Here is a 54,958-nt window from a genome sequence, read left to right as displayed (position 1 = left end):
GAAGCGGTCATGCTGGTCGTCGTGTTTGCGCTGTTCGCGGGCCTGCTGATCATGCAGGGGCCAGGGACGGTGGTCTTCCGCCGCCCGACGCTCAGCCTGTTGCTGGCGTTCCTGGCACTCGTCGCGCTGACGCAGGCCACGATGATGGCCGGCCTGCCGCGTGTTCTGCTGTGGTCGTTTCTGATGACGTTCCAGCCTTATTTGTGGTTTCTTGCCTATGGTTTGGCCGATGCGGGCAGGAAGCGATCTCCGGTGTGGCGGCACCTGAGCGTTTTCCACCCCTTCTGGGGATCGTCGCTGACGCCGTTCGGGAAGGGGCTGTCTTATCTCGACCGCTTCGAGGCCAAGACACCCGAGGAGCTTGCAGTGACGCAGCTCAAGGGCGTCAAGCTTGCGGTCTGGATCCTTGTGCTCGCCATCGTCAGAGTCTGTCTCGTCGAGATCGTCCACGGACGTTTGCAGCTTCCAATGTTCGACGACAACCTGCTGCAATATCTCGCGCGCCATCCCTGGCCGCGTTTCGTCGGATGGGCGAGCCTCGTCAGCTTCTTCGTCGAGGACTTGCTGAGCATGACCGTGTTCGGCGGCGTCATCATCGCCACGGCGCGACTTGCCGGCTTTCGCCTGCTGCGCAACACCTACCGGCCTCTGGAGTCAACGACGCTCGCGGAATTCTGGAATCGCTACTATTTCTATTACAAAGAACTGCTCGTCGACCATTTCTTCTACCCCACCTTTGTTCGCTGCCTCCGCGGCCATCGCCGGCTTCGCATGTTCTTCGCCACCTTTGCCGCGGCCTGTGTCGGCAACCTGCTGTTTCACTTCATCCGCGATATTCATTTCGTCGGCGAAATGGGCCTTTGGCGTGCCGTGGTCGGTCAGCAATCGCACGCGTTCTACACGTTTGTCCTGGCCATCAGCGTCGGGCTCTCGCAGATGCGCCGCGCCCCACAACTGGCGCCGCGAGGATGGCTGCGTGGCCGCTTGCTGCCTTGCCTGTGGGTGTCGAGCTTCTTTTGTCTCATTCACGTCTTCGATGCGCCGCTCGACCGCGAGCATTCGCTCGGGCAACGCGCCGAATTCCTGTTCTATCTCCTGGGAGTCTCGACATGACCACGAATGAAGTCAGATCGCAGATGCGACGCTACATCGTGCAGCGGCTGCTGATGAAGGGCGACAGCGCGCCGCTTGGTGACGATGATCTGCTGTTCACCAGCGGCCGCCTCGATTCGCTCGACGCGGTCGAGCTGATCATGAGCATTGAGACCGACCACGGGATCAACTTCTCCGACATCGGCTTCGATTTGACGCGCCTGGACTCGATTTCGGCGATTGCCGCTTTGGTGGGACAGCCGTCGGCCGAGCTTGCGTAGCAACCGATGTGTCGCCACGCGCTCACCGCGAAAGCGCGGCCCGGCGCTGCATGTTGGGCCGCGTCCGCGGATGCGAAAGCTACTGCACGTCCATCTGCAGCCCTTCCTTCTGGATGATGCCGGCGAACTTCTTCGTCTCGGCGTCCACGAAGGCGGCAAACTGGTCGGGCGTGCCGTAGTCGGCGCGGGCTCCCATGGCCAGGATGTTCTTCTTGATGTCGTCGCGCTCGAGCATCGCCTTCACTTGAAGGTTGAGCGCTTCGAGAACGGCGGGCTGCACACCCTTCGGCAGGAACACCGAGAACCACGACGAGACGTCGAAAGCCGCAAGCTCCGGCGCGCTCTCGCGCATGGTCGGCAGGTTCGGCGCGAGGTCGCTGCGCTCCGTCGTGGTGACGCAGAGGCCGGTGAGGGTGCCGTTCTGTACCTGCGGCAGGCTCGGATAGAGGTTGTCGAACAGGATCTGGATGTCGCCGGCGAGCGCCGCCTGGAGCGCGGGACCGGCGCCGCGGAACGGGATGTGCGTCATCTTCAGCCCGGTGAGCTGCAGGAACCAAGCGCCGGTGAGGTGAGGGCTCTGGCCAACGCCGGAGGAGGCGTAGCTGAGCTTGTCTGGATTTGCCTTGAGATAGGCGACCAGCTCGGCGATCGACTTGATGCCGGTCTTGGGATGCGCCGAGACGATGTTCGGGATCCGGATCATGTTGGAGACCGGCTGGAGCTGGTCCGGCTTGTAGGTGAGGTTCTTGAAAATGCTGTAGGCGATCGCGTTCGGGCCGGGATTGCCGATCAGGATGGTGTGGCCGTCCGGCTTGGCGCGGACCACCTCGGCCGTGCCGATCGTACCGCCGCCGCCGGACCGGTTTTCCACCACGGCCGATTGGCCCCAGGCGGCCTGCAGATGCGCCGCCAGAAGCCGACCCATCACGTCGGTCGAACCGCCGGCGGCAGCCGGCACGACGAGGCGGACGTTTTCGGTGGGCTTCCAGTCCGCCAGGCTCGATCGCGGCAGGATCGCTGCGGCCGAGATAGCGGCAGCGCCAGTGAGCACGCGACGGCGGGACAGCAATTGATTAGGCACGAATCCACTCCCTGCATCTTATTTTGCAGGAGCGTATGGAAGCGTATGCGCAACGGCAAGCCGCACGAAGCCGCAGGCTGAAGGCTCAGTTAAAGCTGAGCAGCTTGAAGATCGGCGTGAGGTAGCTCATCTCCTGGCCCGAGGTCGGCGTCGTCCGGCTGATGAAATCGAAGATCTTGCCGTCCTGGAGACCGTAATTCGCAAGCCGGCGCACACGCCGGTTCTTGTCGAAATAGACCGCGATGACGCGCTGGTCGACCACCCTCTGGTTCATGAAGGCGACAATGCGCTCGGAGCGCTGGGAGATGTAATAGAACACCTCGCCGTCGAGGGTTGCGACGGTGGAGGGGGTGCCCATCACGATCAGCACCTGGTCCTGGCTCGCACCGATCGGGATCTGCTCCAGTGCGCCGGGCGGCAGGATGTAACCCTTCTGGAACTGCTCGCCGGTGCAGCCCGCAAGCGCGGCGCCAACCAGGGCCGCGGCCGCGAACAGGCGCAAGCCGCGCCAACGTGCATGAAGGCCGCGCGGCTTGTCTGCACGCAGGCTGGTCTGGTTCGTTATCGTCATAGCGGAACTGATTCCGTCCCCTTGCGTCGCGCGAGGCGCTGAAGTACCGGGCGGAGGCTCTGAATGCAACACGCGCGCGCCCGCTTGCGGAAACCACAATGCTTTGGCCGTTCAATCACTTCAGGAAACCCCGCCTAGCCTCGCCGGGCACCATTGAAGCCATCTATGGCATGATCGTGACGCAGGCGCGAGAACCCATATTTTACCGCGACTTGGGCGTGCCGGATACCGTTAACGGGCGTTTCGATCTGTTGCTGCTGCACCTCTGGCTGCTGCTGCGCCGCCTGCGCACGGTCCAAAGCGCCACCGAGCTGTCGCAGGCGCTGTTCGACCGCTTCTGCGAGGACATGGACGACAATCTGCGCGAGATGGGGATAGGCGACCAGACCGTGCCGAAGCGGATGCGGGCCTTCGGCGAGGCGTTTTATGGCCGGGTCCAGGCCTACGATCAGGCCATGGAAGGCGGCGGCGAGGCGCTGGCATCCGCGATCTGCAAGAATATCTTGAACGGGGCCGGCATGGACCAGGCGCAGCAGCTCGCGGCCTATGCCAGGGCGGCCGAGGCCAACCTCGCCCAGACCGGCGAGGCCGCACTGCTGGGTGCGTCCTTCAAGTTTCCTCCAGCGCTTCCTGAGGATGTCACGCCATGACCCGACCGATACCAGCATCCGGGCCCGATCCCTGGCGGGTGCCCGTCATCGTTGCACAGATCCCGGATACCGGCCTGCATCGCAAGCTCGAGGCCTCGGCCGCCGAGCGGCAGGCCATGGCTGAGACGGCAGGCTTGCGCGAGGTTGTCTCGGTCCAGGCCGATTTCGATGTCGTGCCGAAAAGCGGCAACTGGGTCCAGGTCACGGGGCGCGTTCGCGCCCGGATCGGCCAGACCTGTGTGGTCACGCTTGATCCGATGGAGAGCGACATCGACGAGGAGGTGGACCTGATATTCGCCCCCGAGGCCGAGGTCCGCCGCCTGGCCGACCTGATGGAGGAGGGGCACGACGATCAGGAGCAGGTCGCCGACCCGCCGGAGGCGATCGTCAATGGCATCATCGACCTTGGGAGACTTGCCACCGATGCCCTGTTCCTGGCGGTCGATCCCTATCCGCGCAAGCCGGGGGTCGTGTTTGAGCCCGAGGTTATCGCCCCCGATCCGGAGGACCACCCCTTTGCGGTCCTGAAGGCACTTCAGGACGGGAAGAAAGACAAATAGGTGCCACCTTCTCCAGAGGACCGCTTCGGGACGGGGCGAGATGTTTGCGGCGGTGGTTTGAAAAGCTCGATTATCCGTTTGATTTTGATGTACTTCTTGTGAATTAGTCCGTCCGCAGCCCGATGCTCCCGAATGCAAAAGGCTGGGGGCAAGAGGTTGTTTCGGGATAACAAAACGCTATTGTCGCGCCCCGGTCCGGGTGCGGCGTGGCGCTTGACCGACCGCCATGTTCGTGGCGAACCCATTTGCGGCCCCGCTCGTTCAAGACCGCACCAGACCCAGGTTTCCAGGACTTTTATGCCAAGCAAGGTTCGCATCGCGCTTGACGCCATGGGGGGCGACGCCGGCGCCGCGGTGGTCATCCCAGGCGCCGCCATCTCGCTCCAAAGGCATCGCGAGATCGAATTCCTGCTGATCGGGGACCGCGCCAAGATCGAACCCGAGCTCGACCGCCACCCCGCGCTGAAGGCGGCCTCGAAGATCATCCACACCGATGTCGCGGTCAGCGGCGAGGAAAAGCCGAGCCAGGCGCTGCGGCGCGGCCGCAGGACCTCGTCCATGTGGCTTGCCATCGATGCGGTGAAAAAGGGCGAGGCGGATGTTGCGGTCTCCGCCGGGAATACCGGGGCGCTGATGGCGATGTCGCGCTTCCACCTGCGCACGCTGCCGGGCATCGACCGTCCGGCCATTGCCGGCATGTGGCCGACCAGGCGCGGCGATTCCGTCGTCCTCGACCTCGGCGCCAGCATCGGCGGCGATACGCATCATCTGGTGTCGCTCGCCATCATGGGCGCGGCGATGGCCAGCGTGTTGTTCAACAAAAAGCGTCCCACGGTCGGCCTGCTCAATATCGGGGTCGAGGAGATCAAGGGGCATGAGGAGATTCGCGAGGCCGGCGAAATCCTGCGCGCCAGGAACCTGCCCGAGCTCGACTATCTCGGGTTCGTGGAGGGCGACGGCATCGGCAAGGGGGTGGCGGATGTCATCGTCACCGAGGGCTACAGCGGCAACATCGCGCTGAAGGCCGCGGAGGGAACCGCGCGGCAGATGGCGGAATTGCTCCGGGACGAGATGAAGCGGGGCTGGCTGTCAAAGCTCGGCTATCTCTTTGCGCGCAACGCCTTCCAGGCCCTGCGCAACAAGATGGATCCGAACAAATCCAACGGCGGCGTGTTGCTGGGGTTGAACGGGATCGTGGTCAAGAGCCATGGCGGAATCGCTGCCGAAGGCTTTGCCTATGCGATCGATGTTGGCTATGAGATGGTCAAATTCGATCTCCTCAACAAGATCAATCAGATGCTCAATCGCGAAGGTGGTGCACTCAGTTCCGTGCAGGCCGCGCAGGAGGCTGTTTCGTGACTCAAATTCGTTCGGTCGTGCTGGGCTGCGGCTCTTATTTGCCGGAGCAGGTGGTGACCAACGCCCAATTGGCGGCGCGCATTGACACGTCCGACGAGTGGATCGTGCAACGCACCGGCATTCGCGAGCGGCATATCGCGGCCGAGGGCGAGTTCACCTCGCATCTGGCGCTGAAGGCGGCGCAGGCTGCGCTCGCGGACGCCGGCGTGGACGCGCAGTCGATCGACCTGATCGTGCTCGCGACCTCGACGCCTGACAACACCTTCCCCGCGAGCGCGGTCGCCGTGCAGCACGGGCTCGGCATCAACCATGGCGCGGCCTTCGACCTCCAGGCGGTGTGCTCGGGCTTCGTGTTCGGGCTCGCCACCGCCGATAATTTCCTGCGCACGGGCGCCTTCAAGCGCGCGCTGGTGATCGGGGCGGAAACCTTCTCGCGCATCCTCGACTGGACCGATCGCGGCACCTGCGTGCTGTTCGGCGACGGCGCCGGCGCCGTGGTGCTGGAGGCGCAGGAGCAGCCGGGCAATGCCGCAACCGACCGCGGGATCGTGACCACGCATCTGCGCTCCGACGGCCGCCACAAGGCGAAGCTGTTCGTCGATGGCGGCCCGTCCTCGACCCAGACCGTCGGCCATCTGCGCATGGAGGGCCGCGAGGTCTTCAAGCACGCGGTCGGCATGATCACCGACGTAATCGTCGATGCCTTCAAGGCGACCGGGCTCAATGCCGACAGCATCGACTGGTTCGTGCCGCACCAGGCCAACAAGCGAATCATCGATGCGTCCGCGCACAAGCTCCATATCGCGCCGGAGAAGGTGGTGCTGACAGTGGACCTTCACGGCAACACCTCGGCGGCCTCGATCCCGCTGGCGCTGTCGGTGGCGCGCAAGGACGGCCGCATCAAGCGCGGCGACCTGGTTCTGCTCGAAGCCATGGGCGGCGGCTTCACCTGGGGCTCCGCGCTGGTGCGCTGGTAAGCCACAGTCCATAAAATTTTGCCCGAATCAGCGCGAATTATCGATGCGCCTGCATTGATGAGCGCTGTTGACCGCCGTAACGTAAGCTCATAATTTCAGACAACAATTGTTCGCCGTGATGTGGGGCAGGGCGATGACCGATCAAAGTAAAACCGTAACGCGTGTCGATCTGTGCGAGGCCGTCTACCAGAAGGTGGGGCTGTCGCGCACGGAATCGTCCGCCTTCGTGGAACTCGTGCTGAAGGAGATCACCGATTGCCTTGAGAAAGGCGAGACGGTGAAGCTGTCCTCGTTCGGCTCCTTTATGGTCCGCAAGAAGGGTCAGCGCATCGGTCGCAACCCGAAGACCGGCACCGAGGTGCCGATCTCGCCGCGCCGGGTCATGGTGTTCAAGCCGTCGGCGATCCTGAAGCAGCGGATCAACGCCCAGCACCGCACCAATGGCGACGCCAGCAAGGCGCAACCCGAGGCGTAATCCGCCCTCTGGATAAGGATTTGGCATTTGGACAAGGCGCCGGATGCGTTCCGAACCATCAGCGAAGTAGCGCAGGAACTCGACATTCCGCAGCATGTGCTGCGGTTCTGGGAGACGCGATTCTCCCAGATCAAGCCGATGAAGCGCAGCGGCGGCCGCCGCTATTACCGCCCCGACGACGTCGACCTGCTCAAGGGCATCCGCCGTCTGCTCTACGGGGAGGGCTACACCATCCGCGGGGTGCAGCGGATCCTGAAAGAACACGGCGTCAAATCGGTGCAGGGCCTCGCCGACAGCGCGGCCGCGGTCTCGTTCGGCGCCATCGAGGACGCCGTCGGCGCCAGCCTGATGGAGCCCGAGGAGGAGACCGGCGTCCGCGGCGCCCGCGACAGCGACGATGACGACTACCAGGGCGAGGAGGAGGAGGGCATCGACTTCCGCTTCTCCGAGACCGACGACGAGGAAATCCTCACCACCTTCCGCAAGGGCGGTACCCCCGCCGCGCCCGCCGGCCCCAGCGCCATCGACCGGGAGCGCCTCGGACGGGTGCTCGCCGAGCTCATCGCCTGCCGCGAGATGCTGGATCAGGCATTGAAGGACGCCTGACGCGGGCTCTCCTCGGCTTTGGGCCAGTTCCGGGGCCTTTCGGCGGAGGCAGCAAAATGGTGTGACCTCGCCTTGCGCAAAGCGGCGATCCTAGCTAATGGAACGACGTTCGGAGCGTGGCGCAGCCCGGTTAGCGCACTAGTCTGGGAGACTAGGGGTCGGAGGTTCAAATCCTCTCGCTCCGACCAATAAAATCAAAGACTTAGCCGGAAGTCTGGAAGCTGGCTACAAATTTTGTAGCCAGAATGTAGCCGGTTAGGCGCACCCCGCCAATTTCCCCGCGCCACCTGTCAATCCCAGCCGGCCGCGATATTTGTTTAGGTCGGCCCTTAGTGTTCGGCCGCTTGCCGCGCAATAGTAGGTACATGCAACGCCAGCCACGGGAGGCGACCCATGGCAAATATCAGGGTTCAAGAGGCGGCTGAGTACCTCGGCCTTTCGAAATCTTTCTTGGATAAGGCCAGATGCTACGGGACGAACGGTCCTGCGTTTATGCGTTTCGGAAAAGCAGTCGTTTACAGCACCGATGAATTGGATCGTTGGGCGCGGACCTGCACGGTCGCTAACGACAATTCAAAGAGCGGCACCCAAGCCGCCTAGCATGACTGGCGCTTCAGCCAGGTGCTCCGCCCAATAGGGCAACCCCAACAGGGGACTCCACTTGCAAATCCTGACAGTCCACCCGGCACCTCCGGGAGGCAGCACAATTGCGCACGCCGATGTCGAGATAATCGACGGCGTCAAGCTTTATGGGCTTCGCATCTCGCGGGCCGAGGACGGCACCTATCGGGCATTCGGCCAGAATTCCCAGCGTGGCCGCACATGTTCCTTCTCGCGCGAAATTGTCGCGAAGATTGCCGAAGCAACCATTTCCCAACTCTCGCTGATGAGCCATCGCACCCATGACCGCACTCGCGACTAATACCACCGACACGATCAACCCTTTCCAGGTTGGCGACCGCGTACAGCATTCGCAATTCGGGTTCGCGACCGTGCGCGAGGTTATAGGCCAAAGGGTTTGTGCAGAATACGATGACGGCGAGTCGCACAGCCCGGTGATACACACGTATCTATCGCTGGCCCCCGCGAACGACAACGTGCCCCATGATGTCCGTCCCAAGACCACGATCCTGCGACTGGTGGGAACGACCGTTCTGCCACAGCTTGAGTTCGTCTATGGCAGAGTGCGCGTCCGAAAATACGTGTCGGCCCTGTTCGCCCCCGGCGGAGGAGGGAAGTCGTCACTGCTCGTTGCTGAGACGCTAGACATGGTCACGGGGCGGGATCTTCTTGGGGTCGGTCACAGGCAGAAGCTCAAGGTCTGGTACGTGAACACGGAAGACCCGCCGGACCTCATTCAGCGCTAATTCGAAACGGCCGCGGCGCTACATCGCATCTCCAATGATGACATCGGTGACCGCTTGATGTGGTCGAGCGGCAGGGAATCCAGCTTCGTTGTCGCGATGGAGGATAAGAGAACGGGCTTCCGGATTAATCATCCAGTCGTTGAGGGAATCGCTCAAGTTGGTGGCGAATTCCAACCCGATGCAATCATCATCGACCCGTTCGTATCGACGCATACGATTAACGAGAACGATAATGGCGCGATTCAGCAGGTTGCGACGCTCTGGGTCACGATAGCTGATAAGCTGAACTGCTCTGTCGACCTCGCGCACCACGTCGTAAAGGCTGACGGCCCCGTCACCGCGAATTCTGGTCGTGGTGGCGGTGCGCTGAAGGACAAGGCGCGCGTCGTTCGCGTCATCAATCCTCTCACCGAGGAGCAGGGCAAGAAGTGGGGCATTCCAAACTCACGCCGCCGGGAGTACTTCAACGCGACGGTCGACAAGGGTAACTTAACCAAGGTCGGGGCTGGCGGCTGGTACCATATCGAAAACGTGCCTCTCGGAAACGGCGACGGCATGAGCAGGCCGCAGGAGCACGCGCCCGCCGTTAAGCGGTGGATGGCTCCTGACGCGCCTCCCGAAGAACGCGCTGAAATGACCCTCTCCGGGATTGAGCAGTGGCAAATCGATGCCATCGTGGTCGGCATCAGGAACCGCGAGTGCCGATACAATTACCAATCGTCGACATGGGCCGGGAATGAGATCGCCAGCGTTCTAGGTATCGAGCTGGACGAAAGCAAGAAACTGACGCCAGAGAAGGAACGCGTTCAGGCAATTCTCGACGCGATGATCACGCTCGGCCGGCTAGTAAATGTCTCCCGCTTAGACCCTGTAAAGCGGAAATCTTTTGATCACGTTGAGGTTGTAAGTTAGGGAGAAGTGTCCCGACTTGCGCAACCCTGCGCAACCTTGCGCAACCCCCATCGTAAGTGGTTGCGCGCGCATACGTTATAACCCTCTACCACCCCCCTTAGGGGGTGGGAGGGAGGTTACGTTGCAAAGGGTGGCGGTGAGAGAAAACAATCTGTTGAAGCCCAGAGAAAGTATCCAGAATGACCTATGCCGATCTGCACCGCAGCAGCGCCGACGACGATGCCTCCACCGTGACGTACCATCGCAATCTCGGCTTGGAGCCACCTCCTGCGACCAACAGGCGCGTATCCTTGGCTGACCAGTTCGGTGACGTAGACGCAGCGCTGAGGCGACTGAAGGTGCGACGTGAAGAACTCAGACAGGAGATCCTCGAAACCGGCCGCGCCGAGCTCGTGGGCCACAGATGGGCAGTAGTGCTGGAAGACCGGACCAGCAGACGGCTTGATCAGCACGTCCTGATAGAGCGCTTCGGTGCCGAGGCTGTCGACGCCTGCCGTGTTGCGAGGAAAGGTGCCTACCTACGCCCCGAAAGGTGTGAGGGAGCGTTCGATCCCCTCATGCTGACCCAACCCCCCTGATTTCCTCGGGGCCTGTTTTCTCAGGTAAGCGCTTGATCGCGTTGGCCATGGGGGCGATTTCCTAAAAGTGTGCAGCCACAAGCCACACCACGACCGCTAAAGCGGCAAAAAAACGAAACCCATCATGGGTGCACTTCACGTGAAAAATGCAGCAAACGACAACCGGCCGCGATCGGCCGACGACTTCACCGACCTTGCCGCCCGCCGCGCCTGGTTGGAATCCGCACCCGCATCACACGCGCCGCATCACGGGCAGCCACCCTGCGTGACGTGGGCCAAGCGGGCGGGGGATGAGGCCACATTTGCAGGCCTCAGGCTATGGCGCGATCTGAACGCGCCTCCGCGTACTGCCGCCAACGACAATGAGGTGCCAGATGAGGAAGGCCGAGAGCGGCGAGCAGCCTGTACTTGCGAACATGGACCGCGAGTTGGTCGACGTCAGTGCGAAGCAACTGATTTGGGCGGTCGAAAACAAACGGGCGCGCTGGATTGGCAACAAGCTCGTTAAGATCTGGGACGGGCACGCCTGGGTTAGTCCCGAAGAACGGTTCGGCGAGGTTCGGCATCGGGCAAGCGACAAGGCCGATACTGAGAGCTGGGATGCTGAGATGCCGGATGCCCAAGCGGAGTTGGCTCGCGCGCTGGATACCGAGACCTTGCGCCGCCAGCTGGGCCACAAGGTGTGCGCCGTGCTCGACATGGCCGGCGCTGACAGCACCTTAGGCGAGATAGGCGAATATCTCGGCTTTGCGGGCCAATATGCGGCAAGGATGGCGGGTAAGGAGGTGCGGGCGGCGGTAGCTGCGCTGAACGTGGCCATAGGCGGCGATGAGCAGGCTGCGGCTTAACATGCGTACTCCATAGCGTCCGCTTTGCCGTTAGGACGCCAAACCCGACAGAATGCGTGTCGGGTTTGGTGCCAAGTGTCAGACGGCCATTTTGGGGCCGCCTAATTTAGCCTCAGAGCGGACGACCTATTGGCAGAGATGCTGGAGACCGTCAGCACCCTTGAAATTGGTGCCGGGCCTGCAGGTGATGCCGTTGCGGGTAGCATACGAACTCCAGTTGCCGTACCAGCCGTTCTGGCCGTACCCCATCCCGCCGCCGTACCCCATCCCGCCGGACATGGCGTAGGAGTTGCCCCAGGCGCCGACGGTAGCGGCCGCCGCCACCGGATGGCGATGCGCCGTTCGCCCATATCGATAGACGGGGGTAGTCCCGGTTCCAAGACCCGTGCAGTTGGCGAATTCAGCCTGGCATTCGTCCGGATTGGAGAGAGCCGCCTGGGCCAGTGCAGCAGAGCTGGACAGGGCGGATGCCGCAATAACGACCGCGCCAAGAACTTTCAGATTTATCATGGCTTGCTCCTTGCGTTGGACCGTGGCGCACAATGCCAGGTCTGGCTTCGTCATGCGGGGGGATCGAGCGCGCCTTCTGATACGGGTGCCTTGACGTAGATCAAGGAAGGGAGAGCGAGCGTGTCCATCGTGTCGATCACTGGGCCGGTCCTTCTCCTCCATCAGCCCAGTCTTCAACAAGGCCCGGCCGGGGACTCGATCTCCGGCCGGGCTTTGTTTTGTCATGAACACCAAGAGACCATTGAGCGCCGGAAGCGCGCGTTTATGGGCAAGGGGCTCGGTTGTGTACGCTCCCAAGGCTCCCAAACCCTTTAGTCTTTAGCGCCAGATTTTGCGCCGACGTGTTGTGCAAGACTTTGACGCCGGTTTCGGCCGGCGTCCTTTTTCCGGCGTAGTGCCGTGAGCCGCCAAGCGGCTTTTTATTTCCCCCTCCAATCGACACTTTCGAAAAAGGAATCTGAAAAGTGGCAACACTTGCCGATGTTCTCGCGGCCGTCGAAGCCCTCGGTTTTGACCCCCGAGAGTTAAACACATCGCTCGACGTCTTTCCGAGGCGAACGTAATTCCAACCGGTGGTCCGTCTCGGCCGCCCGAACTTAGCGACACCGACGCGCTTCGTTTGATCGTAGCGATCGCGGTCACCAGCAAGCTGCGGCTCGCAGAGCACGACCTCGCAACCTATGCCGGCCTCGTCCCAGGCGGCACCGTCGTCCCTAGCGATGCGCCGAACTCCATTCCGCGCACAAGCTTTGACGCACTCGAACTCTTGGTTGAGGTGGCTCGCGGCGGCGATTCCGATGCGAGGCGCTCGACCGTCGAATTCGTCCGCGGCTGGCCGGAAATTGTCATCAATCAGCCGAATGGCGTGAGCCGTTTCCGAGCTGCAGGCGCCAACGCTGCGCACTGGGAGCGGCCGGGGCATCGCAGTGCGACGACGCTACCGGTGAGTGTGATTGCGGATTTTGGACAATTTGTTTGGGAGGGTTGCCTAGTGGCAATTTTGAAGAAGAAAGACACTGAATCGTTTCGCGTGCCGAGCTTGGCGGAAGCAAGCCCGGAATACGCCGGCCTAGTCGAAAAACGACAGGAATTGAGCGACCGGTACCGTGAGCTGAGCGGGGAGCGGTCTAAACTTAGCGGTGACATCGAAGCCGAGAAGGCTGCCGGCGGTCAACGTCTTTCGCCTGGTGTAGCTGCGCTATTGGGCGATAGTCCAGATAAGCTGACGCTGATGTCGCAGCGCATGCGTGAAGTCGCGACTTCGATGGACAATATCGAAGCAGCCCAAGAGGTAATCCGCAGACGCATGGATGAGGCTCGCAATGGTGCAAGCAAAGTCGTTTGCGACACCATGCATCATGAATATCAGCGGCGTCTCGGTGCGGTGTGTGCTGCTGCCAAAATTCTGGAGACTGCGCGCGAACAGCATGACGCGCTGCTTGACGACATTGAACGGGAAGATGTGAACCTGGCCTACTTGCGCCCTGTGCGCGCGCATTTCCTAGGCGATCGACGTGAAGGCAAGGTTTTCTATTTTCTGAAGGAAGCGCGCGAGGCGGGTCACAATGTCTAAGGGCGCAGAACGGACTTCTGACACGGCGGACAGAAAGCCAGTCCGACGAAGCGTCAAGATGCCTGGCGAAAGCCGACACTCCGAATGCTCCGACTCTCCGGCGGTGATTGCACGCAAGCTAATGCAAGCGAAGCGCGAAAGGCGATTGAAGGCGTTGCAGCGAAATGGCTGATACTATTTCCGGCTTTGCAATTTCATGGCGTCAGCCCGCGATAATCGCGGGTGTCTTCGAAGAGAGATTTGCGCGCGGTGCATTTGACAAGCACCTCGCGCAAAATCCAGATGTCGCCGCGCTATGGGCACATGATCCTAGCAGGCCACTGGGGCGTGTCAGCAACGGCAGCCTCAAGCTGCGTTCGGACGCAATTGGACTCTACTACTCGCTAGAGCCCAATCCTGACGCGCCGTTGGGGCAGGAGGCCTTGGCAACGGTGGGTAATGGCACAGTCACGGAGGTCAGCGTCTCATTCACGCCCGTGGTTGAGGAATGGACTGACGATGGGGACATTCCGAAGCGGCTGATTACTGAGGCTAAGCTTTTCGAGATCAGTTTGGTTCTGTGGGGCGCATATGGCAGCGGCACCTCGGCCCAGATTAGCCGGGCATCCAGCAACAACACCGCAGCTCAACGTCGGATAGCCGCAAGGCGTGAAGCCATGCGCGCCCGCGGCATGCTGTAGGCCGAGTAGGGGGAGGGGTGTAGCGGTTTTCGGCCGCCATCGCCCTCGGAGACCGGCGCCATCCTCGAACGCGCGAGATGGGTGCCCCGGTTCAAAATAAAAATCTGGAGGCTTAATTGACCACCCCAAAACCACCCTCGCACCTCAAGCCCGCGACCCGGAAATGGTGGGCAAGTGTTGTCGCGGACTTCGAGCTGGAGCCGCATCACTTGCGTTTGCTGCAATTGGCGGCGGAAGCTTGGGACCAGGCGCAGACCGCGCGTGAAGTTCTTGACCGTGACGGGCAGACCTTTCTCGATCGCTTCGGCCAGCCGAAGGAGCGGCCGGAGGTCGGTATCCTGCAAAACGCCCGGATTTCGTTCGCCCGATTGCTGCGGGAGCTGGCGCTTGATGGGGTCGACGGGCCAGAGGCGCCGCGCGCGCCGAGAACCGCAGATTATGGGGCTCGTCGCTAATGCCGGTCAGAGCGCGCAAGAATAGACGTAAGCAGGCGGCTGGCCTCGAAGAGTGGAGAAGCGTGTTCGAATGTCAATTTGATTTTGATCGCGACCTCGAAGGCGCCGGCATCATCCTTGACGCGTACGACAGACCGGATCTGGAGGTTGCGCGCGCAGCCTGGCAACGCCGGGGTGCCGAGTTCATGCGGACGCTGCCTCCGCGCCATCCAGCGCTAAGGCCGCCATGGGCATTGACCACTTTTGGGCCGCCTTGATGCCCGCGCGGTCGAAACGAGATCGGCGGCGCAGAACGTCGCACATAACCAGCGAGGCCGTTGCCCTGTTTCGGCAGGGCATGCGCGAACGCGATCCGTGTGCGTTGCGCGATATTAAAATCGAATTGGCCGCAGCGCTGGGCCGCTCGAAATTCCGGGCCAGTCCGCTGGATCGAGTGCCGAGATCGTTGCTGGGCTGCGACCGCGAGCCGCTCCAGGTCGTGCTCGATCTGCGGGCGCAGCTGCTGAAAGAAGCCGATGACATCCTCAACTAAGCGCCACACCCTCAAGCGCACCCCCGTCCTGCATCTCGTCATGCCGGGTGTTGAAGTCGCGCGCGTGGAGCCGCTGCCGCGTGAGACCGTGACGGCCTTCCTGCGCCGGACTGGCTGGGCGACGCGTGACAGCAAGTATGGCTGGCAGTTCAAGAAGGGCTTGCCGACCATCCTTGAGATTGACGGCGAGGCTGTTCTACGCCGCGATTGGCGCCGTCGTCGCATTGGCGCCAAGGATAATGTGCGGTTTGTCTCCTATCCGCTTGGGGGCAATGGCGGCGCCAAGCAGGTCATCGGCTTGGTGGCGCTGGTGGCCGTGGCTGCGTTTGCCGGCCCATTGGGCGGCGCAATTGCCACTTCCCTGTCGCTCTCGGCTGGCTTTGGCACGGCTATCGGCGCGGGCCTCGCAATTGGCGGCTCGCTCCATGTGAGTGCCGCACGACAAGTCAACTTTCAATTCGAGGAATTCTACAATGTCCGCAGCTAACATGATTATCGCGTCAGACGGCGCACATCTCGTCTCGGACGGGCTTGTTTGGAACACAGCAGATCAAACAATCGCTGCGATTTGCAACAAGGCGATTCTATTGCCGCAGTTCAAAGCCGCCGCAACAATCCGCGCTGAGCAATTCGTGGTTTTCCAGGCCGTGTCGCTGGCTCTATCGACGATGGCGGCAAGCGGCTTTGACGACTTCAAGCAGGCGATCGGTCCCACGCTTAAGGAGCTGAATGACCGGATGTCCGCAATGGGTGCTGCGAGTTCATTTGAAGTTTCGGTCGCGGGAATCTCAGAACAGCGTGGTCCATCCGGTTTCCGGATGACGACGCTGCAGGCCGGTAGCGAGCACATCGAGCCGTGGCGCCTGATCGATTTTCCGCGCGGCTTTAACCCGTGCCCTTGCAACACCGAGGCGGATGAGCAGGAGATCCGTGCGGCAATAGAGAAGGCGCCGGCAACCCTGGACGGCCATGCGGTTGCCGCGCTAACGGCGCAGCGTGAGATTGCTCGACGTGACTTTGAGGCGGGGCGCCAACCGTGTTGGGTGGGCGGCTTCGCTCAGATCACGACCATTTCGGCAGAGACTATTGCCACGCGCATCATTCATCGTTGGAACGATGATGTCGTCGGGGCGAAGTTGGCCGCGTGATGATGACTCGTGAGCCTCCAATGAAACTAAATCTCGGCAACCTCCCACCGGACATGACCGAACCACCGCCGGACGCGCGCGGGACTGGGCATCCTTGATCCCGTGTTCGTGCAGGCCTCGCAACAAAGTCGAACTTCAAGCGTTACGCTTGCTCGCTCCCAATTAAAGGCCCTAGCTCATGGACGAATCCCTAGCTCCTGTCAGTGCACAGCGGTCGATATTTCCCTGGGTGATAGTTGTCATCGTGATATGCGCAGGAGCGGGAGGCGCTTTTTGGATGAACCAAAGGATTGACGCTCTGCAAGCGGCCGCGGCTCCCCGTCAGGAGGTCAATGTCGATGACGCCAGGCAGGCCATAGCCGCGCTTCAGCAAGCGACGAAGGAACTACAGACCGCGCAACAAAAGCAGGCCGAGCAAGTTGCGGATCTACAGCGTAGGATCGCCGCTGAACAGGGAGAACGCAAACTTCTCTCGGATCAGTTGGGTTCCGTAAGCGCCCGGGTAGATGCACTGGCGTCTTCAAATGCCGACGCGAGCCCGACCGCACAGCAATCGCAGAAGAACAGGCGGACCACGCGCTAGCAGAACGGTCAGTGGGGCGCATGGTTGAGGCGCCCAGCGCGGCGAACTACTTTCTTCGCTTTCTTAGCCAAAAGGCGCCGCTGCCGCGGACCCTGTCGTTTTCGACAGGTACGGGCCGTTCTGACATGTGGGCATGATCGCGGCTCAAGGACGAGGGCCGCGGCTATGCGTTATTACTTCCCGATTTTACACAACGGCGAGACACAGGCGGACGATGTGGGAGAGCTGTTTGGCTCTGCTGAATTGGCAGTCGAATACGGTGCCCGAGTTGCTCGCGATATCGCCAGCGATCCCGAGTATGACCCTGATGCGGGCACGGTTGTAATCGTAGTCGACGCCATCGGCACTGAAATCGCGCGGCATAGGGTTGGTGGGCGGCGGAAGCGGCGAGGGTGAGAGCGCTGTATGATGACCGGGGTACTGGGAGAAGGGGGGTTTTACGGCTGAGGGGCATCGGAAACATGTTTTGGTCTGTTAGACGCATCACGAAGTGCGACGTCGAACGCATGGCATCGATTCTGATCGATGAAACGACAGATGATTCTTGCATGTCATCCATCGGATCATTGGAGGATGCTGAGCGCGTCGTCCTTAGAATGCTCGGTGCATTGCCCATCGCACGCGGTCGCGGAAGTCATGCAATGACAGCGAGAGACCATAAAAATCTTGTGCATGCCCTTTAAGGGCTTCTTCGTCCAGACTATGGCGCTCGTTATTTGGCGTCTTCCCTTGCACCCGACTTACTGCATTGTGGGGCGAAGGCTGTAATAGCGGACTCGTCAAATTGCCTACTAGAACTCCATCGTCACCGCGAGACTCTTTTGCGATTTCAATAATGACAGTGTAATGAGCCAGTTTATTGCGCTCATCATTGGCATCCTTTAGCTCTTTCTGCAGATCACCCCACTCGCCTCTAAGCGCTTTATTGCCTGCTCCACACAGCACGACCTGAACCATTCGACCGACCATGACGTGGCGACCATGGAAGCTTTCTTGACCGAAATATGTGAACGCCGCGACCTCCTCATTCGGCGCCCCCAACAACTGAAGGAATAGTTTGTAATCGCATGATGTGGTCAGCGCGGGCCACGGATGATGAGATCATCGCGCTTGGCGCCGCGCCTGAGCTAGCCTGAAATCGAGACACCGACGCCGCCGAGGCCCGCTCCAGCCGCAAAGCTGGGGCGGGCCTTCCGCACGGGCTCCCAACAAGAAGATCTCCGGCACCTGACAGCAAAAGGCCCGCCGGTTCAGGCTGGCGGACCCGTGGAATAGATCACTCTGGCTCTGGTTGTATAAGCCGGAGCCTAGCCGCAACCTTCTCGTTTGTACTGTCGACGGGCTACTGAGCCCCGCAGCGAGGAGAACGCTTCGCTGGACAGGTGCTGTTTGCGGACAGGCCTCGCTACGCCGAGAGCTGAAGATCTGATCGCCACAACAAGCTAAGCGGTCTACCAGTCGATTGAAGACCTCGCCGGCCCCCAGCTCCATTTACCGGGCAAGTAATCAGAAGGACCGTCCGCAGAGTTTGTCGCCTCGGCCACATTTGAAGTGGGCGGATGAGGATAGACCGTACGGGCTTGATCTGGTGCCACCTTAGCGCGGTCTTCGTTCCATTTGCGGCTCTGAGCGAAATCGGCTGACATGCTGGGACCTCCGCTGACCGCGCACAGCTAGCAACTCCAATCGGCAAATGCTGTAACCGAGGTGCTACATCCGTGAGGAATTGCGCCGTTTTGCCTATTTGTTTCAGGCTTGTACCACAACGTGAATTGCTGCCCCGAGACCCGCAGGAATACTGCTCCGACTATGATGGCAGGCTTTTTGGTTACTGGCGGAATTGCCGTTTTGGCTTTAGCCGTCACATTCGCGTCGGTGTTGTATATCGACGCTCGGGCTGAGCGGCGGAGAGATTAGGGGCGACCACTGTCGTCGCTGCGAAACGCGTGCGAGCTACTACGCGTCGCGCGTGTGGAGATGCCGGCTCACGCGAGCGGCTATGAGGCGAGTTTCGTCCCGTGTAACCTGCACGCGAGGCGGAGCCTGATTCGTCATGCTGGAAGCCATTCTCCTATTACTGGGAATTGGGGCCGCAGGCCTTCTGCTGATCGCCTTCTGGGGACTGCAGCATCACGTATAACTGCGCCTCGCGGGCCTAGCACCCCAAGACCCGCCCGTTGACGCTGGTCGACCTTGGTTTCGCGACCGCCGGTAGTGATCCGGAGATGTAAGCTCCAGCCGCTGGGACTACGGTCCTTACTTTGGGCCGGACCGGCAATGGCGCGCGGCGATGACACCGAGAATGCACCAACGCTCATCTGCGAAAAATGCCGGCGGCCCATGGAATTTCTCGCATTGCTGCCGGCGATTGCGAACCTACCCGCCGCCTACGCCTACAGATGTATGCACTGCCTGAGAGTTGAAACTATCGTTCTGAAGTAGGGCACCTCTCGGCAACCGCTTCGTATGCGCCGGTTCACACTGGCGGGCCCTACTCGTCAGGCTAGCCGTCTTGGCAAGGAATACCGAAGTTGTCACAAGTGAGAGCGAATGACTCTTTCGCCTTTGCATCCTCGAAGCAGAAGCAAGTGCCGACTTCCGCGCGATCGATCCACCAATCGACGTTATTGCTTTTCGCGATGCGGGAGGCCTCGCCGCGTAAAAGATCTAGTTGTCTTCCGGCAGCACGAACGATCAGGCAATTTTGTTTGGGCACAATACCTTCTCCAATGGCACAGGACGCCGAACTCATTGGTACAAAAGTACGGCGGCTAGGCTGATCGCGCTAAGCGCTGTGGACACGAAGGCCGCAGCGGGAGGTTAAGTTCGCTGCGGCCCACGCGTGGTCAAAAAAGCCGGGTTAAAAGGACCAAGTGAAATATGCAGCCAGCCCCGGTGATGTGATCGTACTGCGGCGTTTCAGGCGTGCAATATGATCTATCTCACAATCGGCAGCAGGCTTAACATGCATCAGTGAGCCCGCAGTCCATCAAGGTCGGGAACAACCGGCAATCTGGGCGCATTCGTCTCCAGCTCCGGGCGATATCTCGGAGAGACGCGTAGAACTTCCGGCCTCAGGAATCATCCTCTGGGCCAGCTTTTTGCAGGAATGCCTTTGGCGCCGCTTTGATTTAGCCGTCACCTATCCAAATTAGGCATATGATAGGTGGCGGTCGAAGGCGGTTTACGACCATGGAAAGCGACCGGGATATTTTGGCAATTCAGCGGAAGCTGGCACACTGTCGCCAGCTCTCGAAAGACTTTCCGGACGGCCCAACAGCGAAGCATATCCGCGAGCTGGAGGACGAACTCAGAGCCGAGCTAGTGGCCGTGTTGCGCACCACAACACCGCCACCGGTTGACCAACCGCCGGTACGAACTCGACCAGCGCTCCAACGTTGGCGCCTCATGCCCAAAGAGACCGCAATAGCCCTCTGGTCATTGGCTGCCGCCTGCGTGCTGGCGTTCAGCTTGGCAGCTATCGTGTCCCCTCACTAATGAAAGAAAAGCTCAACAAACTAAGGCCGCCTCAGCGGGCGGCCTCTCGCTGGCGGGCCCGCAGTTCTCCGGGCGAGAACAGATTGTGATTTTAATAAATCTTCGTTTGTTCCAAAAGCGTGTATTTATAAGCGGAACACCCAGAAGTAAGTCCGCCTCAGTGGGCGGCTTAGAGACGACCCCGGCTGCAGGGGGCTGGAGCTTAAAGGCCGGGGCCGCTCCGCCAGCTCGAAGAGAGAGCTAGCAAGACAGCAAGCCGGGCAGTGATGCTAGGTTCCTAGGGCTGTCAGCAGCAGCCGCATTGAATTTTTCCCCAGTCTCCAAGGCGCGCGCATCTAGTCGCGGGAGGCATGTGGTATCTTTCGCGGACGACCAAGTTTCGGACGAGGAGCCCTGGCCTTGGGCTGCATGCCCTCGATCACGAATCTCACCTGTAAAGCGGTGAAGAGGCTAAGAACCCGGCTTAGCTGCGGGTCAACTTTCCCGCCAAATGTCTTGTAGACATTCGTTCGCAACATCTCGAGTTTGTGCGCAAGCGCGGTCACGTTCTGCGCTTTCACGACGCTGCTGAGTCCTCGAATGGCATCCGCCGGATTCTCGCAAGCGAAAGCCTCACTCAGGCGAGCCGCGACCCCGTCTGGGCTGTCAGTGCCAGACACGGGCACGACGCAGGCCCTTACGTTTATTGCGCTAAACAGCCTGAGTATTCGGCTTAGCTGCGGGTCGATTCGCCCTCCAAACGTCCTGTAGAGAGCGTCTCGCCGCAAACCAGCGTCCCGCGCCAATATCTGGACGTTCTGGGCTTTCATGACCCGGCTAAGCGCGTTCTTTGCCTTTAGTAGGTCATTTTCTGCAAATTGTTCAGTCAGATAGGCCGATATTGCCGCCGGATTATCGCGGACCAAATCGGCTATATTTGCCTCATCGCCTGCCAGCATCACTAGGAGTTTGTCCGTCACTGTGGCCGCCGAGCTACAGCATTTCTAGCGGATGCGTCTAGGTTACCGCCATCAGATATTGACCGCTTCCACTTGGGGATATGAAGATGAAAAAGACTTTGCTCGCGCTGGCCGCCATTGCGGCGATGACCGGTTCGGCCTCAGCCGCTGACCTTGGCGCCCGTCCCTACGTCAAGGCGCCGATGCCGGCTCCGGTCGCTAACTGGACCGGCTTTTACATCTTCGGCGGCGGCGGCGGCGGCCTCTCGAATGCTGACCAGAGCGTTGTGGATACGGCCACCGGCACGCCGTTGACGATCACGCAGCGCCAGGGTGGTTCGGGCTGGTTCGGCACCGTCGGCCTTGGTTACGACTGGCAGTTCAGCGGCACCTGGGTTGCCGGCGTGTTCGCCGACGGTCAGTTCGGCAGCATCCGCTCCACGATCCAGGATCCGATCTTCGGCATCACCGGCAACCAGAAGCTGGAAGACTCTTGGGCCGCTGGTGTTCGCCTCGGCTGGCTGGTCGCTCCGAACGTTCTCTCCTACGTCAACGGCGGTTACTCGGGCGCCCACTTCGGCCAGACCAATTTCACTGACCTCGCTGGCGTCCCGGTCGGTGCCCACCTCAACAGCTACAACCGCAACGGCTGGTTCGTCGGCGGTGGCGTCGAGAATAGCTTGAACATCTTCGGCATCCAGTCGCCCGGCTGGTTCATGAAGACCGAGTATCGTTCGGCCTTCTACAACGCCAAGACGCAGGACGAATTGATCGACGGCAGCAACCTCCCGACCGGCAACAGCATCCGCGCCAACAGCTGGAACCAGACGGTCTCCACCTCGCTGGTCTACCGCTTCAACTGGACTGGTGCGGGCGTCAGGTACTGATCCGGTCTGACGATCAAACATCAAAGCCCCGGCATCGCCCGGGGCTTTTTTTATTATGGCTGCGGGTTTTGCGGCTTCTCCGCTGCCAAGGCGGAGCGAGCTACTTCCCGCCGGTCATCGCCGCGGCGATCTTGCCTCCAATAGCCTCAACCGCGCGCCGTGCCGCCTCATCTGCCAGATGGGCATACCGCTGCGTAGTACTCGGGTCGGCGTGGCCGAGCAGGGTGCCGATTACAGGCAAGCCCATCTGGTCGCCGACTCCCGTGGAGGCAAAGGTGTGCCGCAGATCGTGGATTCGAACGCCGCTCACGCCGGCGCGCTTACAAATCGCGGCCCACGGCCGCTTCAGATCTGAGCGGGGCTTTTCGTGCTTCGTGCCGGCCGACTCGCCAGCAATCATGTAGCTCCCAAGCTTCGTTAGCCCCTTGATTATGTCGACGGCAGCTGTCGGCAAGAACACCGTCTTTTTTCCGGTCTTTGAATCCGGCAGCCGCAAAACACCTCGCTCAAGGTCGACCTCCGACCACCGCAGGTTAAGTATCTCACGCAGGCGAGCGCCGGTGAGCATAAGAAGCCGGATTGCCGCAGTAGCGTAGGGGCTCATGACGACAAGTTGCCCCTTTGGCGCGTGCTTAGTTGTGCCCGCATCCACCGGCAGGCCGATGGTCTCCGCCTCAATCATTGCGTTGCCGATCGCCAGCATCTCGGCGGTAGTCAGGAAGCGCTCGCGACCTTCTTCCTCATTCAGCTTGATGCCGGAGGCCGGGTTCATGCCTTCCTGCACGTGACCATGACGCGAGCCCCAGCCATAGGCGGCGGACAGCAGCTTGATAGCGCGGTTCGCCGAAATGCGGGCCTCGCGGGTCATCAGGGCGTGGGCGCGCTGTACATCAACCCGCGTCAGCGAGGTGGCCTTGGTCGAGCCCAGGCGCGGCTTGACATGTTTCTTGAGCAGCATGCGGTAAAGGCCTGCGGTGGACGCTTTTTTGTGCTCAGCGACGTATTCCTCGATGTATTTCGAGACCAGCTCCTCAACCGTCAGACTCGCCCGCTCATCGCTTCGATTTTGAGCTAGGTCTTTCCCGAGCGCCGCGTTTGCAATCGCCCTACGGGCCGCCTCGCGGGCCTCATTGGCCTTGAGGGTGCCAACCCGGCCGAGCTTCAGCCGCTTCTTTGAACCGCCGGCCACAGGGCGGAATTCGGCGAAGTAGGTACCGGTGCCGGTAGTCGTGCGGTACAGCCCGAAGCCCGCCAGTTCATTGTCGAAGTAAAAGGTCGTTTTGTTCGGGACCGCCGACTTCGTAAGCGCCGCCACGCTCTCGGTTGTAATCTTGATTGTTGCCATGCCCCACCGAATTTATAGCCAATATGTAGCCAGCAATATGCCTGCCGGCCGCGAAAAGGCAAGTGGACATGGGTTGGACAACGTTTGATTTGCAGCGGTTTTTTGCCCTTCGTCCAACTGCAGGAATGGCTATAAAACAGGTCGTTTATAACTGGGAGACTAGGGGTCGGAGGTTCAAATCCTCTCGCTCCGACCAATTTTACCAAAACATCTGTCAGGTGGATTAACGGGCGGCGAGGTGCTGCCGCCGGTGACGTATGCCGCGCGATCAGCAGCGGGTGGCTGCTTCGGTGGCCGGCAAACCGAAATGCCGAAAACAACCCCATGCACAGTAGCGAAGTCATTGGCGGGATGATGTTTTTCCGAAGGGATTTGACGCGTCAATCCGCTCAACGGCCGTTCCGCTCGCTTGCGCCGATTACTACGTTCTTGGGGACGCGCGATCTGCTGCACAACAGCGTCTAATTTATTTTGCGACGATACCATTCGAAAAAGTGTTTCACGTCGGAGCGACGGGAGGTGACAAATCGATCACCGACCATCGTTGCGCCGAGGTTCTAGCGGCCTCTCCGCTGCCGCTCTCTACTGCCTTGCAATGGATAGACTGTCGAACGGTTGCCGAGCGTGAAACCCTCTGTGACATGCTGGGGGACTGTGCAAAGTCTTGGTCCAACAAGATTATCGTGTCCAATGATTTGTTGGTATTTGAAAGGAAGTATGTCTTCGTTGAGTATGTCGGAATTGTCGAAAATGGGCTTGTATTCGAGCTAAATCCGCGAACGGACCAAAAGCCAATTTCCGTCAAAGTAGTTGCAGCCGACTCGACGGGTAAGGAGGTAATACACTTCGTCAATAGGGAGATGGTAGCCCACCCTGAAGCGTCGATACGGCGCTGGCGAATTGCAGCTTCTCTGCCTCATGGCACGTACCGTGTTCGTATCGAGCTCGAAGGCCATCTGGCGTTCTGCGCAAACGTCAAGCATGGCGACGAGTTGGTCTGACGGTTTTCAGCATGCCCGCGCGGAAAGACCATGCGGCCCCCGGGGCGTTTCCTCGTTAGTAGTGTTGGTATGCGTCGTCTTGGTATCAGTAGTTTTGCGGGACCTTAGGCGTGGCCCTTGATCTCGTAGTGACCCGGCACGCATTTGTAGCGATCGAGCCGCCAGTTGGCGTGGTAGATCGGATGCTCGCCCATCCATTTCGCCAATGGAGCCTGTGCGCCGATCGCACACTGCATCATCGACATCTCGGGCGTCATGTTGCTGTCGGTCACGATTTCCTCGATGCAACTGCCTGAGCTGGCTGCACTCAGCCGGCAGAGCACGGCAACGACGGTCACGAACATTCCAGTCACCTCATCGGTAGTTTCTGACCACGAAGAGGATGCAAGCGGAGTGCCAGAGCCTGTGACGCAAACAACACGCTGACCTGGCCGACTCGACCCAGCGTCCGGACTCCATTTAAGGATTCGGATTGTAAAAAAATTGCCCCTAAACCGAAGCCGGGCAAATACGGGGAACCGGGTCAATAATAACCGCGGGGATGTCGAATGCTGGGAGCAGCGCCGCGCCGGTGGCGCTTCACAGGCCGCGCGCAGCCGCTAGGCTTTCAGACCGCGGCCACCCGCCAAAGAGCGGGACCGCCACAAGGGATATGGAAACGCGAGGGCACACCATGAAGACACGACCGACCGGCGTAATCCCGCCGATGACGACGCCGTTCCGGAAGGATGGCGAAATCGACTACACCCTCGTAGCAGCCCAGGTCGACTGGATGATCGGCGCCGGTGCACACGGCGTCGCGGCCGGCGGCTCGACCGGCGAGGGGCATACGCTCGATCACGAGGAATATCGCGACCTGATGGAGGCGACGGTCGCCGCGGTGAAGGGGCGCATTCCCGTCATCGCCGGCATCATCGTCGACTCCACCCGCGATGCGATCCGCCGCGGCAAGCTGGTGCGCGACATGAATGTCGCGGCGCTCCAGGTCACGCCGGTGCATTATCTGTTCAAGCCGGACGACAAGGCGATGGTGGCGCATTTCCGCGCCATGGCGGACGAGACCGGCATGCCCATCATCATCTACAACGTGGTGCCGTGGTCCTATCTTTCGCCGGCGCTGCTGACTCGGATCATGACCGAGGTGCCGCTGGTGGTCGGCGTCAAGCAGAGCGCGGGCGACCTGAAGCTGTTCGCGGACCTCATGATGATGGCGCCGGACAAGCTGATCTACAGCGCGGTCGATGCCCTGATGTATCCGTCCTACACATTGGGGGCCCATGGCTCGATCGCCGCGATCCTGACCGCCGCGCCGCATGCCTCCGTCGCGCTGTGGGATGCGGTGAAGGCGGGTGACCATCCGCGCGCGATCGATCTGCACAAGAAGCTGTTGACGCTGTGGAACGCTGTCATCGCCGACAATCTCCCGGCCTGCACGCGCTATGCGCAGACGCTGCAGGGCTTGCCCAGGACTTACCCGCGCGCGCCGATGCCGGAGCCCTCAAGCGCGCAGCAGGCGGCGATCCGCAAGGCGCTGGACGGCCTCGGCGCGTTGAACGGGCGGCGCGTCGACGCGGCCGAATAGTCCGCGCCCCGAAATAACTGATGAGCACGGCAGCGCCGATCCGCTTTTACCTGCGGATGCGGCGCTGCTACATTTTGCGCGCGCTCCGATGCGTGGCGTAGCCATGAAGAAACATACCGACAAGGGAGGGGCCGAAAGTCCCATGAATGATTTTGCAGGAAAGATCGCCGTCATCACCGGCGGCGGTACGGGAATGGGACGCGAGCTCGCGCGGCAGCTCGTCGCCGAGGGCTGCAATGTCGCGATGTGCGACGTCTCGGAAGCCGCGATGGCCGAGACCAAGCGGCTGTGCGAGCTCGAGAAGCTGCCGCAGGGCCTGCGCGTCACCACCCATGTCGCCGACGTCTCGATCGAGGATCATCTCAAGCGATTCCGCGACGAGCTCGCCGAGCAGCAGAAGACCGACCGGATCCACCTCCTGTTCAACAACGCCGGCATCGGCGGCGGCGGCAGCCTGTTCACCAACACGCGCGAGCAGTGGGAGCGCACCTTCAACATCTGCTGGGGCGGCGTCTATCTCGGCGTCCGCACCTTCCTGCCGATGCTGGTCGCGGCCGACGAGGCCCACATCGTCAACACCGCGAGCGTCAACGGCTTCTGGGCCTCGATCGGCATGAACCAGTCGCACACCGCCTACAGCTCGGCGAAGTTCGCCGTGAAGGGATTTACCGAAGCGCTCATCAACGACCTTCGCCTGCACGCGCCGCACGTCAAATGCTCGGTGGTGATGCCCGGCCATATCGGCACCTCGATCGTCTCCAATTCGCGCAAGGTGCAGAGCGCCGACGGCTCGGAGCGGCTCAACGCCGACGAGGTCGCGCTGACCCGCAAGCGCATGGTCGCGGCCGGCGTGCCGGATGCCGACAAGATGTCGGACGAGGACATCCAGGCGGCGTTCGCCGAGCGCGCCCGCAGCTTCCTCGAGGATGCGCCGACGACGGCGGCTCAGGCCGCCAGGATCATCCTCGACGGGGTCAAGGCGGAGCAATGGCGCATTCTCGTGGGCGAGGATGCAAAGCGCCTTGACGAGCGCGTTCGTGCTACGCCGGAGCAGGCCTACGACCGCGCCTTCTACGAAAGTTTTACGCAGGAGGTCGGCTGGCGGCTCGGCTGACGCAGGCGACGAGCGCGCGCCGATATAGGTATGATGCGCATCATGGCAAGAGGCGCGCAGGCAATTTCACGTGCCACCTCTTGCCAGTTCGCTGCCGGCGTTTCTTGGCCGTGTCGGCCACTCCTGACGCATTGGAATGTCACGCATGCGACACATCCCTGCGTTCAAGCGATGGTGATCTCGAACGGCTCTCATTGGGCGCGCCGCAGCTTGGTCAGGGAACCAAAATAGTTTATTCAGTCACGTGTAAGGCGATGACCAGAGCGTAGCTCCCGATGATACCCGCATGCCTCTCCGACGACTGGATCCTTTGCCCGGAGCGAGAGGACATCTCCGCTGAGTTCACGCGGCTCCTCACCGCGGCCCAGGACGGCGGCGCCACGATCGCCGAATGCCTGATGATCGCGCGGCAGCTGAAGCGGGGCGACGACCAGTCCTGGCATCGCGAGTGGAAGAAGCTGGCGCAGGCCAATCGCCATCGTGCCGAGGCCGCGTTCGCGGAAGGTCACAGGGCGACCGCGCAGCGCAATTGGCTCCGCGCCATGAATTACTACAGCGCGGCCGCAATGCCGCTCGATCAGGCGGACGAGCGCCGCTGGGTCGCGGTCCTCGCGATGCAGGATTGCGCCCGCCGCTTCCTCGCCGCGCGCGACCCTGCCGGGGAAGTCGTGACGATACCCTGGCTCGACGGACATTCGTTGCAGGGCTATTTCCTGCCCTCGCACGCGCCGTTGGGACGCGTGCGAGCCCCGACCGTGATCTGCATCGGCGAGCCCGGCCATCGCAAGGAAGAGTTTCTGTTCAAGCTCGCGCCGCACGCGCGCGAGCGCGGCTTTTCGCTGCTGGCGCTGGACCTGTTCGGCGACCAGCGCGACGATTATCTCGACGCGCTGTTGCGGCGCCGGGATCTCGAGAGTGCGATTCCGTGCGTCATGGACTATCTGGAGACGTGCAGCGAGGTCGACTTCGAGCGCGTCGCGATCGTCGCCGATGGCTGGGGCTCTTCCTTCGTGGCGCGCGCGGTGCTGCAGGAGCCGCGGCTTGCCGCCGCCGTCTGCGATGGCGGCCTGTGGGACCTGCACGAGCGGGCCTTCTTTGCCAGCCGATTCGCGATGAGCGACGTCAGCATCGTCCCGGTGCCGCACGCTCCGCTGATGGCCTCCAGCGCCGACTGTCCGGTGCTGATCACGCTCGGCGAGGACGGCTGGCTCAAGGCCGATCGGGCGCGTCAGATCGTCCAGACCTCCCGGCTCGGCAGTTCGGATGTCATGTTGAAGGTGTTCACCGCGGCCGAAACCGGCGCGGCGCAGGCCCATGCGGACAATCCGAGCCTTGCCAATGAATACATCTTCGATTGGCTGGAATCGCGGCTCGGCGCCGCGCGGCGCATCTGAGAACGTCGCCTCAGAAGTCGAGGGTCAGGCGGACGCAGGCCTTTTCGAGACGGGTCTTCAACATCGCGAGCTTGGTGGTGAATTCCGTCAGCTCTTTCTCGTCGAACTCCTGGAAGACGAATTCCTTGATCGTCTTGTACTGCTCGTTGAGGCTCGCCAGGTGCTTTTGCGTCTTCTCGGTCAGGGACAGTCGGACCACCCTTGCGTCGGTCGGCGAGGGGCGGCGGCGCAACAGGCCCTTCTTCTCGAGCAGCTTGGACTGGGTGGTGACGAACGACGGATCGACGTGGAGCAGTTTCGAGACGACGTTGACCGGAATGCCGTCGTCCTTGTCGAGGTCGGAGATCGCCATCAGGATCAGCCATTGCGGGCCGCTGATGCCGAGCGTTCTCGCCCAGAACTGACGCAGCTCCTCCAGATACATGTTGATCGACGATATCTCCCAGGTGAAGCGCCTGATGATATCCAGATTGCCGATGGTGCGGAGGCGCGCCCCTTCTTTCCTCGTCGCTGACACAGCGTCACTCCCGTGATCTGATTTGTATGCGGCCGGTGTCGTGCAAGCCATAGTCCACGCAAGCCTGCTCTGACGCAAGTGCAGAGCAGGGTAATTTTGTCAGTAAAACTACAAAGATGATCAGCTCACGGAATCGGTTCGCAATGGTGTTGCGAACGGGGCACAGGTTTAGCAAAACCAACAAAGCTGACTAAATAAGGTATTTTGATTACCGAAAGGCGCAGGCATATTGCTTCGTGGCGGTGGGGGGTACTCGATCGTCCCGTTGCAGGTGGTTTGCTCACGTCCCTCGCGTCGAAAGAGGGTGTGTCCGAAGCGCAAAGCGGCCGAGCGGATTTCAAAGACGGGGATCTTGGGGGGCCTCACAGTCCGGTCTTCGTAAAATGAGCAACTTGGAGGTTTTAATATGAAAGTGGTGAAGAGCCTTTTGCTCGGCACTGCGGCGGGTCTGATCGCCGTCGGTGCAGCTCAGGCGGCTGATCTTCCGGTCAAGGCCAAGGCGGTCGAGTATGTGAAGGTCTGCTCGCTCTACGGCGCGGGTTTCTATTACATCCCGGGCAGCGACACCTGCATCAAGCTGGGCGGCTATCTGCGTGCCGAAGTGGCGCTCAATGCCGGCGGCAATTACAGCGCCCAGTACAACAACGTCTTCGCGGCCAACAACCGCCTGACCAACTATTACTCGATGCGCGCTCGTGAAGATCTCAACATCGACACCCGCACCGCAACCGAGTACGGCGTGGTCCGCACCTATTTCGATGCGGTCTTCACCTGGACGACCGGCAACTATGTCGGCGCCGGTTCGGGAACGGGTGCGACCCAGTACAGCGGTACGCTCGGCCTCAACGCCGCAGGCACGAGCCTGATCGGCTCCAGCGGCGGCGCCGTCAACGGCACCGACGGCACGATCTCGGGCGGCGCGCTCGGCGTCTACTACGCCTTCATCCAGTTCGCCGGCTTCACCATGGGTAAGGCCGTGTCGCAGTTCGACGCGCCCTGGATCAACTATCCCGGCAACAACTTCGACCAGCTCGTCGGCGGCAGCGGCACCACCAACGGTGTTGCCCAGTTCACCTACACTGCCGATCTCGGCCAGGGCGTGACGGCGATCGTCTCGGCCCAGGACCAGACGCAGGTGTTCCAGACCGCGCTCTGGAATACGGCCGGCATGTCCACCGCCGGCGTCCTCGGCGGTGCCTACGGCTCCAACGATCTCGGCGGCACCCGCTCCCCCGATCTCGTCGGCACGCTCCGTGTCGACCAGGCCTGGGGCCTGTTCCAGGCCTCGGTCGCTGCGCACGACAACCACGTCGGCTATTACGGCGCGAGCGAAGTAACCGGTCATCCTGAAGACAAGTGGGGCTGGGCCGTCCAGCTGGCGCTGTCGATCAAGAACATCCCGACCGGTGCAGGCGACGTGATCAACATCTCGGGCGTCTACACCGACGGCGCGAGCCGCTACAACTTCCAGGAGCTGGCAGCGACCAGCTACTCGATGTTCGGCGGTTCGGGCGGCGCGTATCAGAGCATCGGCTTCGCCGGCGTGTCTGACGCGGTGTTCGCACCCGGCAGCGGCCTCGAGCTGACCAAGACCTACGGCTTCCGTGGTGCCTACACTCACAACTGGAGCCCGTACTGGAATTCGGCGCTTTATGGTGCGTGGGCTGCCGTCAACTACAGCGGCACCGCCAAGGGCATGATCTGCGGCAGCGCCGCGTTCGCGACCCTGACCGGCACCTGCAACCCGGACTTCAACATCGGCCAGATCGGTGTCATCACCCGCTGGACCCCGATCAAGAACCTGACCTTCTCGGCTGACTTCACCTACAGCCATCTTGACCAGAAGTACTCGGGCGTGATCACCACGCCGGCGCTCACCAGCGTTGCCAAGCCCGCGGCGACCTATGAGCTAAAGGACCAGGACACCTACAGCCTGTTGGTTCGCGCCCAGCGCAACTGGTAAGCTCAAGACCTTCGGATAGAACGCAGCCCCGGCGGGACACCGCCGGGGCTTTTTTATGAGGTGGGCTTCTTTGCGAGCGGGCGTTCGGAAATCCGGCGGCACGTGCGGGCGACGAAGACGAGCCATGCGAATCGATCGGCCCAAATTTATTTACTTACCTGAGCTACTAAGCTATATAGCTCCCAGCCGATGACGAAAGTTGCGGCTCTGACTTGATGCTAAACCTCCAGAAACCTCCGGCAATGCCCTGCCGGAGGTTTTTCGTTTTGGGCATGGCTCCAGGACTCGCCCCCAGGACTTGGCTCTAGCCGCGCATGACGCGCGCGCGGGAATTCGGCCGGTAGGCGAGGCGGCTGTGGCCGGCGCAATAGGACTGGCCGTCGGGTGCGGAGTTGCCGCAGAAGCAGAAATCGTCGGCGCCAGGTGTCGAGATCGGCCAGCGGCAGCGGTTCTCGGCAAGCTCGAGTAGCGAGCAGCGATTGGCGTCGTCGATCGGACCGGTGACCATCGGCGCGCCGGTCTCGCCGTAGATCGTGGCGAGCATCTCATATTGCAGCCGCGGCACGGTCCGCGGCGCGCGCGCCGGCGCCAGGCCCCTGTCGTGAACCTTGCGATCGTCGATGGTTCGGCCGCGCGTGAGATTGAGGCGAGACAGCTTGCCGATCACGGCGTTGCGGCTGACGCCAATGTCGGCGGCGATCTCGCGGCAGGAGAGCCCGGCCTCGAAATGCTGCCTCAGAAGTTCGATGCGTTCGTCGGTCCAGGTGGGTGAGAGAACAGGCATGTGTAACGGTCCCAGGTTGCAGATGTCGGCCATCCGCCTCTCGAGATCCGTCCGCCTCACGTTCGGCGCGCGCTCACGTCCTGCCATTGTCGCGAATCGACAAAAGCCCGTCCTTGATGGCGAGACGGATGCCTTCCTCGATCAAGGTACGTGCGACGCCGGGAACGCTGGTGCCGTGGGTGCCCTGTCTCACCAGCTTCTCCAGATAGGTGATGGTCGAGAGCGCCAAGGTTACGGGAATGCGGTCAGTCTCGGCTTTTTCGGTGGCCATGGCCGAACGCTAGCCTCTTACTCGGGTACATAAAAGTTACGATTAAGACTCTATTTAGCTTTGGAGGCAGAAGTCAAATGCAGGCTGCGGCGCCTGGTCAGCCCGTTGAATCGCGAGGGAAATTTAGGCATGACAAGGCACGCCGCGCGGCAGGCCGGCGGCGGCGTGGCTTCGACCGGTCAGGAGTGGGCCGGTCGGCTCAGCCGTGCACGATCGTCTTTTCGATCATGCAATGGATGCCCTTGGAGCCGTTGACGGTCTGGGTCACCCGCAGATCGGCCGCCAGGCTGCACAGCGTATAGGCGTCCTCGCGCGACAAATTGCGCCTCTCGCCGAGCAGCACGATCATGTCGCGCAGCGCCCGCACCACGCACTGGTCCAGATCGGGGTCCATCGCCATGGTCATGTAATGCGTCGCCGTCTCGCCACGGGGATAATCGAGCCTGAGGTCCTTGCGCAGCGTCAGGCGAAAGCGGCCCTGAAGCGCGGTCTCGATCGCGGTGACGCAAACCTCGCCGTCGCCCTGCACGCCATGGCCGTCACCGCAGGAGAACAGCGCGCCCGGGACGAACACCGGCAGATACAGCGTCGCCCCGGCGCCAAGCTCCTTGTTGTCGAGATTGCCGCCCATGGCGCGAGGAACGAGCGAGGAGATGCGGCCCCAGGCCGGCGGCGGCGAAACGCCCATCACGCCGAAGAACGGCTTGAGCGGCAGGTCCAGCCCCCACGGCATGCGGGCGACCATCCGGGAACGGTCGAGCGGGATGTTCAGAATGCGCGTCTCGTGGAAATCGTCGGGCAGGGTGCCGGACAGCGGCTTGATCATGTTCCAGCCCCAATCCTGCCGGAGCTGGACGTCGAGGATCTCGACCGCGAGCACGTCGCCGGGCTCGGCGCCCTCGAGCGCGATCGGGCCGGTGAGGATGTGGCCGGGCAGCATGCGCTCGTTCTTGGCATGAACCTCGTGCATCTCGGGCGGAATGTGAAATTTGCTGCGGTCGGGCAGCATGTCCGGACCGCCACTGATGGTGTCGACCGTGACCTCGTCACCGCTCGCGATGGTGAGGACGGGCTTGAGCGCAGCCTCGAAGAACCCCCAATGGCAGGTCTCGGGGCTGGAATGCAGGTGGTGATGGGTCATGTGGCGTCCGTCCGTTTCACAGGCCCGGGCTTGACCAGGCAATCGATCCTCTTCCAAGAAGCTTTCTGAAGATCGACGGGCGGGTCAAGCCCGCGCGCACCAGGCACGATCATTCCAGCGAGGCTCCCCTGCTTTTTGTCCTGTCCAAGACCCTCGGCGCCGCGGTGCTGCCGATCAACTTGATGATCGAACTCGGGATCGTCTCGGTGGTCCTGATGGCGACGCGCTTTGCCGCCTTCGGCCGCAAGCTCGCCGCGGCCACGCTGATCCTGCTGGCGCTCGCCGCGTTTTCGCCGCTCGGCAACCTCTTGCTCTATCCGTTGGAGTCGCGTTTTCCGCCGTGGGATCCGTCGCGCGGTGCGCCCGATGGCATCATCGTGCTCGGCGGCTCGATCGACACCGATCTGTCGGCGGCGCACCGCACGCCGGTCGTCGCGCACGCGGCCGATCGCCTGTTTGCGCCGGCCGAGCTCGCGCGCCGCTATCCGAACACGCGCATTGTCTTCACCGGGGGCACCGCGAACCTGGTTTCGACGGACTCCCGGGAGGCCGACTACTCCGCGCCCATCCTGGAGAATCTGGGCATCGCGAAGCAGCGCCTGATCCTGGAGCGGGACTCCCGCAACACCTACGAGAATGCCATCTTCACCAAACAATTGGTGTCGCCGAAGGCGGGCGAACGCTGGCTCCTGGTCACGTCGGCCTTTCACATGCCGCGTTCGATGGGAATCTTTCGCAAGGCGGGATTCGACGTCGAAGCCTATCCCGTGGACTGGCGAATGGGCGGGCGTGACGATCTCTTCTCTTTCACCAATGTCGGCACGGACGGGCTCGGCCGAACCGAGGTCGCCGTGCGCGAATGGATCGGGCTCGTCGCCTACCGCCTGATGGGCCGGACTGGCGAGTTGCTCCCGGGACCGGCGAAGGACTAGAACCGTTCAAGAAGCAATAACAGCACCGGCTCACGGTCGCCGGCCCCGGAGGACGCCATGCAACAGCAGAGTGCAGACAGCATCGATCTTGCCGGCCTCGTCGCCGATCTCAACAGCCTGTTGCGACTGAAGACCACGGTGATCGGCATGAAGCTGTTCGCGCGGACCGCGGACATGGAGGCAATTCCGAAAATCCGGCGGCCGAACGCGGTCCACACCACCGACCAGATCGTCAGCATGGCCGCGCGTCTGGGCTGGACAGTGGGCATCATGGCCGACGATCTCGTCGGCGCGCAATGCCGCGCGGTGATCGGCCTTGCACCGCAGGACGAGAAATGGCTCGCCGGCGAAAACTATGTCGGGGTCTGGCACGGCACCGCGGAGGACGCACGCAAGCGCCAGGAGGCGCTGGATGTGGTTCCGTTCGGGCAATATCAGGCGCTCGCAGTCAGTCCGCTGTCGAGCGGCCGGCTCGATCCGCCCGACATCTGTCTCGTCTATGCCACGCCGGGGCAGATGATCATCCTGATCAACGGGCTGCAATACACCGGCTACAAGAAGTTGGAATGGGGCGTGGTCGGCGAGACCGCTTGCGCCGATTCCTGGGGCAGGGCGCTCAAGACGGGCGAGCCCAGCCTGTCCTTGCCATGCTATGCCGAACGGCGCTATGGCGGCGTGCCGGACGAGGAGATGCTGATGGCCCTGAAGCCGGAACATCTCGCCAAGGCGGTTGTGGGCATGAAGGCGCTGGCGAAGAACGGCCTGCGTTATCCGATCCCGCCCTATGGTATTCAAAGCGACGTCCGTGCCGGCATGGGCGTGAGCTACGCGAAGAAGTAAAGCAAAGGCGGATCATGAGCTCTGCGAAATTCGACATCGTCGTTTATGGCGCGACCGGTTTTACCGGCCAGCTCGTCGCCGAATACCTGACCCAGCGTTACAAGAGCGACCACGCGCTCAAATGGGCGATGGCAGGCCGCAGCCTCGGCAAGCTGAAATCGGTCCGCGATGCGATTGGCGCGCCCGGGAATACGGCGTTGATTGTCGCGGATGCGTCGGATGCGGCTTCGCTGAAGGCGATGGCGGAGCAGACGATGTCGGTGATCACCACCGTCGGCCCGTACCAGCTCTACGGCGAGGAGTTGCTCGCGGCCTGCGTGGCCACGGGCACGGATTATTTCGATCTCTGCGGCGAGCCGATCTGGATGCGCCAGATGATCGACAAGTACGAGGCGGCTGCAAAAGAGAGCGGCGCGCGGATCGTGTTGTCGTGCGGCTACGATTCCGTGCCGTTCGAGCTCGGTACGTTCTTCGTCCAGGAAGAGGCCAAACGTGTCTTCGGCGCGCCGGCCCCGCGGGTGAAAGGGCGTGTGCGCGACATGCGGGGCACGCTCTCGGGCGGCACCGCCGCCAGCGCTAAGGCGACCTTCGATGCGGTGGCCAAGGATCTCAGCCTTGTCGCGATTCTCAACGATCATTTTGCGCTGACGCCCGGCTTCACCGGCCCGAAGCAGCCGAAAGGCAACAGGGCCGCCTTCGAGGAGGATCTGCAATCCTGGGCCGCGCCGTTCACGATGGCGCTGATCAACACGCGCAACGTTCACCGCTCCAACATGCTGATGGGATTCCCCTACGGCCAGGACTTCGTCTACGATGAGATGGTCCTGACCGGTCCCGGCGAGAAGGGGGAGGCCAACGCCAAGCTCGTAATGGCTGCCAATGCAGGCAAGACCGGCCCCGACGCACCGAAGCCGGGCGAGGGGCCGTCGAAGGAAGAGCGTGAAAACGGTCTGTTCGATCTGCTCTATGTCGCGATCGCACCCGATGGCCGCATGGTTCGCGCCGGCGTCACCGGCGACCGCGATCCCGGCTACGGCTCGACCTCGAAGATGATCTCCGAATGCGCCATCTGCATGCTGCGGGACACGACTGACGTCGCAGCCGGCTTCTGGACCCCGGGCGCGGCGATGCAGCACAAGCTGATCAAGCGGCTGGTCGAGAATGCCGGGCTGACGTTCGCGGTGGAGAAGTAGAGGCGGTCACTTGCCGCAATCACGGTGTCATCGTCCGGCTCGACCGGACGATCCAGTATTCCAGAGACGGCACCGATTGAATCGAGAGGCCGCGGCGTACTGGATGCCCGCCGCAGTGCGCAAGTGCGCACAAGGCGGGGATGACAGCGTTCGTGCCACTACACCGCCCGCGCGTCGTAGGCGTACATGAACTCCATGCTTTTCGCGCCCAGCGGCAGCAGCCATTTCATCATCTGATTGCGAATCCACGCGCCGGTGGCGCTGAACTCGCGCTTGTTGTTGCCGTTGCGGCGGGCCATGGCGACGATCTTTTCCGTGCGCGGGCGCCGTTCGGCCTCGAAGGCCTGGAAGGTGGCGCCGAGCTCCCGGCCTTGCTGCATCCACCGGGCGAGGCGCATCGCATCCTCCAGCGCGAGCGAGGCGCCCTGGCCGGCATGGGGGCTGGTCGCATGGGCGGCATCGCCGATCAGCAGCGAGCGCTTGCGCGACCAGGTCGGCAGGGTGGCGACGTCGAGCGTGTCGGTGACCACGATGTTCTCGGCTGCCTCGATGATGCCAGGGATCGGATCGTGCCAGCCGCGGTGGAAGCCGCGCAGGTGCTGCTTCAGCGTTGCATGGTCGAGCGCGCGAAACATCGCCGCGTCCATGCCGTGCGCGGGTTGCGTGCTCCACCACATCACGCCGTCGTTCGGATCGGGGCTGCAATAGCCGTAGCCGAAGAAGCCGCTCTGTCCGAACGTGGTTTCGACGTGCCGGCCGATCGGCCGGCCATCGAGGACGGCGTGCGGTACGAAGCCGCCGAAGCCGATCAGTCCGGTATCGAACGGCTGCGGCCCGTCCGGGACGACTTGGCGCCGCGTCACCGAGTGCACGCCGTCGGCGCCGATCACGAAGTCGCCTTCGGCCGTGGTACCGTCGGCGAAGTAGGCGATGATCGGCTGGTCGGCGCGATCCTCGATCTTGATCAGGCGCTTCTCGAAATAGAGCGAAACGCATGCGCACCAGGCCTTGTCGATCAGCATCTCGTTCAGCGTGGCGCGGCAGACATTGACCGCGGGCTGGCCGAAACGTCGCGCCATGTCGCGGTTGATCGATCCGAGCCTCTCTCCGCCTTGCGAATAGAAGTCGAAGGATTCCGCGATCGAGCCGCGGCTGATCAGCTCATTCGAAAGGCCAATCTCGTCCATGACTTGCATGCCGTTCGGCGCGATCTGAAGGCCGCCGCCGATGCCTTTCGAATAGGGCCAGCCTTCGTAGATCGCGGACTCGATGCCGGCGCGGCGCAGCAGGACCGCCGCGACGGGGCCGGCGATGCCGGCGCCGATGATCAGGGCCTTGCGAGGACGATAGGACATGGCTTGCTCCCGACGTTTCCCTGGTGCTAGGAGAATTACAGTCGCTAAATCTCTTAGTGACTAAGATATATATCGACTAAGATATGAGGTTTGCCTTGTCAAGGACGAAGGCGCGCGCCGCGCTGCTGCAGGAGCTCGAGGAAGCGATGCGCAGGTCGTCCGCGCAGGGCGTGCTTTATGGCCAGACCGTTGCGAACGTTGCCGGAATCGCCAATTCCGACCTCGAATGCATGGACATCCTGTACCTCGAAGGCCGCGTCACCGCCGGCCGGCTCGCCGAAGTCACGGGGCTCACGACCGGCGCCATCACCGGCGTGGTCGACCGGCTCGAAAAGGCGGGCCTGGTCCGTCGTGAGCGCGACGATGCCGATCGTCGCAAGGTCTTCATTGCGGTCGTGCCGGAGGCGATCGAAAGGCTCGGCCAGTTCTACGTGCCGATGCAGCAGGCGATGGAGAAGGTTTTTGGCGGCTATTCCGACCAGGAATTGCGCCTGCTGCTGCGCTTCGCCAATGAGGGCTACAAGGGCGTGCTGGCGGCGACCGCGGCGCTGAAAGGCCTGCTCGACACGCCGCCCGAGAAACGCCCCGATCTCAAGCTGAAGAAGCTTCGTCGCCAGCCCTGATCTTGTAGATCTGCGCAGCCGCGATCATGCCCCACATCGCGCCCAGCATCATCCAGAAATGCCGCCAGTGGTCGGTGTCGATCACGAAACTTTCTCCGACGGTGCCGACGAAGGCGGAGAACACCGCCAGATAAGCGCGCTGCCAGGGCACCGGCACGAAGATGTGCCTGACGCCCATGATGACGGTCGTGAAGACCAGCGCGGGGTAGCAGATGCCGGACAGCCAGCCGCCCGACATGAAGGCGTTGAGATAAGAGTTGTGGGTGTCCTCGGGGAAGAAGCGGTGGAATTGCAGCGGGCCGATGCCGAACGGCAGGTCGAGCGCCATCTCCGCTCCCAGGATGTGCCGGCCGAACCGGCCGAACCTGCCTTCGTCGTAGCTCTGGTCGAAGCTCGCGCGCTGCTTGAACATTTCGGCGGTGGAATCGAACGACATCAACACCGCGATCAGCGCGAGGCCCAGCACCGCGGCCAAAATCGCCATGACGATGATGCGCGAGCGCTGCGCGTTGGTGCGGCTGGTCAGCACCATCAGCGCCAGCATGAAGGCGGATGTCAGCACCAGCCCGCCCCAGGCGGCCCGGGAGAACGCGAGCAGGATCGCGAGCGACATGATGCCGAAGGCGATGACGTTGCGGAGGGCCTTGCCGAACTTGTCGGAGACGACGCTCTGCAGCGAGAACAGCGCCGGCAGGATCAGGAAGGCGCCGAGCACGTTCGGATCCTTGAAGGTGCCGCGCGCGCGTCCGTACAGTGTCAGGAGGTCGTCGCCGCCGGGAACCAGGTGGAAGTAGCCGGCGACCGCCGACAGCGAGGCGACCATCGCGCCGATCACGAGCCCGCGGCGGAGCATGTCGAGCCGGGCAGCGGTGTCCTCCGACGTGACCATGGCGAAGAACACGACCGTCACCGCCATGTACCAGGAGGTCGCAATCCAGCTGACCACCTCGGACTGCTCGAACAGCGGGATCGCGCTGATCGTATAGCCGATATTGAGCAGGACCAGCATCAGCACCAGCGGCATCAAAGCGAGCCGCAGACGCAGTCCGGTGGCGAAGAAGGTGACGGTGGCCAGCAGCGTCACGATCTCGTAGGGGCTCGGCTCGATGAACACGATCGCGCCGGAGGCGCCGACCAGCCATACCAGCGCGCGCTGGAGCGCCAACACGCCGGGCGCGGCCCGAACCGCTGCATTCATCTCCCCGGCTGTTGCCGCATACGCCATCACACGCTCATACGTTTACGCAACTGGTACGCCACAAATACCGCTGTCATCGCCCGGCTGGGCGATCCAGTACTCCGCGGCGTCTATTGCGGAAGCGGCCGGCGCCGCGGAGTACCGGATGCGCCGCCCCAGTGCGCAACAGCGCACAAGGAGGGGCATGACGGAAAAATTCAACTCAATACGCGTTCTCGTTCTTGGTCAGCAGCGAGATCGGCGTCTTCAGCAGAATGACGAGATCGAACAGCGCCGACCAGTTCTCGATGTAATAGAGGTCGAACTCGACGCGCTTCTGGATCTTCTCTTCGTTGTCGATCTCACCGCGCCAGCCGTTGATCTGGGCCCAGCCGGTGATGCCGGGCTTGACCCGGTGGCGGGCGAAATAGCCGTCGACGGCTTCGTCGAACAGGCGGCTCTGCAGCTTGCCCTGCACCGCATGCGGACGCGGGCCGACCAAAGAGAGATCGCCGGAGAAGACCACGTTGAAGAGCTGCGGCAGCTCGTCGAGGCTGGTCTTGCGGATGAAGCGGCCGACGCGGGTGACGCGCGAGTCGTTCTTGGTCACGACCTTCGAGGCCGTCGGATCGGCCTGATGATGGTACATTGAGCGGAACTTGTAGACGTCGATGCGCTCGTTGTTGAAGCCGAAGCGCTTTTGGCGGAACAGCACGGGTCCGGGGCTGTCGAGCTTCACGGCCAGCGCTACCAATCCCATCACCGGCAAGGCCACGAGCAGCGCGAGGGTGCCGACCACGCGGTCGAACAGCCATTTCATCACCAGGTCCCAGTCGGTGATCGGCGCCTCGAACACGTCCAGCGTCGGCACCTCGCCGATATAGGAATAGGAGCGGGGGCGGAAGCGCAGCTTGTTGGTGTGTGCGGAGAGGCGGATGTCCACCGGCAGCACCCAGAGCTTCTTCAGCATCTCCAGGATGCGCGTCTCGGCGGAGATCGGCAGCGCGAACAGCACGAGATCGACGCGGGTGCGGCGGGCGAATTCGACGATGTCGTCGACCTTGCCGAGCTTGCGCGCGCCGGCACAGGTGTCGAGCGCGCGGCTGTCGTTGCGGTCGTCGAACACGCCGAGCACATGGATGTCGGAATCCTCCTGCTGCTTCAGCGCCTCGACCAATTGTTCGCCGTTGCGGTCGGAGCCGACGATGATGGTGCGGCGGTCGAGCCGGCCCTCGCGCCCCCAGGCGCGCACCAGCGAGCGCAGCACCAGACGCTCGCAGAGGAGCGCGGCGAGCCCGAGGACGTAAAAGGCGGCAAGCCAGAGCCGCGATATTTCGCTGCCGAACTTGGCGAAGAAGGAGATGCCGATGAACAACAGGAAGACGAACGACCAGGACGAGATCATCCGCGTCATCTGCCGGAGCTGACCGCGGAACAACTGCACCTGATAGATGTCGGCGGCTTGGAAGCAGACCACAGCGGAGACCGCGACGGCGATGATCTGCGCGGGATAGATCCAGCTGAAGGAGCCGGCGTGCGGCATGACATAGCCGAGATAGAGTACGATGCCGACGAGGCTCAGCAGCGCGAAATCGGCGAGGCGCACGAAGCCGGTGATCACGATCGGCGAATAGGCGCGGGCGACCTTCTGGTTGACGACGTCGAGCGCGGCGGCCGAGAGCCGTTGACGCCGCTCCACAAAGGGCCGGTCAGCCGGCTTCGCCGCGGCGCTGGTCGCGGCATCGAGCATCGAGCGTGCGTTGAGCGGTTCCACGGGCGTCCACGTCCATTCCAAAAACCCGCGGGCCACGTCCTTGCGTCCCGGGCGAGCATCCCCTGGCGCTTGGATTATCGGACAAATCGGAAGATTCTCTAAAGCGGGTCTTAAGAATGGTTAGTGATTGGTAAATGCGTCGCGATAGCCCGCGAGCACGCCCTCGACCATGGCCTGCTGGGAGAAATGCGCGGAGATGCGCTCGCGAAGCGTCAAGGCGCGTTGCGCTGTTCCCAGCGGATTGTCGAGCGCGGCCGCGATCGCCTCCGCCATGGCTTCCGCGTTGCTCGGCGCAAACAGCGCCGGGTTCTCCGCGCCGAAAATCTCGGGAATGCCGCCGATCTTGGACGCGATCATCGGAATGCCGGCGGCACCGGCCTCGATCACGACATAGGGCATGGAATCGCCACGCGACGGAACGACCAACAGCCGCCCCTTGGAGAAGCCGTAGCGTGCCTTGACGTGACCGATGAAGCGGATGGCGCTGGAGAGGCCGAGCCTCTCGACCTGCGCTTTCAGCGCGGCGGTCTCCTCGCCGTCGCCACCAAGAGTGAGTGTGACCTTCTTGCCGCCCTCGTGCAGGCGCGCCACCGCGTCGACCAGCAGATCGGCGCCCTTGATGTGCCTGAACTCACCGACATAAGCGAGGTCGGTGGCGTCGTCGGCCATGACGACAGGTTCGAATTCCTCCGGCGTCACGCCGTTGAAGACGCAATGCACCACGCCCTTCGGCTTGCCGACGATGCGCTGATAGGTGTCGCGGGCAAACGCGCTTTCGAACAGGAACAGGTCGGTCGCATCCATCAGCGCACGCTCGAGCCGCGCGTAAAACTCGCCCTTGAGGGTGTTGAGGGGATAATGCAGCGAGCCGCCATGCGGGGTGTAGATGCGGATGGTGTCGTCGGATCGCCGCCGCATGCGGATGAAAGCGCCGGCCTTGGCGCCGTGGCCATGCATGACGTCGGGCTTGAGCGTGGCGATCAGGCGCCGCAAGCGGAACCAGACCAGCACATCGTCGGGCGACGGTTCGCGGCGGATCGCCATCCGGTGCACGCCGAGCTTCAGCCGCGGTGCGAGCTCGGCAAGGGCCTTGTCGGCGCGCTCACCGCCGGTGAGACTGTCGGCGAGAATTCCGACGTGATGGCCACGATCGACCTGGCCGTTGGCGACGTCGAGGATGTGGCGGAAGATGCCGCCGACCGGAGCGCGCACGGCGTGCAGGATGCGAAGCGGCTGGTCGGGAGAGGGGGGCATGATCAAAACCAGCGCTCGACGGCGAATGCTCGAACAATCTGACGAAATATCGAGACGGATTAAGAGGCCTCGTGGTTAACAAACGGTGACGGACGCACCTGCGCGAGCCGCCCGACGCTGCGATTAACCCAGCGGCAACCTTAATGGAGTGTAATCGCCCTGGTTGAGGTAGGTTCGTGGCGTTGCGCCTGCGGGAGTGTTCGATGCGTTTAGCGTTCTGGCGTGCCGGCAAGGACAAGGCGGTGGTCAAGCGGGCTGTCTCGAAGGCAGCAGCCAAGCGGGCTGAACTCGAGCCCAGCATTGAAGCAAAGCCTGCGCCCGTTGCTCCGCGGCCGGCGCCGGTCGAATCCGGCGACATCGACCTGCACGCGCTCGGCGCGGCATTGGCGCGCAAGCGCGGCTGGATCATCGTTCCGACGGTGCTGGCGCTCGTCGCATCCATCGCAATCGTCAATCTCATCACGCCGCGCTACAAGTCTGAATCGCGTATCCTGATCGACGGCCGTGAGAACGTGTTTCTGCGGCCCAATAGCGATCGCGCCGAGGAACGGCAGGCGCTCGACGCCGAAGCCGTCACCAGCCAGGTGCAGCTCGTGCTGTCGCGCGATCTCGCGCGCGAGATCATCAAGAAGAACAAGCTTGCGGAGCGGCCCGAGTTCGATCCGGTGCTGCAAGGCGTTTCGCCGCTGAAGTCTCTTGCGGCGCTGGTCGGCATCGGCCGCGATCCGTTCTCGATGACGCCGGAAGAGCGGGTGCTGGACGCCTATTACGAGCGCCTCCAGGCCTACGCCGTCGACAAGTCACGCGTCATCGTGATCGAATTCCAGTCTGCCGATCCCGATCTCGCCGTGCGCGTCGCCAATTCGATCGCCGACGGCTATCTCGTGCTCCAGCAGGATGCGCGCCAGGACCAGGCCCGAAACGCCAGCCAGTGGTATGCCGGCAGGATCGACGAGCTGCGACGGAATGTCTCCGAGGCCGAAGCGAAGGCCGAGGACTTCCGCTCCAAGTCGAGCCTGTTCGTCGGCACCAACAACACGACGCTATCGAACCAGCAGATGGGCGAGGTCAACACCCAGCTCAACAATGCGCGCGCGCTCAAGGCCGATGCCGAGTCCAAGGCGCGCCTGATCCGCGAGATGATCCAGAGCGGCAAACCGATCGAATCGTCGGAAATTTTGAACTCGGAATCGATGCGCACGCCTTCGCAGCAGCGCGTGGCGTTGCGGGCCCAGCTGGCCGAGCAATCGTCGACGTTGCTCGGCAACCATCCGCGCATCAAGGAGTTGAAGGCGCAGCTCGCCGACCTCGACACCCAGATCCGCGACGAGGCCGCCAAGCTCGCCCGCACGCTCGAAAACGATGCGCGCGCCGCCAGCGGGCGCGTTCAGGAATTGTCGGCGAGCCTCGAGCAGCTCAAGAAGCAGGCGACGGCCACCAACGGCCAGGACGTGCAGCTCCGCGCCCTCGAGCGTGAGGCCAAGGCGCAGCGCGACCTGCTCGAAACCTATCTCGCGAAGTACCGTGAGGCCAACACCCGCGAGACCATCGACACCGCGCCGACGGATGGCCGCATCATCTCGCGCGCCGTCGTCTCGAACACGCCGGCCTATCCGAAGAAGCTGCCGATCGTGCTGATCGCGACGATCGCGACACTGCTGCTCTCGTCGGGCGTCGTCGTCACCGGAGAGTTGTTGCGCCAGACCGCGCCCCGTGCGGTGGCGGTGTTCACGCCAGCCCTGACGCGGGCGTCGGCTCGCCAGGAACAAATCGTCCAACCGGAGGTCGTCGAGCCCTTCGCCGATCCGGTCGTCGATCCGGTCATGGCAGAACCCGCGCCGCTGCAGCCGGAGATGACGGCCGATGCCGATGTCGCCGAATTCGCGGAGATCGAGCATCTGGCCGACAGCCTGCGCGCCGCCGGAGCCATGGCGAAGAAGGTCACGGTGCTCGGCACTGCGAGCGGCGAAGCCATCACGCTGTCGACGCTGACATTGGCCCGGCACCTGGCGCGCGATGCGCGGGTCGTCGTGGTCGATCTCGCCGCGTCCTCGCCGACCATGGCCGCCGTGTCCGTCGATGCCTCGGCACCCGGCCTCGCCGAACTGATGCAGGGCGAGGCGTCGTTCGCGCAGATCATCACCCGGGACAAGCTCTCGCGGCTGCATCTGGTCATGGCAGGCCGCCCCGGCTTCGATCGCAGCCTGTTGCAGTCGCCCCGCGTGACGCTCGCGATCGACGCGCTGCTGCGCGCCTACGACCACGTGCTGCTCGATGCCGGCAGTGCCTCCGACCTTCCTGCGGAGCTCCTGACGGCGAATGCCCGCGCCGTCGTCGTGCCCGACGCGTCGATGGCGCCGGATGCGCGCGCACTGATGTGCGAGCAGCTCAGCGCCGTCGGATTCAATGAAGTGACGATGCTGAACAGACCGGTGCAGCCGTCGGATGCGAGGGACGCGCCGCGCGTCGTGGCGGCGTAGGCGTTTCTTACCCTCTCCCCCTGTGGGAGAGGGTGGCTCGCCGCGATAGCGGCGAGACGGGTGAGGGGTCTCTCTCCGCGCGTGCCTCTCGCATTTTGACTTGCTGATACAACCCCTCATCCGGCGCTTCGCGCCACCTTCTCCCACAAGGGGAGAAGGTGGGCAGTCGTGCAATGGCGAGAGCTACCCGAACGCTCGCCGCAGCCGCTGCGCCAGGTCGAACAACATCTGGTTCTGTTTCACCAGCCGCTTGCCGTGGCTCAGCGAGGACATCGCCATGGCCGCGAGCTTTCCGCGTGACGTCAGCGGAACGAAACTGTCGAAGATGTCCTGGTCGTCCTTGCAGAACATCCGCTTGTACTCGTCCGAGCCGATGCCGAGGTCGAGCGAGCGGTAGCCGCGCTCGGCGCAGCGGTCGATGATGTAGCGCATCAGGATCAGCCCGGGGCTGTAGCGGGCGTGCTCGGACATTGTGTAGGTGTTGAACATCATCGAGAAGCGCTGGCCGTCTGCGACGCCAGCGAAGATTGCGATCACCTCGTCGTCGCATTCGAGCGCGTGGATGTCGATGACGCGGCCGTCGCCGCGTGGTGCAAGGCAGGCGCTGCGGACGAATTGCTCGACGCCGGGCTCTGCGAAGACGTTGGGCAGCTTCTGTTCGGCCATCCGAGCCGGCTTGATACGGAAGAACCAGTCGAGCAGGCGGGTGATGTCCGCATCGGTGGTCGCCAAATGATAGCGATAGCCGGCGAGCGCCTGGAGCTTCTTCTCCTTGCTCTTGAGGCGGCGGCGGAAGGAGTTGCTGATCCGCGATGCCGGCGGACCGCCCGGTTCCATCGTGAGCAGCGGGCAGCCGTTGATCGCGCTTTGGCGCGGCAAATGCGCGAACGGGTTCTGCTGGTCCTTCCAGTGCAGCGGCTGCTGCGTCAGTGCGAGCACGTCGGCATGTTCGTTGAGCGGCGCAAGCAGCGCGTCGAGATCACCGCTGGCGACCTGCGCTGCAAATTCGGCGTTCCACAAGCCCATGTTGAAGGTCGTATGCTTGCCGCCCATGAAGCAGGCGGTGCGCACGCCGTGGCTTTGGCGCAGCGAGAGCGGCAGCAGCAGCAGCGGCCGATGCTCGGAGTCGCGGGCAATGACGATAAAGGGGCGGGCGCGTTCCTGCTCGCCGACCAGACGCTGCCAGGGACTGAGCAGATCAAATCGCTGATAGGGCGTGAAGAGATGACCGGGCTGCTCGAAGGCGCGCCAGACGGCCTCGGCCGCGCCGAGATCGGTCACGATATCGACATGCGCGATGCGGCCCGCTTTCGACTGCGCTGGCAATTCTGCCGTCCGGCTTTGCATCGCCGCAGCCATGGTCATTCGCGAACCTGTCGAGAAATCAAAAATATGCGTAATTCGGCCTGTGGCCGACCTTTGCAAAGAAATGTCAACAAAGGGTAATGACTATAAGAGGGGACCGGCCGCCGACGGGCGCGAGGTGGGACATTGGCATCCGACGACAGATGGCTGGAACGGCTGCGACTTGAGCTGACCTGGTTCACGGGCCAGGCTGCGCTGCGCAGTCGTGGAGCCGGCGCCATCCTGCGCTTTGCGCATGTGCGGTCGCGCCGGCGCGGCGGGTTTCAGCCGCTGCGCGAGAACGAGATCACGCCGCATTTCCTCGATCGCGCCATTCGCGCGCTGAAGCGGTGGAACTATGATTTCGTCGGCATGGACGAGGTCTGCCGGCGCGCGGTGACGCTGTCGGAACAGCGGCGCTTCGTGGCACTCACCTTCGACGGCGCCGGCAAGGATCTGATCGACTTTGCCTATCCGGTGCTGGCGCGCCACGCCGTGCCCTTCACGATCTATGTGCCCACGGCGTTTCCCGACGGCGTCGGTGAGGCCTGGTGGCTCGGACTCGAACGGGTGATCGCGCGCGAGAGCCGTGTCAGTCTCTTGATGGGCGAGAAGGAGCAGCGCTTCACTGTGACTGGCAACGCGGAGAAGCAGGCGCTGTTTTCGTTCCTCGAGGCCTGGCTGCGCTCGCTGCCGCCGGCGGATGTGTCGGCTGCGATCGCAGACCTCTGCACGCGCTACCGGGTCGACCTTGCCGCGCTCTCACGCGAGGCATCGATGAATTGGGAGGATATGGCAAGGCTTTCGGCCGATCCGCTGGTGACAATCGGCAGTGCGACCGTGAACTATCCCGTTCTCGCCAACATGAAGGATGCGGCCGCGCGGCGCGAGATGACGATGGGCAAGGCAGTCGCGGAAGCGGCCTTCGATCGCGACATCCGGCATCTCGCCTTTCCGTTCGGTGATCGCGCCTCGTTCCGGCGCAGCCATGTCATCATGGCGGAGGAGGCCGGTTTTGCCAGCGCGGTGACGACGATCCCGGGCGTGGTGGACGCGGAGGGACGCACCAATCTGCGCGCGCTGCCGCGCATTTCCTGGGATGGCCGGGTGCGCTCGCTGCGCATGATGCGGGTGCTGGTGTCGGGGGTCGCTTTTGCGCCGGTGAAGCCGACCGGGACTGCTGCGACCTAGAAGCGCTACGAACTGGAAGCGCTACGAACTCGACTTGGCCCGATCGGGCCGCTGCATCCAGCTCACGATCGGCATGGCCGGCAGCACCCAGCCCATGCCGACCACCACATAATAGATGGCCTGGCGCCAGCCGGACTCCGCGATCCACGGCATCTGCGCCAGCGCCATGCCGAGCAGTGCCCAGACGGTGGCGAGCACCAGGAGCAGGATGGTGCCGAGGAACTTGCGAGTGCGGATCGTCATGACGGAATATCGCGGCTTTCGCGTAACTTGCGCTGCGGGAGCGGGGGACTATAAGGGGCACGCAGTCCGGTTCAAGCTCTGGTTTTGCCTCGAATGACGACGAATTCCGCCCCGTCCGAGCCGTATCGCGCCGTGCGCTGGTGGCTGATCTCAGTGGCTGCGCTGATCGCGCTGATGGTACTGGTCGGAGGCGCAACGCGGCTGACGGAATCCGGGCTCTCGATCGTCGAGTGGAAGCCGGTCACGGGCAGCGTGCCGCCACTTTCGGAAGCGCAGTGGACGGCGGCCTTCGAGGCCTACAAGACGATCCCGCAATATCGCGAGCTCAACGCCGGCATGAGCCTGTCCGAGTTCAAGGAGATCTTCTGGTGGGAATGGAGCCATCGGCTGCTCGGCCGTTTCATCGGCGTCGCCTATCTGTTGCCGTTCCTGTTCTTCCTCTGGCGCGGCGGCCTGTCCGGTGAGTTGAAGCGGCGGCTGTGGCTATTGTTTGGGCTCGGCGGCCTCCAGGGCGCGGTCGGCTGGTGGATGGTGGCCTCGGGGCTGTCCGAACGCGTCGAGGTGTCGCAATATCGGCTGGCGACACATCTTATGCTCGCGCTCGTGATCTTCGCCGGCATCGTCTGGACGGTGCGGCGGCTCGCCGGGCGTCCGCAGATCGCAGCATCGTCGCGGCTGCGCTTTACCAGCGCCTTGCTCCTCGCGGTGACCTTTATCCAGATCTATTTTGGTGCTCTGGTTGCGGGCCTGCGCGCGGGCCGCGCCTACAACACCTGGCCGCAGATCGACGGCGCGTTCATTCCCTCGGCGGAACGGCTGTGGTTCGAGACGCCGTGGTGGCGCAACATGTTCGACAATGTGCTGACGGTGCAGTTCGAGCACCGCATGACGGCCTATGCGCTGTTCGCGCTGGCGGCGTTGCACGCGTTCGATGCGGTCCGTTCACGCGCGGGTTCTGCGGCAAGCGGCGCGCTCTTGCTGCTGGGCGCGGTCAGCCTGCAAGGCGTGCTCGGCATCCTCACGCTGCTCAACCAGGTGCCGATTGATCTCGCGCTCGCGCATCAGGCAGTTGCGATCGTGGTGCTGACGCTTGCGGTGATGCAGACAGAGCGGCTCGCGCCGCGTGGCGCAACCGAAGCGCAGCCGCGCGCCGTTCCCGTCGGTCAGGCCGGCTGATCGGATCTGCTCTTCAGCAATAGCCGTAGATGCCGCACGAGTAGGGCAGGCGCCAGAAATAATCGACCTGCTTCCCGCCGTAATACGCGCCCTGGTAATCGTAGTCCCAGGGGCGGCCGTAATAGCCCGGCAGCGTGTGGGAGCCCGGGAGCAGTGGCGTACCCGGCAAATTGCGGATGTAGCTGCCGATGCCGTAGGCCGGCGAGATCAGCGCATCCGGATCGGTCTCGACATAGACCTGCGGCGGCTCCTGTGGCGGAGCGGCCGCCCGCCGCTTTGGCGTGGCCGGCAAATCGGCGGCAATCGCAGCTGAGACCGTCAGCATCGCCGCAAGCGCAGGCACCATCCAGCGCAGCATCGTCGGCTCCGAATCAAAGGGGCGATCCAGTGACGATGTATGCGGCAGATATGGTTAATGACTGTTAACTGGAGCCATATTCCGGGGCGCACTCAGGCGCCCCGGAATGACCAGGACAGCTACGTGCCCAGCGCCTGTTCCAGATCGGCGATCAAATCTTCCTTGTCCTCGATGCCGATCGAGAGCCGCACCACGTCGGGGCCGGCGCCGGACTTGACCTTAGCGGCGTCGTCGAGCTGGCTGTGCGTGGTCGAGGCCGGATGGATGACCAGCGAGCGGGTGTCACCGACATTGGCCAGATGCGAGAACAGCTGCAACTTCGACACCAGGCTGACGCCCGCATCGTAGCCGCCCTTCAGGCTGAAGGTGAACACGGCGCCGGCACCCTTCGGCGCGTATTTGCGCGCGAGCTGGTGGTACTTGTCGCTTGCAAGGCCCGCATAGTTCACCGCGGCCACCGCCGGATGGCCGGCGAGGAATTCGGCGACCGCTTTCGCATTGTCGCAGTGCTTCTGCATGCGCAGCGGCAATGTCTCGATGCCGGTGAGGATCATGAAGGCGTTGAACGGCGACAGCGCGGGTCCGAGGTCGCGCAGGCCGAGCACGCGGCAGGCGATCGCGAAGGCGAAATTGCCAAACGTCTCCTGGAGCCGGATGCCGTGATATTCGGGCCGCGGCTCCGATAGCATCGGATATTTGCCGCCTGTCGACCAGTCGAAAGTGCCGGCATCGACGATGATGCCGCCGATCGAATTGCCGTGGCCGCCGAGAAATTTCGTCAGCGAGTGCACGACGATGTCGGCGCCGTGGTCGATCGGGCGGATCAGATAGGGCGAGGCCAGCGTATTGTCGACGATCAGCGGGACGCCCGCCTTGCGCGCCACCGTCGAAATCGCCTCGATGTCGGTGATGCTGCCGGCGGGATTGGCGATGGACTCGATGAAGATCGCTTTCGTGCGCGGCGTGACCGCGCGCTCGAAGCTCGCGATGTCGTCGGGATCGGCCCACACCACGTTCCAGCCGAAGCTCTTGAACGCGTGGGTGAACTGGTTGATCGAGCCGCCATAAAGCTTTCGCGCGGCGATGAACTCGTCGCCGGGCTGGAGCAATTGCTGCAACACCACGACCTGCGCGGCATGGCCCGAGGCCACCGCCAGCGCGGCCGTGCCGCCTTCGAGTGCTGCGACGCGCTCTTCCAGCACCGCGTTGGTGGGATTGCCGATGCGGGTATAGATGTTGCCGAAGGCCTGCAGGCCGAACAGAGAGGCGGCGTGGTCGGCGTCGTTGAAGACGAACGACGTCGTTTGATAGATCGGAGTCGCGCGCGCACCAGTGGTGGGATCGGGCTGTGCACCGGCATGCACGGCGAGGGTCGAAAATCCCGGAAGGCGATCGCTCATTGAGGGCGTCCTGTTCTCGTGGTCTGAAATCGCGCGGCATGCTGATTGGCGCCGCGGCTGCCGTCAAGGCGCGGCTTCACATCGGAACGATCGTGCTACGCATTGTCGCGTTCGCGAAATGAAACCTTCGCAACTGCGTCAGCTTTGCTCGGTCTTGTTTTTGGCGGCGCGGTCCGATGCCGCGGTTTCGCCGCCGCCGACACTCATCCGATTGAGGGATAGCCGCATGCCCTGCGTCGGCACCGGAGCGCGTTTCGAGCTCAGCGTGCGTGAATTGACGCCCATCCACGAGATCTCCGACGACAGGCGGCCATATTCGATCTTGGGGCAGCGGTTCATCACCACCTTGATACCGACCGATTCCGCCTTCAGCGCCGCCGCGTCGTCGCGTGCCCCCAACTGCATCCAGATCACCATCGGCAGCGGATCGAGCGTGAGGGCTTCCTCGACCACGGGCATGATGTGGCTGGAGTTGCGGAAAATGTCGATCATGTCGACGGGACGGCCGATGTCGGACAGCGAGGCGACGAAGGGTTTTCCGAGCAGCTCCTTGCCGACATGGCCGGGATTGACCGGGATCATGTCGTAGCCACGCTGGGCCAGATATTTGAACGCGAAATAGCTCGGCCGCACGTTGGCCGGCGAGGCGCCGACCATCGCGATCGATTTCACGTTGTTGAGGATGCCCCGGATGTAATTGTCGGGATAGGCGTCGTGGTTCATTGGCTCATCTTTTCGGGCTCATCTTTCGCCGTCATTGCGAGGAGCGAAGCGACGAAGCAATCCAGTCTGTCTCCGAGGAGGGATTCTGGATTGCTTCGCTTCGCTCGCAATGACGAATTACTCATCCCGCCATGTCGGCGTGCGCTTCTCGATGAAGGCGCCAATGCCTTCCTCGGCGTCGCGCGCCATCATGTTCTCGGTCATCACCTCTGCCGCATAGCGATAGGCATCTGCAAGGTTCATCTCGGCCTGGCGGTAGAACGCCTCCTTGCCGAGCTTGACGGTATAGGCGGATTTCAGCGCGACCTGTTCGGCGAGCGCAATGGCGGCATGGCGCTCGCTGCCGGCGGCGACGACACGATTGACGAGCCCGATCTCGCGAGCGCGTGCGGCCGGGATCGGCTCGCCTGTCAGCAACATCTCCATCGCCTGCTTGCGCGGCACATTGCGCGACAGCGCCACCATTGGCGTCGCGCAGAACAGGCCGATGTCGACGCCCGGAGTGGCGAAGTGTGCTGCTTCCGAGGCGATCGCGAGATCGCAGCTGGCCACGAGCTGGCAGCCGGCGGCAGTGGCGATGCCCTGGACGGATGCGACCACGGGCTTGGGCAGGTGCACGATCGCCTGCATCATCGCGCTGCAGGCGGTCATCATCTCGGCGAAGAAGGCACGGCCGCGATCCGGGTCGGCGCGACGCGCGGTCAGCTCCTTCATGTCGTGGCCGGCGGAGAAGGCGGGACCGTTGGCCGCGATCACGACGCCGCGGACGGACTTGTCGTCGCGGATCTCGTTGAGCTCGGCATGCAGGCTTGCGATCATCGCCGCCGACAGGCTGTTGCGGGCGGCCGGGCGGTTCAGGGTCAGGACCGCGATAGGGCCGACGGTCTCGCGCAGCAGGATCGGCAGTTGCGGGGAGGGGGCGCGGGCGGCCTGGACGGACATCAAAGCGTTTCCGGTTGGATTATTGCGATTGGATGACGCAGATAACTTAATGTAACAGGGGACGTGAAGCGAGGGTGAGGGGCAGCATGGCGTTAGCGAAAATGAGCGTGGCGGAGCTCGAGCAGTTCCTCCGCAACGAGTTTCCCCAGGCCTTCAGCGGCGACGACATCACGATCGAGAGCGCGGACGGTCAGGCCTGCCTTTTGCGTCAGCGCTATAGCGAAAAGATGCTGCGGCCGGGTGGAACCGTGTCCGGCCCGACCCTGATGGCGCTCGCCGATTTCGCGATGTACGTGGTGCTGTTGTCCGCGATCGGGCCGATCGGGCTCGCGGTGACCACCAATCTCAACATTAACTTCCTGCGCAAGGGCCAGCCCGGGCAGGACGTGCTGGCGGAGGCGCGGCTGCTCAAGCTCGGCAAGCGCCTCGCAGTCGGTGAGGTGAAGCTATTGTCCGGCACCTCGCCCGATCCGATTGCGCATGTCACCTCGACCTATTCCATTCCAAACGTTTGAACTTTTTACGGGTATCTTAATACCATATTTCTAAGTCGTTGATATTGAACAAGTAAATTCCGCCTTTGGGCATTGACCGCGGCGCCTCTGTTCTCTAGAAAACCGCCAGTCCGGTGCGGTGTTCGCGCCGATGCTCCCCGTTCACGGAAACTCTGACATGAAAACCTTTTCGGCAAAGCCGGCTGAGGTGACGAAGAAGTGGGTACTGATCGACGCCAAGGGTCTGGTCGTCGGCCGTCTCGCCACCATCGTCGCCATGCGCCTGCGCGGCAAGCACCTCCCGACCTACACCCCGCACGTTGATTGCGGCGACAACATCATCATCATCAACGCGCAGCATGCGGTTCTCACCGGCCGCAAGCGCGAGCAGAAGACCTATTACAAGCACACCGGCTATGTCGGCCACGTCAAGGAGCGCACCGCGCGCCAGATCCTCGAGGGCAAGCATCCCGAGCGCGTGCTCGAGAAGGCCGTCGAGCGCATGATCCCGCGTGGCCCGCTCGGTCGCGTCCAGATGGGCAACCTCCGCGTCTATGGCGGCGCCGATCATCCGCACGATGCCCAGACGCCCGAGAAGATCGACATCGCCAAGTTGAACCGCAAGAACACGAGGGCCGCATAACATGGCCGAATCCATCCAGTCGCTCGACCAGCTCTCGCAGCTCAAGACGGCGGCCGCGCCCGACGCGCCCAAGCACGAGAAGAAAGTCGACAAGTTCAACCGCGCCTATGCCACCGGCAAGCGCAAGGACGCGGTCGCCCGCGTCTGGATCAAGCCAGGCGCCGGCAAGGTCACGGTCAACGCGCGCGAGGTCGAGGTCTATTTCGCCCGTCCCGTGCTGCGCATGATGATCGAGCAGCCGTTCTCCGTGGCCGCGCGGTCCGGCCAGTATGACGTGATCTGCACCGTCGCCGGCGGTGGTCTGTCCGGCCAGGCCGGTGCCGTCCGTCACGGCATCTCCAAGGCACTGACCTATTTCGAGCCGGAGCTGCGCACCGTGCTCAAAAAGGGCGGCTTCCTCACCCGCGACTCCCGCGTGGTCGAGCGCAAGAAGTACGGCAAGGCCAAGGCCCGCCGGTCCTTCCAGTTCTCGAAGCGTTAATCGCATCGGTCGCATTCGTCGCGAAAGCGGCTTCAATGAGATGCAAAAGGGCGCTGATTTCAGCGCCCTTTTTGCTGTTCGTTTGTATGCAAATTGATGACGTGTTTCCTGAAAACTTGGGCTCGCATGAAAACCTGAATGGAACCCGCGGGACATAGCGTCGCTTTTGGAAGGGCGCGCAAATCGGTTGATCCGATCGCGTAACTGCTATGTCTAGAAGGGGGCCGACATGATGTCGCTCGATAGCATCACGCTCTATTTGGTCGCCACCATGGTCGCCGCACTGCTCGGCGCCATGATGGTGTTTTTCGGAAGGCAGGAGAATAGCGCTGCGCTGAAATGGTGGGGCACCGCCTATCTCCTCGGCGCCGCATCGGTCGCGCTCTGGACGGCGGCGGGCGACAGATTGGGGCCGCATCTTTACCTTGCGCTGAACGCGGTCGGCTTCGTCGCGTGCGGCATGGTGTGGAATGCGGCGCGCGTCTTCCACGGCCGCAAGCCGAATTGGCCGGGTCTCCTGGTCGGCGCGCTCGCCTGGGTCGCTGCCGCCACGTTGCTCGATCCCGCCGCGTCCATGCTGCGCATGATCGTCGGCGCCGGCATCGTGTCGGTCTATGCGGCGTTGACCGCCAGCGAGCTCTGGGTCGAGCGACGCAAGAGCCTGCAACGGCGCTGGCCGGCCTTCGTGGTGCCGGTGATGCACGGCTGCGTCTTGATGCTGCCGATCGTGCTCGGCAGCTTCCTGCGTCCGCACGATGCGGGTTTCGCCAGCAGCATCTGGGTCACCGTGTTCGCGGTCGAGCTCGTGCTTTATGCCGTCGGCACCGTGTTCGTGATCTTCATGCTGGTGTCCGAGCGCACCGTCACCGCGCACCGGACCGCCGCCTCCACCGATCCGCTGACCGGCATGCTCAACCGCCGCGGCTTCTCGGAAGCCTGCGGGCGCGTGATCGAGCGCGAGGCAAAGGCCGGACGTCCCGTGACCGTGATGATCTTCGATATCGATCATTTCAAGTCGATCAACGACCGGTTCGGCCATCCCGCCGGCGACGAGATGCTGAA

Annotated in this window: 58 protein-coding genes, 1 tRNA gene and 1 pseudogene (2 of these 60 only partly in view); 39 read left to right on the top strand and 21 right to left on the bottom strand. The window is 62.7% G+C overall.

The window, feature by feature from the left end; translation table 11 throughout:
• A protein-coding gene (locus ACIPUD_RS26235) for a hypothetical protein (protein ID WP_026233253.1) crosses the window boundary here: on the top strand, positions 1-1,113 show its 3' portion. 366 nt of this gene lie to the left of the window's left edge; only the last 1,113 of its 1,479 coding nucleotides appear in the window; the start codon falls outside the window, past its left edge; its stop codon occupies positions 1,111-1,113.
• A complete protein-coding gene (locus ACIPUD_RS26230; RefSeq protein WP_085353407.1) occupies positions 1,110-1,373 on the top strand; it encodes an acyl carrier protein in 264 nt (87 codons plus the stop codon). The genes ACIPUD_RS26235 and ACIPUD_RS26230 overlap by 4 nt, the downstream gene beginning before the upstream one ends.
• 79 nt (positions 1,374-1,452) lie before the next feature.
• On the opposite strand, the gene ACIPUD_RS26225 is transcribed toward ACIPUD_RS26230, so the two are convergent.
• Together ACIPUD_RS26225 and ACIPUD_RS26220 are read right to left on the bottom strand one after the other, a co-directional pair.
• Positions 1,453-2,454, bottom strand: a complete 1,002-nt coding sequence (locus tag ACIPUD_RS26225) for a Bug family tripartite tricarboxylate transporter substrate binding protein (protein WP_026233252.1) — start codon at positions 2,452-2,454, stop codon at positions 1,453-1,455.
• An 85-nt stretch (positions 2,455-2,539) separates the two neighbouring features.
• Positions 2,540-3,025, bottom strand: coding sequence for an outer membrane protein assembly factor BamE (locus tag ACIPUD_RS26220; protein WP_018456846.1), 486 nt, complete (start codon positions 3,023-3,025; stop codon positions 2,540-2,542).
• Between the two features lie 98 nt (positions 3,026-3,123).
• Between ACIPUD_RS26220 and ACIPUD_RS26215 the strand changes: the two genes are divergently transcribed.
• The 12 genes and pseudogenes from ACIPUD_RS26215 (at position 3,124) to ACIPUD_RS26160 (ending at position 11,357) form a co-directional block, all read left to right on the top strand.
• The gene (locus ACIPUD_RS26215; RefSeq protein WP_085383899.1) at positions 3,124-3,675 is read left to right on the top strand and encodes a ubiquinol-cytochrome C chaperone family protein; all 552 of its coding nucleotides are present in this window, start codon (positions 3,124-3,126) and stop codon (positions 3,673-3,675) included.
• Complete coding sequence (locus ACIPUD_RS26210; protein ID WP_446481821.1) at positions 3,672-4,235, top strand: YceD family protein; 564 nt, start codon at positions 3,672-3,674, stop codon at positions 4,233-4,235. The genes ACIPUD_RS26215 and ACIPUD_RS26210 overlap by 4 nt, the downstream gene beginning before the upstream one ends.
• Before the next feature lie 297 nt (positions 4,236-4,532).
• Positions 4,533-5,594, top strand: a complete 1,062-nt coding sequence (gene plsX, locus ACIPUD_RS26205) for a phosphate acyltransferase PlsX (protein ID WP_018456843.1) — start codon at positions 4,533-4,535, stop codon at positions 5,592-5,594.
• Positions 5,591-6,571 carry a beta-ketoacyl-ACP synthase III gene (locus tag ACIPUD_RS26200; protein ID WP_026233249.1) on the top strand — a complete coding sequence of 327 codons (981 nt, stop codon included), beginning with the start codon at positions 5,591-5,593 and terminating at the stop codon, positions 6,569-6,571. The genes plsX and ACIPUD_RS26200 overlap by 4 nt, the downstream gene beginning before the upstream one ends.
• Before the next feature lie 133 nt (positions 6,572-6,704).
• Positions 6,705-7,046 (top strand): integration host factor subunit alpha, encoded by a 342-nt coding sequence (locus tag ACIPUD_RS26195; RefSeq protein WP_018456841.1) that lies wholly within the window; start codon positions 6,705-6,707, stop codon positions 7,044-7,046.
• 27 nt (positions 7,047-7,073) lie between these two features.
• Positions 7,074-7,652: a MerR family transcriptional regulator gene (locus ACIPUD_RS26190; protein ID WP_007611070.1), complete on the top strand. Its 579-nt coding sequence runs from the start codon at positions 7,074-7,076 to the stop codon at positions 7,650-7,652.
• 110 nt (positions 7,653-7,762) lie between these two features.
• A tRNA-Pro gene (locus ACIPUD_RS26185) sits at positions 7,763-7,840 on the top strand.
• A 205-nt stretch (positions 7,841-8,045) separates the two neighbouring features.
• Positions 8,046-8,252, top strand: coding sequence for a helix-turn-helix transcriptional regulator (locus tag ACIPUD_RS26180; protein ID WP_446481820.1), 207 nt, complete (start codon positions 8,046-8,048; stop codon positions 8,250-8,252).
• Positions 8,253-8,313: 61 nt separating this feature from the next.
• Positions 8,314-8,574 carry a hypothetical protein gene (locus tag ACIPUD_RS26175; RefSeq protein ID WP_446481819.1) on the top strand — a complete coding sequence of 87 codons (261 nt, stop codon included), beginning with the start codon at positions 8,314-8,316 and terminating at the stop codon, positions 8,572-8,574.
• Positions 8,555-9,931 (top strand): annotated as a pseudogene (locus ACIPUD_RS26170) (AAA family ATPase). Before ACIPUD_RS26175 ends, ACIPUD_RS26170 begins: the two are co-directional and overlap by 20 nt.
• 179 nt (positions 9,932-10,110) lie before the next feature.
• The gene (locus tag ACIPUD_RS26165; protein ID WP_446481818.1) at positions 10,111-10,509 is read left to right on the top strand and encodes a hypothetical protein; all 399 of its coding nucleotides are present in this window, start codon (positions 10,111-10,113) and stop codon (positions 10,507-10,509) included.
• 374 nt (positions 10,510-10,883) lie between these two features.
• Positions 10,884-11,357, top strand: coding sequence for a hypothetical protein (locus ACIPUD_RS26160; RefSeq protein WP_446481817.1), 474 nt, complete (start codon positions 10,884-10,886; stop codon positions 11,355-11,357).
• A gap of 126 nt (positions 11,358-11,483) precedes the next feature.
• Here the strand turns inward: ACIPUD_RS26160 and ACIPUD_RS26155 are convergent, their stop codons facing one another.
• On the bottom strand, positions 11,484-11,867 hold the full coding sequence (locus tag ACIPUD_RS26155) for a hypothetical protein (protein ID WP_446481816.1): 384 nt from the start codon (positions 11,865-11,867) through the stop codon (positions 11,484-11,486).
• A gap of 619 nt (positions 11,868-12,486) precedes the next feature.
• Here ACIPUD_RS26155 and ACIPUD_RS26150 point away from each other — a divergent pair.
• From ACIPUD_RS26150 to ACIPUD_RS26115, 8 genes are all read left to right on the top strand, one after another.
• Positions 12,487-13,440, top strand: a complete 954-nt coding sequence (locus ACIPUD_RS26150) for a hypothetical protein (RefSeq protein ID WP_446481815.1) — start codon at positions 12,487-12,489, stop codon at positions 13,438-13,440.
• A gap of 164 nt (positions 13,441-13,604) precedes the next feature.
• Entirely contained in the window at positions 13,605-14,120 is a 516-nt protein-coding gene (locus ACIPUD_RS26145) for an HK97 family phage prohead protease (RefSeq protein ID WP_446481814.1), read from the top strand.
• A gap of 116 nt (positions 14,121-14,236) precedes the next feature.
• Positions 14,237-14,575 carry a P27 family phage terminase small subunit gene (locus ACIPUD_RS26140; protein WP_007591172.1) on the top strand — a complete coding sequence of 113 codons (339 nt, stop codon included), beginning with the start codon at positions 14,237-14,239 and terminating at the stop codon, positions 14,573-14,575.
• 226 nt (positions 14,576-14,801) lie between these two features.
• A complete protein-coding gene (locus ACIPUD_RS26135; RefSeq protein ID WP_446481813.1) occupies positions 14,802-15,107 on the top strand; it encodes a hypothetical protein in 306 nt (101 codons plus the stop codon).
• The gene (locus ACIPUD_RS26130) at positions 15,091-15,594 is read left to right on the top strand and encodes a hypothetical protein (protein WP_446481812.1); all 504 of its coding nucleotides are present in this window, start codon (positions 15,091-15,093) and stop codon (positions 15,592-15,594) included. The genes ACIPUD_RS26135 and ACIPUD_RS26130 overlap by 17 nt, the downstream gene beginning before the upstream one ends.
• Positions 15,581-16,255, top strand: coding sequence for a hypothetical protein (locus ACIPUD_RS26125; protein ID WP_446481811.1), 675 nt, complete (start codon positions 15,581-15,583; stop codon positions 16,253-16,255). The genes ACIPUD_RS26130 and ACIPUD_RS26125 overlap by 14 nt, the downstream gene beginning before the upstream one ends.
• Positions 16,256-16,532: 277 nt before the next feature.
• A complete protein-coding gene (locus tag ACIPUD_RS26120) occupies positions 16,533-16,838 on the top strand; it encodes a hypothetical protein (RefSeq protein WP_446481810.1) in 306 nt (101 codons plus the stop codon).
• A gap of 165 nt (positions 16,839-17,003) precedes the next feature.
• A complete protein-coding gene (locus ACIPUD_RS26115; RefSeq protein WP_446481809.1) occupies positions 17,004-17,234 on the top strand; it encodes a DUF6894 family protein in 231 nt (76 codons plus the stop codon).
• 195 nt (positions 17,235-17,429) lie between these two features.
• Here ACIPUD_RS26115 and ACIPUD_RS26110 read toward each other — a convergent pair whose 3' ends face one another.
• Positions 17,430-17,795 (bottom strand): hypothetical protein, encoded by a 366-nt coding sequence (locus ACIPUD_RS26110; RefSeq protein ID WP_446481808.1) that lies wholly within the window; start codon positions 17,793-17,795, stop codon positions 17,430-17,432.
• 2,876 nt (positions 17,796-20,671) lie between these two features.
• Complete coding sequence (locus ACIPUD_RS26105; RefSeq protein WP_446481807.1) at positions 20,672-21,295, bottom strand: transcriptional regulator; 624 nt, start codon at positions 21,293-21,295, stop codon at positions 20,672-20,674.
• A gap of 86 nt (positions 21,296-21,381) precedes the next feature.
• On the opposite strand from ACIPUD_RS26105, the gene ACIPUD_RS26100 reads away from it, so the two are divergent.
• Positions 21,382-22,161, top strand: a complete 780-nt coding sequence (locus ACIPUD_RS26100) for an outer membrane protein (protein ID WP_446481806.1) — start codon at positions 21,382-21,384, stop codon at positions 22,159-22,161.
• A gap of 100 nt (positions 22,162-22,261) precedes the next feature.
• Here ACIPUD_RS26100 and ACIPUD_RS26095 read toward each other — a convergent pair whose 3' ends face one another.
• Positions 22,262-23,506 (bottom strand): tyrosine-type recombinase/integrase, encoded by a 1,245-nt coding sequence (locus ACIPUD_RS26095; protein WP_446481805.1) that lies wholly within the window; start codon positions 23,504-23,506, stop codon positions 22,262-22,264.
• Between the two features lie 683 nt (positions 23,507-24,189).
• Here ACIPUD_RS26095 and ACIPUD_RS26090 point away from each other — a divergent pair.
• On the top strand, positions 24,190-24,507 hold the full coding sequence (locus tag ACIPUD_RS26090; RefSeq protein ID WP_446481804.1) for a hypothetical protein: 318 nt from the start codon (positions 24,190-24,192) through the stop codon (positions 24,505-24,507).
• Between the two features lie 104 nt (positions 24,508-24,611).
• Here ACIPUD_RS26090 and ACIPUD_RS26085 read toward each other — a convergent pair whose 3' ends face one another.
• Positions 24,612-24,851, bottom strand: coding sequence for a hypothetical protein (locus tag ACIPUD_RS26085; RefSeq protein ID WP_007611067.1), 240 nt, complete (start codon positions 24,849-24,851; stop codon positions 24,612-24,614).
• Positions 24,852-25,180: 329 nt separating this feature from the next.
• Between ACIPUD_RS26085 and ACIPUD_RS26080 the strand changes: the two genes are divergently transcribed.
• From ACIPUD_RS26080 to ACIPUD_RS26070, 3 genes are all read left to right on the top strand, one after another.
• The gene (locus tag ACIPUD_RS26080) at positions 25,181-26,089 is read left to right on the top strand and encodes a dihydrodipicolinate synthase family protein (RefSeq protein ID WP_446481803.1); all 909 of its coding nucleotides are present in this window, start codon (positions 25,181-25,183) and stop codon (positions 26,087-26,089) included.
• Between the two features lie 142 nt (positions 26,090-26,231).
• Entirely contained in the window at positions 26,232-27,203 is a 972-nt protein-coding gene (locus ACIPUD_RS26075; RefSeq protein ID WP_446481802.1) for an SDR family NAD(P)-dependent oxidoreductase, read from the top strand.
• Between the two features lie 275 nt (positions 27,204-27,478).
• On the top strand, positions 27,479-28,597 hold the full coding sequence (locus ACIPUD_RS26070) for an alpha/beta hydrolase family protein (RefSeq protein ID WP_446481801.1): 1,119 nt from the start codon (positions 27,479-27,481) through the stop codon (positions 28,595-28,597).
• 10 nt (positions 28,598-28,607) lie between these two features.
• Here ACIPUD_RS26070 and ACIPUD_RS26065 read toward each other — a convergent pair whose 3' ends face one another.
• Positions 28,608-29,114 (bottom strand): MarR family winged helix-turn-helix transcriptional regulator, encoded by a 507-nt coding sequence (locus ACIPUD_RS26065; RefSeq protein ID WP_007611061.1) that lies wholly within the window; start codon positions 29,112-29,114, stop codon positions 28,608-28,610.
• A 406-nt stretch (positions 29,115-29,520) separates the two neighbouring features.
• On the opposite strand from ACIPUD_RS26065, the gene ACIPUD_RS26060 reads away from it, so the two are divergent.
• Complete coding sequence (locus tag ACIPUD_RS26060) at positions 29,521-31,077, top strand: porin (RefSeq protein ID WP_085353395.1); 1,557 nt, start codon at positions 29,521-29,523, stop codon at positions 31,075-31,077.
• A 304-nt stretch (positions 31,078-31,381) separates the two neighbouring features.
• Here ACIPUD_RS26060 and ACIPUD_RS26055 read toward each other — a convergent pair whose 3' ends face one another.
• The 3 genes from ACIPUD_RS26055 to ACIPUD_RS26045 all read right to left on the bottom strand — a co-directional run bounded on the left by ACIPUD_RS26055 (position 31,382) and on the right by ACIPUD_RS26045 (position 33,273).
• A complete protein-coding gene (locus tag ACIPUD_RS26055; protein WP_018455139.1) occupies positions 31,382-31,861 on the bottom strand; it encodes a GcrA family cell cycle regulator in 480 nt (159 codons plus the stop codon).
• Positions 31,862-31,934: 73 nt separating this feature from the next.
• On the bottom strand, positions 31,935-32,132 hold the full coding sequence (locus ACIPUD_RS26050; RefSeq protein WP_007603456.1) for a hypothetical protein: 198 nt from the start codon (positions 32,130-32,132) through the stop codon (positions 31,935-31,937).
• Between the two features lie 199 nt (positions 32,133-32,331).
• A complete protein-coding gene (locus tag ACIPUD_RS26045; protein WP_446481800.1) occupies positions 32,332-33,273 on the bottom strand; it encodes an acetamidase/formamidase family protein in 942 nt (313 codons plus the stop codon).
• 164 nt (positions 33,274-33,437) lie between these two features.
• Here ACIPUD_RS26045 and ACIPUD_RS26040 point away from each other — a divergent pair, with 164 nt between their 5' ends.
• Genes ACIPUD_RS26040 through ACIPUD_RS26030 form a run of 3 tightly spaced genes read left to right on the top strand, consistent with a single transcriptional unit; the run spans position 33,438 to position 36,238 of the window.
• Positions 33,438-34,205 carry a YdcF family protein gene (locus tag ACIPUD_RS26040; protein ID WP_085384761.1) on the top strand — a complete coding sequence of 256 codons (768 nt, stop codon included), beginning with the start codon at positions 33,438-33,440 and terminating at the stop codon, positions 34,203-34,205.
• A gap of 57 nt (positions 34,206-34,262) precedes the next feature.
• Positions 34,263-35,045: a DUF169 domain-containing protein gene (locus tag ACIPUD_RS26035; protein ID WP_446481799.1), complete on the top strand. Its 783-nt coding sequence runs from the start codon at positions 34,263-34,265 to the stop codon at positions 35,043-35,045.
• A gap of 14 nt (positions 35,046-35,059) precedes the next feature.
• Positions 35,060-36,238 carry a saccharopine dehydrogenase family protein gene (locus ACIPUD_RS26030; protein ID WP_204511369.1) on the top strand — a complete coding sequence of 393 codons (1,179 nt, stop codon included), beginning with the start codon at positions 35,060-35,062 and terminating at the stop codon, positions 36,236-36,238.
• A 158-nt stretch (positions 36,239-36,396) separates the two neighbouring features.
• On the opposite strand, the gene ACIPUD_RS26025 is transcribed toward ACIPUD_RS26030, so the two are convergent.
• Positions 36,397-37,593, bottom strand: a complete 1,197-nt coding sequence (locus tag ACIPUD_RS26025) for an FAD-dependent monooxygenase (protein WP_446481798.1) — start codon at positions 37,591-37,593, stop codon at positions 36,397-36,399.
• Positions 37,594-37,739: 146 nt separating this feature from the next.
• Here ACIPUD_RS26025 and ACIPUD_RS26020 point away from each other — a divergent pair, with 146 nt between their 5' ends.
• Positions 37,740-38,216, top strand: a complete 477-nt coding sequence (locus tag ACIPUD_RS26020) for a MarR family winged helix-turn-helix transcriptional regulator (protein WP_051462695.1) — start codon at positions 37,740-37,742, stop codon at positions 38,214-38,216.
• Here the strand turns inward: ACIPUD_RS26020 and ACIPUD_RS26015 are convergent.
• From ACIPUD_RS26015 to ACIPUD_RS26005, 3 genes are all read right to left on the bottom strand, one after another.
• Complete coding sequence (locus ACIPUD_RS26015) at positions 38,185-39,441, bottom strand: O-antigen ligase family protein (protein WP_247369842.1); 1,257 nt, start codon at positions 39,439-39,441, stop codon at positions 38,185-38,187. The two genes, ACIPUD_RS26020 and ACIPUD_RS26015, sit on opposite strands and share 32 nt — an antisense overlap.
• A gap of 175 nt (positions 39,442-39,616) precedes the next feature.
• Positions 39,617-41,167 carry an undecaprenyl-phosphate glucose phosphotransferase gene (locus ACIPUD_RS26010; protein WP_446481797.1) on the bottom strand — a complete coding sequence of 517 codons (1,551 nt, stop codon included), beginning with the start codon at positions 41,165-41,167 and terminating at the stop codon, positions 39,617-39,619.
• Positions 41,168-41,287: 120 nt separating this feature from the next.
• The gene (locus ACIPUD_RS26005) at positions 41,288-42,421 is read right to left on the bottom strand and encodes a glycosyltransferase family 4 protein (RefSeq protein WP_085362135.1); all 1,134 of its coding nucleotides are present in this window, start codon (positions 42,419-42,421) and stop codon (positions 41,288-41,290) included.
• Positions 42,422-42,624: 203 nt separating this feature from the next.
• On the opposite strand from ACIPUD_RS26005, the gene ACIPUD_RS26000 reads away from it, so the two are divergent.
• Positions 42,625-44,901 carry a GumC family protein gene (locus tag ACIPUD_RS26000; RefSeq protein ID WP_446481796.1) on the top strand — a complete coding sequence of 759 codons (2,277 nt, stop codon included), beginning with the start codon at positions 42,625-42,627 and terminating at the stop codon, positions 44,899-44,901.
• A gap of 183 nt (positions 44,902-45,084) precedes the next feature.
• Here the strand turns inward: ACIPUD_RS26000 and ACIPUD_RS25995 are convergent, their stop codons facing one another.
• Complete coding sequence (locus ACIPUD_RS25995; RefSeq protein WP_247336897.1) at positions 45,085-46,266, bottom strand: GNAT family N-acetyltransferase; 1,182 nt, start codon at positions 46,264-46,266, stop codon at positions 45,085-45,087.
• Positions 46,267-46,392: 126 nt separating this feature from the next.
• Here ACIPUD_RS25995 and ACIPUD_RS25990 point away from each other — a divergent pair, with 126 nt between their 5' ends.
• The gene (locus tag ACIPUD_RS25990; RefSeq protein ID WP_446481795.1) at positions 46,393-47,436 is read left to right on the top strand and encodes a polysaccharide deacetylase family protein; all 1,044 of its coding nucleotides are present in this window, start codon (positions 46,393-46,395) and stop codon (positions 47,434-47,436) included.
• A gap of 21 nt (positions 47,437-47,457) precedes the next feature.
• On the opposite strand, the gene ACIPUD_RS25985 is transcribed toward ACIPUD_RS25990, so the two are convergent.
• Positions 47,458-47,679, bottom strand: coding sequence for a DUF2842 domain-containing protein (locus ACIPUD_RS25985; protein WP_007603477.1), 222 nt, complete (start codon positions 47,677-47,679; stop codon positions 47,458-47,460).
• Between the two features lie 93 nt (positions 47,680-47,772).
• Here ACIPUD_RS25985 and ACIPUD_RS25980 point away from each other — a divergent pair, with 93 nt between their 5' ends.
• Complete coding sequence (locus ACIPUD_RS25980; RefSeq protein ID WP_085362103.1) at positions 47,773-48,855, top strand: COX15/CtaA family protein; 1,083 nt, start codon at positions 47,773-47,775, stop codon at positions 48,853-48,855.
• Between the two features lie 13 nt (positions 48,856-48,868).
• On the opposite strand, the gene ACIPUD_RS25975 is transcribed toward ACIPUD_RS25980, so the two are convergent.
• The 4 genes from ACIPUD_RS25975 to ACIPUD_RS25960 form a co-directional block, all read right to left on the bottom strand.
• On the bottom strand, positions 48,869-49,213 hold the full coding sequence (locus ACIPUD_RS25975; RefSeq protein ID WP_085362104.1) for a hypothetical protein: 345 nt from the start codon (positions 49,211-49,213) through the stop codon (positions 48,869-48,871).
• A gap of 119 nt (positions 49,214-49,332) precedes the next feature.
• Positions 49,333-50,613, bottom strand: a complete 1,281-nt coding sequence (locus ACIPUD_RS25970) for an O-acetylhomoserine aminocarboxypropyltransferase (RefSeq protein ID WP_446481794.1) — start codon at positions 50,611-50,613, stop codon at positions 49,333-49,335.
• 138 nt (positions 50,614-50,751) lie between these two features.
• A complete protein-coding gene (locus tag ACIPUD_RS25965) occupies positions 50,752-51,336 on the bottom strand; it encodes a CoA-binding protein (protein WP_085384765.1) in 585 nt (194 codons plus the stop codon).
• Positions 51,337-51,453: 117 nt separating this feature from the next.
• Entirely contained in the window at positions 51,454-52,278 is an 825-nt protein-coding gene (locus tag ACIPUD_RS25960) for an enoyl-CoA hydratase (RefSeq protein ID WP_446481793.1), read from the bottom strand.
• Between the two features lie 86 nt (positions 52,279-52,364).
• Here ACIPUD_RS25960 and ACIPUD_RS25955 point away from each other — a divergent pair, with 86 nt between their 5' ends.
• The 4 genes from ACIPUD_RS25955 to ACIPUD_RS25940 form a co-directional block, all read left to right on the top strand.
• Positions 52,365-52,793: a PaaI family thioesterase gene (locus ACIPUD_RS25955; protein WP_007603483.1), complete on the top strand. Its 429-nt coding sequence runs from the start codon at positions 52,365-52,367 to the stop codon at positions 52,791-52,793.
• A gap of 157 nt (positions 52,794-52,950) precedes the next feature.
• Positions 52,951-53,415: a 50S ribosomal protein L13 gene (gene rplM / locus ACIPUD_RS25950; RefSeq protein ID WP_446481792.1), complete on the top strand. Its 465-nt coding sequence runs from the start codon at positions 52,951-52,953 to the stop codon at positions 53,413-53,415.
• A 1-nt stretch (position 53,416) separates the two neighbouring features.
• Complete coding sequence (gene rpsI / locus ACIPUD_RS25945) at positions 53,417-53,896, top strand: 30S ribosomal protein S9 (RefSeq protein ID WP_007603485.1); 480 nt, start codon at positions 53,417-53,419, stop codon at positions 53,894-53,896.
• A 229-nt stretch (positions 53,897-54,125) separates the two neighbouring features.
• On the top strand, positions 54,126-54,958 hold the 5' portion of the coding sequence (locus ACIPUD_RS25940) for a GGDEF domain-containing protein (RefSeq protein WP_018455119.1). 400 nt of this gene lie beyond the right edge of the window; 833 of the gene's 1,233 nt are visible here — the first part of the coding sequence; its start codon is at positions 54,126-54,128; its stop codon lies off the right edge, out of view.

This window comes from Bradyrhizobium sp. CAR08, assembly GCF_052871955.1.
The sequence above is the reverse complement of the archived record's forward strand: the minus strand, read 5'-3'. Positions and strand labels throughout refer to the sequence as shown.

Excerpts from the sequence above, each read along its gene's own strand:
- ACIPUD_RS26230 (WP_085353407.1), top strand. The coding sequence starts at position 1,110 with ATGACCACGAATGAAGTCAGATCGCAGATGCGACGCTACATCGTGCAG.
- ACIPUD_RS26220 (WP_018456846.1), bottom strand. The coding sequence starts at position 3,025 with ATGACGATAACGAACCAGACCAGCCTGCGTGCAGACAAGCCGCGCGGC.
- ACIPUD_RS26215 (WP_085383899.1), top strand. The coding sequence starts at position 3,124 with ATGCTTTGGCCGTTCAATCACTTCAGGAAACCCCGCCTAGCCTCGCCG.
- ACIPUD_RS26210 (WP_446481821.1), top strand. The coding sequence starts at position 3,672 with ATGACCCGACCGATACCAGCATCCGGGCCCGATCCCTGGCGGGTGCCC.
- plsX (WP_018456843.1), top strand. The coding sequence starts at position 4,533 with ATGCCAAGCAAGGTTCGCATCGCGCTTGACGCCATGGGGGGCGACGCC.
- ACIPUD_RS26195 (WP_018456841.1), top strand. The coding sequence starts at position 6,705 with ATGACCGATCAAAGTAAAACCGTAACGCGTGTCGATCTGTGCGAGGCC.
- ACIPUD_RS26180 (WP_446481820.1), top strand. The coding sequence starts at position 8,046 with ATGGCAAATATCAGGGTTCAAGAGGCGGCTGAGTACCTCGGCCTTTCG.
- ACIPUD_RS26165 (WP_446481818.1), top strand. The coding sequence starts at position 10,111 with ATGACCTATGCCGATCTGCACCGCAGCAGCGCCGACGACGATGCCTCC.
- ACIPUD_RS26160 (WP_446481817.1), top strand. The coding sequence starts at position 10,884 with ATGAGGAAGGCCGAGAGCGGCGAGCAGCCTGTACTTGCGAACATGGAC.
- ACIPUD_RS26155 (WP_446481816.1), bottom strand. The coding sequence starts at position 11,867 with ATGATAAATCTGAAAGTTCTTGGCGCGGTCGTTATTGCGGCATCCGCC.
- ACIPUD_RS26145 (WP_446481814.1), top strand. The coding sequence starts at position 13,605 with ATGGCTGATACTATTTCCGGCTTTGCAATTTCATGGCGTCAGCCCGCG.
- ACIPUD_RS26135 (WP_446481813.1), top strand. The coding sequence starts at position 14,802 with ATGGGCATTGACCACTTTTGGGCCGCCTTGATGCCCGCGCGGTCGAAA.
- ACIPUD_RS26130 (WP_446481812.1), top strand. The coding sequence starts at position 15,091 with ATGACATCCTCAACTAAGCGCCACACCCTCAAGCGCACCCCCGTCCTG.
- ACIPUD_RS26125 (WP_446481811.1), top strand. The coding sequence starts at position 15,581 with ATGTCCGCAGCTAACATGATTATCGCGTCAGACGGCGCACATCTCGTC.
- ACIPUD_RS26120 (WP_446481810.1), top strand. The coding sequence starts at position 16,533 with ATGAACCAAAGGATTGACGCTCTGCAAGCGGCCGCGGCTCCCCGTCAG.
- ACIPUD_RS26115 (WP_446481809.1), top strand. The coding sequence starts at position 17,004 with ATGCGTTATTACTTCCCGATTTTACACAACGGCGAGACACAGGCGGAC.
- ACIPUD_RS26110 (WP_446481808.1), bottom strand. The coding sequence starts at position 17,795 with ATGGTTCAGGTCGTGCTGTGTGGAGCAGGCAATAAAGCGCTTAGAGGC.
- ACIPUD_RS26100 (WP_446481806.1), top strand. The coding sequence starts at position 21,382 with ATGAAAAAGACTTTGCTCGCGCTGGCCGCCATTGCGGCGATGACCGGT.
- ACIPUD_RS26095 (WP_446481805.1), bottom strand. The coding sequence starts at position 23,506 with ATGGCAACAATCAAGATTACAACCGAGAGCGTGGCGGCGCTTACGAAG.
- ACIPUD_RS26085 (WP_007611067.1), bottom strand. The coding sequence starts at position 24,851 with ATGTTCGTGACCGTCGTTGCCGTGCTCTGCCGGCTGAGTGCAGCCAGC.
- ACIPUD_RS26080 (WP_446481803.1), top strand. The coding sequence starts at position 25,181 with ATGAAGACACGACCGACCGGCGTAATCCCGCCGATGACGACGCCGTTC.
- ACIPUD_RS26075 (WP_446481802.1), top strand. The coding sequence starts at position 26,232 with ATGAATGATTTTGCAGGAAAGATCGCCGTCATCACCGGCGGCGGTACG.
- ACIPUD_RS26070 (WP_446481801.1), top strand. The coding sequence starts at position 27,479 with ATGATACCCGCATGCCTCTCCGACGACTGGATCCTTTGCCCGGAGCGA.
- ACIPUD_RS26060 (WP_085353395.1), top strand. The coding sequence starts at position 29,521 with ATGAAAGTGGTGAAGAGCCTTTTGCTCGGCACTGCGGCGGGTCTGATC.
- ACIPUD_RS26055 (WP_018455139.1), bottom strand. The coding sequence starts at position 31,861 with ATGCCTGTTCTCTCACCCACCTGGACCGACGAACGCATCGAACTTCTG.
- ACIPUD_RS26050 (WP_007603456.1), bottom strand. The coding sequence starts at position 32,132 with ATGGCCACCGAAAAAGCCGAGACTGACCGCATTCCCGTAACCTTGGCG.
- ACIPUD_RS26045 (WP_446481800.1), bottom strand. The coding sequence starts at position 33,273 with ATGACCCATCACCACCTGCATTCCAGCCCCGAGACCTGCCATTGGGGG.
- ACIPUD_RS26035 (WP_446481799.1), top strand. The coding sequence starts at position 34,263 with ATGCAACAGCAGAGTGCAGACAGCATCGATCTTGCCGGCCTCGTCGCC.
- ACIPUD_RS26030 (WP_204511369.1), top strand. The coding sequence starts at position 35,060 with ATGAGCTCTGCGAAATTCGACATCGTCGTTTATGGCGCGACCGGTTTT.
- ACIPUD_RS26025 (WP_446481798.1), bottom strand. The coding sequence starts at position 37,593 with ATGTCCTATCGTCCTCGCAAGGCCCTGATCATCGGCGCCGGCATCGCC.
- ACIPUD_RS26020 (WP_051462695.1), top strand. The coding sequence starts at position 37,740 with ATGCGCAGGTCGTCCGCGCAGGGCGTGCTTTATGGCCAGACCGTTGCG.
- ACIPUD_RS26015 (WP_247369842.1), bottom strand. The coding sequence starts at position 39,441 with ATGGCGTATGCGGCAACAGCCGGGGAGATGAATGCAGCGGTTCGGGCC.
- ACIPUD_RS26005 (WP_085362135.1), bottom strand. The coding sequence starts at position 42,421 with ATGCCCCCCTCTCCCGACCAGCCGCTTCGCATCCTGCACGCCGTGCGC.
- ACIPUD_RS26000 (WP_446481796.1), top strand. The coding sequence starts at position 42,625 with ATGCGTTTAGCGTTCTGGCGTGCCGGCAAGGACAAGGCGGTGGTCAAG.
- ACIPUD_RS25995 (WP_247336897.1), bottom strand. The coding sequence starts at position 46,266 with ATGACCATGGCTGCGGCGATGCAAAGCCGGACGGCAGAATTGCCAGCG.
- ACIPUD_RS25985 (WP_007603477.1), bottom strand. The coding sequence starts at position 47,679 with ATGACGATCCGCACTCGCAAGTTCCTCGGCACCATCCTGCTCCTGGTG.
- ACIPUD_RS25980 (WP_085362103.1), top strand. The coding sequence starts at position 47,773 with ATGACGACGAATTCCGCCCCGTCCGAGCCGTATCGCGCCGTGCGCTGG.
- ACIPUD_RS25975 (WP_085362104.1), bottom strand. The coding sequence starts at position 49,213 with ATGCTGCGCTGGATGGTGCCTGCGCTTGCGGCGATGCTGACGGTCTCA.
- ACIPUD_RS25970 (WP_446481794.1), bottom strand. The coding sequence starts at position 50,613 with ATGAGCGATCGCCTTCCGGGATTTTCGACCCTCGCCGTGCATGCCGGT.
- ACIPUD_RS25965 (WP_085384765.1), bottom strand. The coding sequence starts at position 51,336 with ATGAACCACGACGCCTATCCCGACAATTACATCCGGGGCATCCTCAAC.
- ACIPUD_RS25960 (WP_446481793.1), bottom strand. The coding sequence starts at position 52,278 with ATGTCCGTCCAGGCCGCCCGCGCCCCCTCCCCGCAACTGCCGATCCTG.
- ACIPUD_RS25955 (WP_007603483.1), top strand. The coding sequence starts at position 52,365 with ATGGCGTTAGCGAAAATGAGCGTGGCGGAGCTCGAGCAGTTCCTCCGC.
- rplM (WP_446481792.1), top strand. The coding sequence starts at position 52,951 with ATGAAAACCTTTTCGGCAAAGCCGGCTGAGGTGACGAAGAAGTGGGTA.
- rpsI (WP_007603485.1), top strand. The coding sequence starts at position 53,417 with ATGGCCGAATCCATCCAGTCGCTCGACCAGCTCTCGCAGCTCAAGACG.